Source organism: 'Nostoc azollae' 0708, from assembly GCF_000196515.1.
GTDB lineage: Bacteria > Cyanobacteriota > Cyanobacteriia > Cyanobacteriales > Nostocaceae > Trichormus_B > Trichormus_B azollae.
Genome location: NC_014248.1, coordinates 3,960,415 through 4,018,085, shown reverse-complemented (window position 1 = coordinate 4,018,085; position 57,671 = coordinate 3,960,415). Strand labels below are relative to the sequence as shown.

Below are 57,671 nucleotides of genomic sequence, written 5' to 3'. Positions count from 1 at the left end.
GAGTCGGGCTGGTAATGGCGCACTGATGCCAGATCATGCACCGCAGGGTTTTCTGCATTTTGATGATTTAAAACTGCAATTAACTATTGATAATCGCTTACAACGGGCTGCCAGAATTGCCCTGAAAGAACAAGTTGATAAGTTCCAAGCCAAGCGGGGGGCGGTCATTGTTATGGATGCTATGGATGGTTCCTTACTAGCTCTGGTGTCTCAGCCTACTTATAATGCCAATGAATATTCCAAAGCTGATATTGCACTATTTAGAAACTGGACTGTAGCGGATCTTTATGAACCGGGTTCAACTTTCAAGCCTTTGAATGTGGCAATCGCACTGGAAAATGGCGCTATTAAACCAGATGATACATTTAACGACCCAGGTACAATTAAAGTTGCTGACCGCACTATCAAAAACGCAGAACGAAACGGTTACAGACGAATTAACATTGCTCAGATTTTACAAACTTCTAGCAACGTGGGCATGGTACAAATCATTCAACGAATGCGCCCAACACTGTACTATAACTGGCTAGAAAAAGTGGGTTTAGGGCAAAAAGTTGATACAGACTTGCCATTTGAAGTCGGTGGTAGACTTAAAAGTCAAGAAGAATTTCTGTCCTCCACCATAGAACCAGCAACCACCTCCTTTGGTCAGGGTTTTTCTTTGACTCCATTACAGCTAGTGCAAATGCACGGCGCTTTAGCTAATGGTGGAAGATTGGTAACACCCCATGTAGTTCAAGGACTAATTGATAGCCAAGGCAAAATTCATTATTCACCTACACTACCAAGACCACGCCAAATTTTCTCTTCTACAACAGCCCAAAAGGTAGTAGATATGATGGAAACTGTTGTTTCTCAAGGCACGGGTAAAGGATCAAAAATCAACGGATACAGCATTGCAGGAAAAACAGGTACAGCCCAAAAAGCCAGTCCCAACGGTGGATATATTCCAGGAGCGAGAATTACTAGTTTTGTAGGTATTGTGCCAGCAGAAGCTCCCCGTTATGTAGTTTTGGCAATAGTAGATGAACCCAAAGGGGAAAACGCCTATGGTGGAACCGTAGCCGCACCAATTGTGAGAGCTGTAATGGAAGTCCTCATACCATTGCAAAAGATTTCCCCTACAAAATGAGTACTTGGTGATTGGTGATTAGTCATTAGGAAAATTACTTCCCCATCTTCCCCATGTCCCTCATCTTCCCCAGTCCCCAATTCCCTAAACGTAAGTTCTTTTGAGTGTTTCTTCAATTGAGCCTAAATTTTGGAAGGTTTCAATTAGTTGATGTGATTTGGTTTTTCTATTTGCCAAAATAACTTTTAATGGTGTTAAAAATTCAATGTCTGGATGATTTCCTAGAGCATCTTCAGCAGTTTGTAAGATTTTAGTTGCATTCAGTAAAATTTCTTCATTATCAAATCCTAATTTGGCAGAAATTTGGTGTAAATTACCATCAGGTATGGTAGCTCGACCATGTAAGGTTTTATCTAATGCTAAACCTTTTAATAATGCTAATAACCCTGCATAAATAGAAAAATCATCACAGCTATCACAGGCTTTAAATTCGATGCGTCCTATTTCTGCTGGAATGCGGGCAATTTTTGTTAATGAAGGGACACTTTTAATTAATTGTTCTGGTTTTTCCACAAATACAAGTGTTGCTGATCTTTTACCAGTTCTGATAAATGTCCTGACTGATAAACCTTCCCATAAACTCCGATCATAAAAGGGAGAACTATAACTGAAAGGAACAATATAAGGACTGTAATAAGTTAATTTTTGACCAATATCAATGACACTTTCAATAGGTAAATCTGCTACAGAAATATTTAAATCTGGTCCATAAGAAACCATATAAATGTAAGCAGTTTGTTCATCAGGATAGGCTTGTAACTGCCGGATTTCAAAATCATTTAATGGTGGTTGGGGTTCGAAAATACTAGTATAGGGGTTGAAACTGAGTAAAACAGGTGAAAATCCAAAACTTCCCGCTACCTCACGCAGTAAAGAAAAACTTGTAGTTAATTCATCAATTGCACCTTGAATAGTCGAGTGGATAGTGGTTCTGATTTCGATGCCTTTAGCTAGACAGTCAATTACTTTTTCTGAATCAGCAAATCTTTCAAACCCCTCAATATACCAACGCTTTTTCTTAATACCAGCATCACCGACCCTTAATTGTGGGTAGTCATTAGGGTATAGAGGTAAATTCTCAACAATTTGATGAAAATCAGCAAATTTTGTGCATGAGAAATCCGCTAACTTTCCTTCATGGTTAAGGAATGCGACTTCATGTTCAATTCCGAAAAAAAACATATCGTCAATAGAAAGAATTCTCAATAATTATGGACAAAGGGATTGTAACGCAAAACTGACGATTAAGGTAGTTTAGTATTGATTTGGAAAAAAGTGAGGCGTGAGTTTTTATGACAAGTGCTGTTCAAAACCCTTACAGTAGCGAACAAATTGCGGTTTGGTTACGTGGGCTACTAACTATTGCTTAGGCTGATGGTAATTTTGATGCCCAAGAACAGGATATAATTACCAATATTACCAAGGATGAGTTAGCGCGTTATATTGACTGGGATTCTCTGGAAATTATTACACTAGAGGAATTAGTGGCTGTGTTGGGTCAAGGTACAGCAATAGGGGAAAATTTTTTGCGGACTGCGGTGATGGTAGCGCTCGCAGATGGAGTATATTCTCTCAGCGAAGAGGAAATTTTACAACAGTTTTGTCTAGTTCTGGAACTAGACACAAAAGCCTTAACAGCACTACGTCATACCCTAGAAGATACAGAACAAGGACAAGATCGTACTATAGATCCATCAGATATACTTCATCAGATGCGAGACTGGTTGGACGGTTTAGAAATTCATGATCCCCGAGTAGCCAAGTTTTTGTGTAAAATGATTCCTTCTCAATGTCCCTTTGAACGGGATGTAACCTTCTTTGGACGGAAAATAGTTCATATTTATTCTGCCCATGTGTAAAATTAATCCCTTGTATGAATAATTAGTAGGTTTACGGTTTCGCGCCCTTTCCTACCTTACAGATGAATGTGGTGAAGATGTTTCACATTATATTTAAGTTATTTGTTAGTAGTTAATTGTTACGGTAATTGACAACTGACAACTGACAACTGACAACTGACAACTGACAACTGACAACTGACAACTGACTAAATTATGCAATTTATTGACCAAGCATTAATTGAAGTTGAATCTGGTAAAGGTGGCGATGGTATTGTTGCCTTTCGGCGGGAAAAATATATTCCTACGGGTGGACCCTCTGGCGGTAATGGTGGACGGGGTGGTTCGGTAATTTTTAAAGCAGTGGAAAATCTGCAAACTTTGCTGGATTTTAGATACAAGCATATGTTCAAAGCCGACAACGGGGGTCGTGGTGGACCGAATAATTGCACAGGTGCATCAGGAAAGGATTTAATTATCGAAGTTCCCTGTGGTACTGTGATTTATGACGAGGAAACCAATGCAATTTTAGGTGATTTAATTCAACCTGAACAAACTTGTCTCATTGCTGAAGGTGGTAAAGGTGGTTTAGGAAATCAACATTTCTTGAGTAACCGCAACCGTGCGCCAGAATATGCACTTCCTGGTCTGGAAGGAGAAAGGAAAATGTTACGTTTAGAATTGAAATTGTTAGCAGAAGTGGGAATTATTGGTTTACCAAATGCTGGTAAATCCACTTTAATTTCATCTTTATCTGCTGCAACTCCTAAAATTGCGGATTATCCGTTTACGACTCTCATTCCTAACTTGGGTGTAGTGAGAAAACCCACAGGTGATGGTACAGTTTTTGCAGATATTCCAGGATTAATTGAAGGTGCTTCTCACGGTGCCGGTTTAGGACATGATTTCCTGCGCCATATTGAACGCACCAGGGTTTTATTACATTTAATTGATGCCACAAGTGAAGATGTCATTGGTGATTACCATACTATCCAAAAAGAACTAAAAGCATATCGTCGGGGTTTAGAAAAACGTCCACAAATTTTAGCATTGAATAAAATTGATGCTGTTGATACGGAAACTGTTGATTTAGAGGAGTTAGCTAGGCAATTCAATCAACTTTCTTATGCACCTGTTTTCATAATTTCCGCTGTTACTCGCACTGGCTTAGAGCCTATGTTACAGGAAATTTGGCGGGTGATTGATGAAATTAATGCTGTGGAAGCAAGCAGCCCAGTTGCAAGAAATGGGAATTCAGTAGTAGGCTGATGGGACTCTGTGCCATCTTCTGGAAGAAAGAATAATACCAATTCAAAATTCAAAACTCAAAATTCAAAAAGATTTAACTCATTGAAAATTGGTATTAAGTTCATGGAGTTTTAAGTTAATGATTTTCTATACCAATTTCAAAAAGAATGCGACAGATACACATTTGCGAACCCTTGTTATGTCTAGTTTTGTTAAGTTTGAATTTTGAATTGGGGTTAATTGGTTGGAATTGCTAAACTTTCAAATCAGGAAACACAAGCAATGAATTAGATTGGTAAGAATTTCTTCGCTTGTCAAGACATTTTATGAAATAATTAAGCCAGGTATATAAAGAGGATTTCTTATGAGTGTATCCTATACAGTCCAACAGTTAAAAGCAGAATGGACCGGATCGGATCACACCGGAAAGTTTTCAGCGTTACGGACAGGTGATATTTCCTAGTGGAGACGCTCAGGTTTTTAATGGGGAAGATGCACAATTAAATGTACAAAATGGTATTCCTCGTTTTTATATTATGCAATTGCATAATAAAGGACAAAGGTTTCACAAAATTACTCGTCATGAAAGATGTACTCAATGTTTGGGTTCTTTGGAAGGTAAGGATTGGTTAATGGTAGTTTGTCCACCTTATAATGATATTGATAACCCGGTGTTAGAAGAACTTGCTACTTTCCCCATTCCAGGGAATTGTTTTATTAAATTAGAGGTGGTAACTTGGCACGCCGGTCCATATTGTAACCATGAGTTTGTGGATTTTTATAATTTGGAATTAAGTGATACGAATGTACTCGATTATTTTACTCATGATTTTATTACCAGTCATCAGTTAGTGTTTGAAATGTTGTAAAGGAAACTGTATTTCAAAAATACAGAGTAAGAATTCAGGAGTCAGGAGTCACTTGGTGTTAGCCTGAAAAAGATGACTGCTGTTTGCGTAGCGTGCCGTTAGGCATTAGCCGAATGCTTTGAATTCAGATTCAAGAAGTAATACTTTTGCTCAGCAGTTTGGTGATACTAAATATCTTGATCAAATGCAATTTAGGTTATTAGGTAAACTCTAGTTTTCTGAAACCTCCAACATCTTTAATAATTGTGTTTCAGTTAACTGAGTAATTCCCAAAGATTGCGCTTTTTTTACCTTAAAACCTGCGTCTGCACCTACAACTAAAAAATCAGTTTTCCTGCTTACGGAATCAGTTACTTTCCCGCCAGCTTTTTGAATTAGTACTTTTGCTTCGTCACGTTTTAAGGTGGGTAATGTACCTGTGACTACGAAAATTTTACCAGCCAAGTTAGGATTAATTTCACCTACTGGCTTTGTTTCTGCGGTGTTGGCTAATTGTAATCCGATGTCTTGGAGACGAGAAATTAAAGTTTGATTGGCAGGGGTACGAAACCACTGATAAACTGATTGAGCAATTTCTGCACCTATACCGTAAACACCTTCAATATCTGATTGTTTTGCAGCTGCTAACTGTTCCACTGTGGTAAATTTCTCAGTCAATAGTTGAGCGTTAACGCTGCCAACATGACGAATCCCTAAACCGTATAATACTCTAGACCAAGGTTGATTTTTTGATTGGGCGATCGCATTCACTAATTTTTGTGCAGATTTTTGACCCATCCGTTCTAATGCACATAACTCTTCTTTTATCAATTTGTATAAATCGGACACAGAAAGCACTAACTCTTTATCTACCAGTTGATGTACCAGTTTTTCACCCATACCTTTAATATCCAAGGCATCCCGACTTACCCAATGTTCGATCTCTCCTTTGAGAATAGCCGCACAGGAAGCACTTACACATCTTGTCACCGCTTCCCCTGATTCTCTCACCACCGGTTGACCACATATGGGACAATGACTAGGCATAATGAATGGTGCAGTGTCAGACGGACGGAGTTCTTTAATTACCCGTACGACTTCTGGGATGATGTCCCCAGCTTTGCGGACAATGACTGTATCACCAATGCGGATATCTAATTGCTGAATCCGATCGCTATTATGTAAGGTAGCTCTAGACACAGTAGTACCTGCTAATTGTACGGGACGCATTTCTGCCAAAGGAGTTAAAGCCCCCGTTCTACCCACATTAATAGTAATATTGTTTACACGGGTAGGTGCTTGCTCTGCTGCGTATTTAAGAGCGATTGCCCAACGAGGGAACTTCTGTGTAAACCCTAGTTGTTCTTGCAGCTTAAAAGTGTTCAATTTTACTACCACCCCATCAGTCATATAGGGAGAATTCAGCCGTTCAGTATCCCAATATTCGTAATATTCAGCAACTTCCCTAATCGAATGGCACAGCCTATGGTTAGTATCAACACGAAAACCGAGCCTTTGTAACAACTCCAAAGCTTCCCATTGAGTATTCGCAATACTCGCATCATCCATCCCCGGAATATGCACAGTATAAGCAAAAAAATCCAACTGACGCTGCGCGACAATGCGGGAATCTAACTGCCTAAGTGTACCAGCCACAGCATTACGCGGGTTAGCAAATAACTGCTCACCTGCTTTTTGTCTTTTCTCATTAATTTGTTTAAACACCTCCAAAGGTAAAAATACTTCTCCCCGTACTTCCACCTTTTCGATATTTTCCAAACCGTCAAAATTCAAACGTAGTGGAATTGAGCGAATAGTCCGCACATTTTGGGTAATATCTTCACCCATCACCCCATCACCCCTGGTCGCACCCCTCACCAGAATACCATTTTGGTAAGTTAGCGCCAAAGCAGCACCATCAATTTTCAATTCTGCAACATAGTCAACTTCTACTGGATAATACTGAGCCATTAAGTGTCTTCGCCAACGTTGATCCCAACCTTGTAATTCCTCAACATTAAAAGCATTTTCCAAACTATACAGAGGTATGTTATGCCGTACTGAGGTGAAATGGGTTGCAGGTCGTTCACCCACGCGCTGAGTTGGACTATCAGGAGTGACTAAGTATGGGTATTGCGTTTCTAGTTCTTGTAATTCTCGATACAGTCTATCATAAACCATATCTTCCATAACTGGTGCATCAAGAACATAGTAAGCATAACTGGCTTGTTGTAATAACAGCCGCAATTCTCGTACAAGCTGGGCTTCAGAAGTCATTTGCATCATGAGTAAAGACGAAAACATATAATCAAACAAAATAATACAAGACTCAGAATACAATATACGTAAGAATTCAGGAGTGATCAGAATCTTTAAGAAATTGCTTAATTATCAAATAGGTATTTTTGGCGTTAGCCGGAAAAAGCTAACTGCTGATGTCTGTTCGCGTAGCGTGCCGTTAGGCATTAGCTGAATGCTTACCAATATACCTAAGAATCTAAAATACGGAATTAACGTTCCTTGAGTAAATAGTAGCTTAGTTTTTTTCCAGCATTCGTCCTCTCTATTGTTAATCTTACAAACCTAAGCTAACACCTGACTCCTCTAGGGATGGGTTTAGCAGATAAATTTTCTGTTCAAACAATCATTTATCAACAAAACCTCCCCTAGGGATTTATAAGTACAGCATCTTGATCCTCAATTATCCCAATTTTCCGCTTCATATAAAAATCTAGTTTTACCAATCAACTTGCGATTAGCTGACGTACTTTGCACAAATACCACGTATTTTTCTAGATTACTAGGTTTTATCCATATCGTGGCATCCATTGGTAGATCTAACATTTCCCTAGCTGAACTACCTTCAAATAAATCACCAGTCTCCCTATCCATTGAAATAATTTCTTTTTTGGCTTGGATAGTTTCTATTTTTGTGAATTCATAGAAACCCCTACCTAGTTTAAATATTAAGGCATTTTCCAAGATAAAAGCCTTAATACAAATATCTTGGTGAACATGTAAAACTTGAAAACTTCCCGGAGAAACTGCCGTTAAATCAGTGGATTCATAATAGGGAACTCCTTCTCGTTTCATCATTGTGTTAAATAAAATATTTAACCCACGACTAATCTGCCCTTGTTGAATTATTTCTTGTTCATAAGCCTGTAGTTGTTTATTTAATGATTGTTGATAACAAACAGCTAAAAATAAATCAGTAATATAAGAAAATTGATCAAGAGTGATATGAAAACCACCTGACTTTTCGGCTATTTCCTGATAAAAAGGTGTAGCAGGAGAGCGATTTAGTGCTTGAACTCCATAAAAAGTAATTTCAGCATCACCTAACTTATCTAATTCCTTACGCCAATTCAGCTTTTGGGGATTATGTGCTAGAGCATGAGGAATATCATCACCAATTAAAACTAATGATTTATTTGCAGATTTTGACCAAGATAAACATTGAGCTTCATGTAATACTAACTCATAATATTCTGGTGCGTCTCCCCCACCAGTCGGTTCAATATTTTGGAAAAAATCACAAACTTCATCAACATCACTAGAGATATTCAAGATTTTTGAAACATAGGTTGAACCTGCATCATAATAGTCACCATAAGCTATAATTCCTATCTTGATCAAAGGAAGTTCATCCATCAGTCTGGTAACAGTATTTTTGATTTTCTTCCACACCTAGGTTAAACAAGGATACATACTACCCGTTGTATCAAAGCTGAAAGCTACTTGTCTATATTATTATTTGTCATAACTGTAACGAAACTCTCACTTATCTATGGTATATTTTTATTTTAAATAGCTAAACCTTGTAAAAGATTTTACTTTAAAATGTTGTAGTATTTAATTTCTGCAAACATAGACTCTTACGTAATAAGACAGATACAATAGACTGTTGTGTTAGGTTATGACTAAAGAAATTACCAACCAAACTCCTATTATTATCGCTCATCGAGGTGCTAGTGGATACCATCCCGAATATACTTTAGCAGCATATCAATTAGCAATTGATGTAGGTCCTGACTATATTGAACTAGACTTAGTTATTACCTTACCAAATATAGAGTTTTAATTGCTCGTCATGAAAATGAAATCTCTGAAACTACAGATATTGCTAATCATCCTGAATTCGTTCATCTTAAAACCACAAAAATTATTGATGGTGAAGTTAAAACAGGCTGGTTTACAGAAGATTTTACCTTAGCAGAATTAAAAACCTTAACCGCGAAAGAACGCATTCCCCAAATACGTATACAAAATACAAAATACAATGGATTTTTTACAATTCCCACATTCGAAGGAATCATTAATTTAGCCACAAACACAAGTTAAAAAATTTGTCAAATGGTTGGAATTTATCCAGAGACAAAACATCAAACTTACTTTAAATCTATTGGCTTGCCATTAGAAGAAAATCGATTAATAACTTTGCAAAAAACTGATTTACCTATATCTATTCGATCATTCGAAGTTAGAAATCTGGAAGAATTAGCCAAGAAAACAGATTTACCTTTAGTGCAGTTAATTTATGATTCTGCTAAACCTTATGATTTTATTACCAGCGATAATTATCGCACATATCAAGATTTAATTAAGCCAGCAGGTTTAAAACAAATTTCTCAATATGCACAAGCAATAGGAGTGAAGAAAAATTTATTGATTCCCAGAGATAAAAATGGTAAATTAAAATTACCAACATCCTTAATTAGAGATGCTCATCAAGCCAGTTTACTAGTTCATGCTTGGACATTTCGTAATGAAAATTTATTACTCCCATTAAATTTTAAAAATAATCCCCAAGATGAATATAAAACCTTTTTCGACTTAGGTATAGATGGCGTATTTAGTGAGTTCACTGATACTGCTGTAACCAAGAGAAATTACTATTCACAATTTTAGAGTAAATTGACTGTCAACCATAAATGCCAACAGTCAATTCTGCACACTTTACCAAGTGCTACTACTGAAAGAGCCACTAGATTTTTAATCGGAATTTGCATTTTAGTACACTAAATCAATGTGTTTAGTATACTTGGCTACTTTTTTTGTAATTCAAAACCTATTCTAAATCTCTTGTCTATCTTTTAGATTATAAACATAGTCAGAAATAAAATGAATAACTTGCCATTAAATCGTTTAGGGGAAATTGCCAAACTCTTTCTTAAACTGGGTATTATCGGCTTTGGGGGACCAGTTGCCCATATTGCCATGATTGAAGATGAGGTTGTTAAGCGTCGTCAGTGGTTAACAAGAGAATATTTTTTGGATTTATTGGGTGCGACTAACTTAATTCCCGGACCCAATTCTACAGAAATGGCCATTCATATAGGATACATTTATGCAGGATGGTTAGGCTTAATTATTGCAGGTGTTTGTTTTATCTTACCTGCCGTTTTAATTACAGGTATATTTGCTTGGGTCTATGTTAATTATGGTACTTCACCCCAATTTGCACCTTTACTGTATGGGATAAAACCAGCCGTTCTAGCAATAATTATCAATGCCCTTTGGGGGTTATCTAAAAAAGCGGTAAAAACCCGACAATTACTAATAATTGCTATAGCAGTAGGCTTGATAACTTGGTTTGCTAAAGTCAATGAAGTTATAGCTTTATTACTAGGAGGAATAATAGGAATGGTTTGGTTACGAAATGGTCATCAAACTAACTTAGTTGTAGCTGGTCTAACTATTGGTGCAACTTGGCAAGGAACATCTGTAACAGGAGTATCTGTACCTTTGTGGAAATTAGGTTTATTCTTTCTCAAAGTTGGTAGTATCTTATTTGGTGGTGGATATTTACTAATAGCATTTCTGCAAGGAGGATTAGTACATCAATATGGCTGGTTAACCCAGCAACAACTATTAGATGCTGTTGCTATCGGTCAATTTACTCCTGGACCAGTGCTTTCTACTGCTACATTTATAGGTTATATAATTGCCGATATCCCTGGTGCAATTGTGGCAACCGTAGGAATTTTTCTACCTTCATTCTTATTTGTTCCTATTTTAAATCCTCTCATTCCTCGGTTACGTGCCTCATTTTGGACAAGGGCTTTTTTAGATGCTGTCAATGTCAGTGCTGTAGCGTTAATGGTAGTGACTACATTACAACTGGGAATAACGACTTTCACTTTCATAAAAACACCGTATGTAGATTTTTTTGGTTTAGCTATTTTCTTAATCTCTGTAATTTTAGCTATTCATTACCGTATCAATGCTGCTTGGTTAGTTTTGGGTGGTAGTTTAATTGGTTGGGGTGTTTCAATTTTAGGTTATGTCTAATACTAATAACTGATTTAAAAATATAGGACTCCTATTTTAATTTTGAAAGGTTTCCTCATCTAATGTGTGATGTAGGCGCTATGGCAAGTAGATACAGTGTAATTCAGTATGTTCCCAATCTGATCGCAGATGAAAGGATTAATATTGGTGTGATTGCTTTTAATAACAACGTTGTCAGAATACACTTTGTAAAAAATTCGCAGCGAGTGCGTCATTTTGGTATGGAAGAAATTGACTTCCTGAAAGATTTTGCTCATCGCATGGAAAACGGAGCTAAAGAAGGGCTTATTTTTGCTCCAGACAAACCTGATGAAGTACCAAAGTAAGAACGACTTTCAAAGATAGCAAAGGGATGGATAAATAGTATTCAATTCACAGAACCTCGCAGTTTACTTGATACTATGGATGCATTAGTAGAAGATATTGCTAATAAATATTTGAGTGAACTAGTATCTGAATCCACTCCTGGGTTTAAGATCCGTGACCGTCAAGCTGCTGCAAAAATTATCAAGTCTAAAACACGGGAAGTTTTAAAGCAGACATTTGGAGAACAAGCTCAAGACTTAATGAAAAGTGATTATGAAATTCCTAGTAAGCTAGAAAATAATAAATTCGATGTGGTTGTTACTAATGGTAGACCTTACTATGCAGCAGATGGTATATCTTTTGAAGTTGATGTACCCGATAGATTACAGGATGCACTTCTTTGGCGGATTTCAGATGTAAAGAGTAGCGAAACTAATCTTCCAATTGCAATTGTTGTACTGCCTCTAAAAGTAGAACAACATAACTATCAGCAGATTTAAAAATCTTATCAAAAAAATATCGCTACTTACCAGGAATTAGGAGCAGATATTCTTCAAGAAAATCAAGTATAACTTTGGGTTAATCAGGAAATTGTAGATGTAAATATCAAGCTACCAATTCATATTTAACACCTAATCAGGATGAAAGTCTTTAGAAATATACTGTGAATATAACAGGGAGAATAATATTATTTCTGCACACTGTTGCATATAAAAAATTCTTTATCCTCCAATTTCCTGTCTTTCTTGCAACTTCAATATTATTTCTGCGTGCATCTCACGGTTAATAGGATAGAAAAAAGTCGAAATCAAGCCAATTGCTAAACAAATTATCGGCATCACTCCAACGGCAATTCTAATAACTAATAATCCTGAATCTAGTTGTATAGGTAGGGTATTTCATCCAACTACAGCTTCCTTAAAACCAGATGCTTGTAAAGCATTACCTACTAAAAATAAGCCAAAAGATAAACCAAATTTTTGCAAGAGGACCATTAGACCATAAAAAACTCCTTCTCTTCTTTGTCCTGTTTGCAATTCATCTAATTCAATTACATCGGGAATCATTGATCAAGAAATTAAATAAGCTGTAGAAACTCCACAACCTGCCATTACAGCCATCAAATACATTAATCCAACTTGATTAGATTTTAGAAAAAATAGTCCAGCAGCGGCAATTATCCATAAACTCATTCCCAAAAAATAAACAAGTTTTTTACCAAATTTTTTACTTAGATTACTCCACACAAATAACATTAATAAGGCTGTTGTTTGAACTGCTATTAAGACTGTGGGAACTTCTGAGTTTTTCATCCCCATACAATAAATCACAAAATAGGGAATAATAGTACTAGCTGTAATTTGCACACCTAACCATGAGAAAAGATAGATAGCGATAACAAATAGAAAAGGTCGATTGCTGAAGGCAATTTTTATCTGTTCAAGGAAGGGAATTTCTGGAGGTTCTGCCAATTTAATGCCTTTCGCTTCAAAAGCCAGGATGCGAGCGCGTGTTCCATAAACGCACCAATATAAGGATAAAACCGAAATCACAGTACAAATTGCTGCTAATACTAGATACTGTTGTTAAGGATTAGTAATCTGAGAAAAAATCATTTGCGCTAAAATCAGCGATAAAATACTGCCACCAATGGAAAAAGTAAAGCAAAAGCTATTTAAACTAGTTCGTTCATCGTAATCTTGAGATAGTTCCGGTATCATTGCCGTATAAGGCAAATTGACCACTGTAAAAAACACTTGAGACATGACCCCAATAGCAACGTAATACCAAAACAATGGCCAAATGTTACTACTTTGCTGGGGGTTAAATTGTGGTCCAATCCATTGGAAGAAGAAGAAAATCCCAAAAGAAAGGAATAGCACCATATAACAACCAAGGTAAACGACGACCCCAGCGACGAGATTTAGTTTTGTCGGTCAATAATCCTACAAATGGATCATTAACAGCATCCCAAATTTTACCAATCATTAAAATACTGCCAGCTAAACCAGCAGCAATACCTGGTACATTGGTAAAGAAGACCAGCACAAAAAATATGGCAATATTAGAAGTAATAGCTGGACCTAAATCTCCAGCGCCATAAGCAAGTTTAGTTTTAAAATCTAACTTTTCACAGGCTAATTTTTCACTATTGGAATCGTTCATAATTACTTACACTCATATTAAAATAGTTGGTATTTGCTTTCAGTGCTAACTAAAAAATACTTCCCTGAGTTTTATGTCACACCTTCACGTTTCTTGGTCAGATTATCACCATAAAATTGAACAATTGGCTGTCAAGATTTATGAATCAGGTTGGGAGTTCAATCAAATTGTCTGTCTTGCTAGAGGGGGACTAAGAGTAGGAGATATTCTTTCCCGGATATATAATCAACCTCTGGCAATTTTAGCTACATCATCTTACAGTGGTGTGGGTAAACAAGAAAGGGGCAGTTTAGTAATTTCCACTCACTTAACGATGACTACCGACAAGTTAGGTTACCGGATTCTCCTGGTAGATGATTTAGTGGATTCTGGGATAACTCTACAGCAAACAGTTCCTTGGCTAAAAGAACATAGTGAGTTTCCCATTGAGGAAATCCGTACTGCTGTAATTTGGTATAAAGCCTGTTCAGTTATTACCCCAGATTACTATACTGAGTATCTAGCTAGTAACCCCTGGATTCATCAACCCTTTGAAAAGTTTGAACTTATGAATCCTGGTGATTTGGAGACAAGTATAAGTCAAAGGTGTTGAAAAATCGTTGATTGGGGATTGCGGATTGATAATTCTCTCCTATTCCTCTGTCACTTGCCACTTTGTGATAAAGCGCGCACCTAGTCCTTTAAGTGTCATATTTTGAGTGATCGCATGATCAGCTATAAACACATAAACCCAAGGCTTACCATTGTGTTTTAGCATATATTCAGAAGCATATTTACACCATTGAACCGCTACATCTTTCTTAGCAAGCACTTTTAGCAAGCACTTGAGGATGATCTATTTCATCTCGATTTTTACGTTCAAGCATATAGATAATTTCTTCTGTTTCTGCCACAAAATCCGGTTGATATTCTAAGTAATCTCCATCCCATTTGTAATAACTCTGAAATTGTCCCCTTGCTGGTTTAAACCATTTTATTGCATCTCGTTCCAAAATTATAGATAATACCCTCTCCGCTTCGGATTGGAATTTTTGTTCTGTATAAAGGCATTTAGAAAAACCTGTAAACAGATATTTAGACATATTACTTTTATCTTGAGGCGAGATTCTATAATCTAAAGAATCATTCGCATTTGTAGTATAAGCACTCTCTTTTAGGGTTGTAAAACCTTTGCTGATTTTGACTTCATACTCAACTTGATATTCCCAGAAATGTTTTTCCATCTGGTTATGGACAAAACTAGCAATCTCGCTTTAATAATAAGTAGGTAGACACAAATAAACATAACTATGTAAGAAAATATAAATTACTTGAAACCCTTGCTATTGCTTGGTTCCCCTTTGCTGCATCCGCCATGACATAGTTATAAATTTTTCCGGACACCTACTTAATATAAAACTTTCTGTGTATCTTCTTCCGACAAGTATGTAAGAAAAGGGCGCAACGTGATTTTGTGAGGTGGGGTAAAAAGTAAGTGTGCGCTCGCTAAACCGAAAACAGGCATCGATAAAAATCATTTACCGTACGATTAAAATATCGTATACATATATATTAAGTAAATTACTTAAATAAATTTATCAGATGAGAGAAGTTGATACAGACTGGTATTGTGTTCGAAAACAAGGTAGGATTTCCAAAGAAAAAATAGGGAACGCCTACCGTTAATGACAAAGAATATATATTCCAGTCTTGATTTAAGCGAATGGTTGAAAGATTTTCAAGAGCCAGTTACAAAACTTTTAGAAAGTAATAACATTCCCCAATGGAATGGACAAACTTCTAAGGCGCATGAAGAAAATATTAGACCTCTTGCAGAATTAATTTTATGTTCAAATAGGCGGTTGTCTTTGTTTTAGCCAAAAGTTAGAGTTACAGGGTTATGTTTGAATTAACGAGCCCAAAGAACACCAAAAACACATAAAATCTAAAACTCTCTATCATACCACAGGAAAAATTTTGTAAGAGGTCTATTAGAGAAGCTGCCTTAATATGGATGAATTTATTGCTTCACCACTCGGAGAGCATTCTAAAACTCTGCTTGAACAAAGAAATTATCTGTTACATACCTATGGGGAAGAACGTCTGAATTATGCTAAAGTTTTAGCCCGTAAATTACCTATTGCTAGTGGAGCTATGGAAAGTTCAATCCGCCAAGTTGTCAATTTAAGAATGAAAGGAAACAGTAAATTTCGGTTAAAACAAAATGCGGCAATTATGTTACATCTTCCTTGTCAATGGATAGCTGGAAGTTGCCATAATAATTTCTGTAATTCCATTTTTACCTCTTTTATCCATCTTCAAACTGTCTAAGAGGCTGATAAAGTAAATGTAAAGGGGAGTAGAAAAGGAATGTTGGAAGGATAGGATACATAAAATGTAGTGTATTTACATAGCTACTGATGGAACGAAAGTCTTACCCCACAGACTTAACTGATATGGACTGGGAAATCCTGGCCCCATTGATTCCACCAGCCAAAGAAGGAGGGCATCCACCCACAACAGATATGGGTGAAATATGTAATGCCATCTATTTTCATTTGAAAACTGGATGTCAATGGAATATGCTTCCAGGTGACTTCCCGCCAAGGTCAACGGTATATAGCTATTACAGTAAATGGCAGGGCCAGGGGGTTTGGGAAAAATTCAACCATACATTGGGTGGTCAAGTTCGCTCGAAATTAGGTAAATCAACACAACCTACCGCGCTCGCCGCAGACAGTCAGTCGGTCAACACTGACCAAAAAAAGGGGATGTGTATGGTTTTGACGGATGTAAAAAGGTAAAAGGAAGACAGGGGCATACTTTAGTTGATAGCCTGGGACTTATGTTGAAACTTGTTGTTAGTCAAGCGAATGTGTCAGAACTAATACTTGCTGCCTATACACTAATGGAACTGCTAGAGAAACCCACAGAATTATTGGAAAAAGTCCAAGTTTTATGAGTTGATTCCGGTTATGACGGTGATAAATTTGCACTTGCAGTTTGGTTCCTGATTCAAGCTCATGTTGAAGTCATAGGACCTACTGAGCAAGAATTTAAAGTTTTACCACAACCCTGGGTAGTAGAAAGAACATTTGGGTGGTTTAACCAATATCATCGTCTAAGCAAGGATTATGAGCGCTTAACACAAATGAGCGAAGGGGCTATATATGCTCTTATGACTAGAATTATGCTACTTCCTCTTGTCTCCTCAACATTTACTTTATAAATCATCTCTAATATTTTAGACCTAGAACTCCTATTTACCAGAATTTTCTATGCTAATCAATACCTGCTTATTTTATTTAGGAATATCAATGGTTTGCTGAATTAATAAATTAGTTGTTTTAGCAACAATAGCTTCAATATTTGCTGGTGTAGTTACTCCTTCAATTTCGAGTTTTTATCGCTGATATTAATCAGTTGATTGATTATAGGTTATCCATGTCAAATAGTGATTGTTGTAAAGGGTGTTCTAGTGATTTTTGTAGTGATGTTTGCTGAGTTTTTGGAGGTGCTTTAGGCAGATTTTCTATATTGAGGCTGTAATCGTCGTGTCCCCATTCACAGCGTGAAAGTATTTGTTGAGGAATTTTCTGATTGTCACATTTGGAAATATATCGGCTTTCCTACGAAAGGCACTATATCAAACAAGTAAGGTACGCTTTTCTCCTACTTAATCAGCAAGTTTAGATAATTGTTCGTGACTGAGATTTTGGGTAGTGTCCCGAAGGGATACGCTCATAGGTGCATTTTCTTGTTTTGCTGTCAACCAACCATAAATCTTTTCAATATTCAAATCCTCCCATTCAAAGCGCGGATCAACTTTATTTACTTCATCTTTTAATTGATTGAGATCATTAACTAGATGAGAGCCCAGGCTTCCATCTAAATATAGATTACAGCCAAGTATTGTTACTTCATTTTTGTCTAAAGCATCCTCAACATCTTCTTACAAGCGAGAAAAACTGGCATTAAACTGTTGAAACTTTCTATCTACTATAGAAATCATATTTGATTTTTGAAAAGGACTAAGAGATAATACTGAGAAAGTTTTTTATCTAATAGCTAACAATCAGCAACCAGGAGCTACAATCTAAAATTGCAGAACTACAAGAATTTATAGATGAGCGTCCAGATGCAAGGGAAGTAAGAAAAGCATTGGCAGTGAAGCTGGTTTATCAAAGCTAGAAGTATGAGGAAATTCAAACAATTTTAGATGTTTCAGTTAGTTCAATAACAACATGGAAACAAGCCTATGAGAAAGATGGAATTTTAGGAATGCGCCTGAAACACAAAGGGAGAAAAAGCTACTTGAATACTCAACAAAGAGAAGAAGTACTGGCTTGGTTACAAACGAAGGAATGTTGGGAGCTTGGCGAACTTGAGTATAAATTGGCTTTTGAACATGATGTACTTTATGAATCAAAAGGTAGTTATTACGACTTGTTTGATGCGGCAGGAATTAGTTGGAAGAAAACATCTTCAGCAAATCCAAAAGCTAATGAAGAAGCAGTTGCCGCAAAAAAAAGAGATTTCATCATTTTTGGCGAGCCGCCGAGAAGATATAGAAGCTGCGCTATTGAGAGTTTTGCTATTAGATGAGTGTCATTTACTTTGGGGAGATAGCATTGGATATGTTTCGGGTAGAACTGACCAAGAAATAAGCATTCCAATTAGTATTAGTAACGAACGAGATAAATAAACTTATTATGGAGCAGTTGACTATTTAGGTAAAAATTTATTGTTGAGAAGCTATGATACAGCTAACTCAAAAAATACTATTGATTATCTCAGCTATTTACTAGAAGAGTCACCTAACCAACAATTACTTATTTTTTGGGATGGAGCTAGTTATCATCGTTCAAAAGAAATTCAAAATTTTTTAGCATCTATTAACCAAGGTTTACCTTTAGAGCAATGGAAAATTTATTGCGTCCGCTTTGCTCCTAACTGTCCCTCTCAAAACCCCATAGAAGATGTTTGGTTGCAAGGGAAAACTTGGCTGCGACGTTTTTGTGCTTTAATCCCAACATTTTCTCATCTTAAGTGGATCTTTGAGTGGTTCATTAAAAACACTACCTTTGATTTTCCGTCTCTCCAGATGTACGGAGCATTTTCATAAATCAAATACTATTCCTATAAATCCCGAATTACATCACTAAATGCTTTATTCTCTTTCATATTGGGAACATTCCCCGCCTTAGCCTGTACTAACCAAAGCAGGTTATTAACCCGATCACAATAAACTGTATCAATACCATTATCATCCCCTCCATTGATAATCGAGTGAGCAGCTTGAGGGGGAGTAATACTAGCAAGATGAGCGATCGGAAATGCAGCTAAAGAACGACTCAAACGATTTTTTTATGTTGTTCTAGTGTCCGATTTTTCTGAAGTTCAGTCTGAAGTTGAGAAATCATTGGAAAATAATCCCGTGTCAGAACTTCAATAATTTGAGTCTTTTGGGCTTTTGTATTCAGCTTAGACATGAAGCCATCGCTAGTATTGGAATTGTTTTAATACATCATCCCAGAATAGGGTACAGCCCGGATACTTATCTTCAAAACAGCCACAACCAAAGCGGGAGAGTCACTAACAATACCATAGACCCCATTGCTAAAGCTGTTACTGCCAAATCACGATCTAAATCAAAGGTTTCGGCTATTACCAGTGTGGCAAAAGCTGGAGGCATGGCCATTTGTAAGACTATTACCTGTGCTGCTTCACCAGTGACACCAAAAAGCGATAGAGTGCTGCCTAGAATTAGGGGGACTAATAGCATTTTGATGAATAAACTGATTCCCGTTCACCAGTGACACCAAAAAGCGATAGAGTGCTGCCTAGAATTAGGGGGACTAATAGCATTTTGATGAATAAACTGATTCCCGCTGGTTTGAGTTGGTACCAAGAATTCAGCCGTGAAAGTCTCATGCCAATTAAAATTAAAGATAAAGCTATAGCACACCAAGCTAATTTCTCTAGGACAATTTCCACCATATTGGGGATTGCAACTTGACGGAATAATAACCCAAATCCAAAACTCGAGAGGGCAGGATTGATTAATATAGCCTTAGCCATCTATCCATGATTTTGGATTGTGTTGCCAAAACGAGTTGCGAGTAATACACCCAAGCCATAAGCTCCGAAAACTGACCCCAATAAATCGTAAAATAATGCCCAGGCAAAATATTCTTTCCCGACCATTGCTAAGGTGATGGGAAAGCCTAGATAACCTGTTTTACCAAGCATTGACGCTAGAATTAAACTACCTTGGGTTGATGGTTGGGGTTGGGAATTTTTTAAATAGGCTTGACCTTTGATCACTAACCAGGCTAAAAGTGCTCCTAGTAAAATGGCTAAGTCAGCGATCGCTGGTGCAATCCAAATCTGTTCTGATAAGTATTGCCGCAAAAAAGCGACAATACTTATCGGTACTCCTACCCAAAACAGAAACTGACCCAAATGAGTAGGAGTTATGCTGGCAGGTAATTTACCTTCCAGCATAACTCCTACTAGCACTAATCCTAGCAAATTGATATATAGTTCTAAGAGGTTTCTCAAAATTTTACCTCAACTAGAGATATAAAATGATACCTGTTACGTTAATTCTTTCCAATTGAGAATTTTGAATATCATCAAAGAAAATGATTCTAACCGATGAAAACTGAAAAACTAATTGAATTAGTTTTTCATAAACTAAAATCTAAAATCTAAAATCTAAAATTGTACACAACCAGGAGTGGACACTTGAAAAAGGCTGGGTTTCCAGAAAAACCGCAAAACTCATCATCAGATCCTGGTGATGATATTCCAGCTGCTATACGCGATACTCCTGATACCCGGTCTAGACTGCGCGTGCAACCCCTAGTTTTGGTAATTGGGGGAGTAGTAGGATTTGTTCTGCTGGCTATAACTAGTGGTTTTTTATTTTTTATTACAGGACCTAAAGAAAATGCTGATTCTCAACCAACACCAGTTAGTTCTATACCAATAGCCACTAATACCCCAGCTACTAATAATGATACGGTTTTGGGACATTTAGCATATCCCGAAGCACCAGAATCAGAACTGTTAGCAATTACATTTGATGGACGGATCAAAATGCGACAAGCAGCAGCCGAAAGGTTTCAGCAAATGGCACAAGCGGCTAGAAGTACAGGTATAATTTTAGCGCCAATTTCTGGCTTTCGTTCAGTGAAAGAACAAGAACAGTTATTTTTTAATGTGGGCGCTCAACGTAATCAAACCCCTGCCCAAAGAGCCGCCCTCAGCGCCCCTCCTGGTCATAGTGAACATCATACAGGCTATGCTGTGGATATAGGAGATGGAGCAGTACCAGCAACTAACCTACAAGCTAATTTTGAGGATACCAAAGCCTATCAGTGGCTACAAGCTAATGCTGCACGGTTTAGTTTTGAGATGTCTTTTCCCAAAGATAATGTTCAAGGTGTGAGTTATGAACCTTGGCACTGGCGTTTTGTAGGCGATCGCAACAGCTTAGAAACATTCTACAAACCTAGAAATCTCAAACCAGCTAAATGATTGGGCATTGGGCATTGGACATTGGGCATTAGCAATTAGGTTCTTCTTCCGTTGCCAGCCCCATCTCCCAGTCCTCAGTCCCCAGTCAATTTTTCTGATACTTCCCTGGATGCTTGTGTGCGAAATATTCCTCCATGATTTCTAAAATCATTGGTGCAGCCACACTACCACCACCACCACCGGAATGTTCAGCAAAAGCCACAATTACAATTTCTGGTTTATCCGCAGGTGCATAAGCCCCAAACCAAGCATGATTTTGTTTGGATCTGCCCTTCCAAGCTTCCGCTGTCCCACTCTTCCCGGCTGTTGGGGGAATAGTTGGTTTATTCAAAGCTTTACCTGTACCTTCAGATACTACTTTCCGCAATCCTTCACGGAGGATTTTGACAGTTTCTGGCTTCATATTTAAAGATTTGCGCCACCTTTTTGCGTCCCCATTGTCCTTAAGTAAATGTGGCTGCACTCGATAACCACCATTAGCGGGGACAGCGAACATCACAGCCACTTGCAGAGGTGTCGTTTGTAAAGCACCTTGACCAATAGACATATTAATAGAGTCACCTACAGTCCAAGGTATTTTCCAAACTTTGCGTTTCCAGTTTTCATCAGGAACTAACCCTTTGGCTTCTTCTGTGGAGAACTCAAAGCCAGTTTGTTCACCAAAGCCATATTTACGAGTCCATTCAATCAATTTATGACCCCCTACTCCTTTACCAATTTGATAAAAGAAAGTATCACTACTCCACTGCATAGCCCCGACAAAACCTAATGGACCAAATCCCGCATGGTTCCATTCACCAAATCTTGTTCCACCAATGGTTAAAGAACCATAGGTTTGTAGCACCGTGTTAGGAGAAAACTTACCCGATTCTATTCCCGCTGTTGTAGTGACAATTTTAAAGGTACTAGCAGGTGGGAAAGCACTTAACGCACGATTAACCAAAGGATGCTCCTCACCTTGGACGGTTTTCCAGTCTTTTTGAGAGAGTTTTTGTTTAGAAAAAATATTGGGGTCAAAGGTAGGATGGGAAACCATTGCTAAAACTTCACCATTGTTAGGGTTGAGTGCTACAATTGCCCCATTCCGATTACCCAAAGCTTTTTCTGCTGTCTTCTGCATCTCTATATCTATAGAGAGGTGCAAATCATTACCAGCTTTGGCTTGTTTTTCTCCCAAAACCCGCAGAGGTCTACCAGCACCATCCACTTCTACTTGCTGACCACCCCATTGACCCCGGAGTGTTTTCTCATAGGCTTTTTCTACTCCCATTTGTCCAATCACGTCACCGAGACGATAGCCTTCAGGCTTCCTCTTTTTTAACTGTTCTGCTGTTAGTTCACGGGTGTAGCCGAGTATATGCGCCAATTCTCTACCTTGGGGGTAATAACGCACAGCTTCCGTATTTATTTCTACATCTGTAAGTTCTGTTGCATATTCTTTTAACGCTGTAATTTGCGCTTCAGTCACATTACGGGCGATGCGAATTAGAGAAGCCGAGTTAGCCCCTGCTTGTTCTAATTTACCTTCCATCTCCTCTTCAGAAATATCCAGAATTTGGGACAGACGCTTGCCCACAACTGGCCATGAGGGCTTAGTATGTGCCATTGGCCACAAATACACAGAATGGGGATAGCGAGTAGTTGCTAACAGTTTGCCATTACGGTCAAAAATATTGCCTCTTTCCGGTTGTTTGGGAATCATCCGAACCCGGTTAGACTCTGCCCGTTGACGAAGTTTTGAACCATGAACAATTTGTAAATAAGCTAAACGAGCGCCTATTCCCGATGTCATTAATAAAGTAAGTAGTATTAAAAATACTGACTGGAAACCACGCCCAACGGAACGGGTATTTTTTTGATTACTAGGTAGTGATGGGAATATAGCCATAATAATAACTAAAGATGCTTGAAATTAATATTATCAATGCTTTACATCTGTCACCCGCTCTTAAGAACAAAATAATAGCAAGTATATTTTTAATAAGAGTGTTGTCGCCAGCTACAATAAATCACAGTGTTACTTGTAGTCTAAGTTAATAGCCTACATTGATTAACCAAGTTTCGTCATATTATGGCATTCTACTGAAGACTATGGCTCAAACTGTGATGCAGAATCAGAGGGGTGTAAATAATTTTCAGCCGCTTGATGTTGAACTGCGTAATGTATTCAAGTTCTTCAACCAAGAACCAGCAGTACATGGCCTGGACTTGGATGTGAGACAGGGAGAGTTCTTTAGTATTTTAGGCCCTTCAGGTTGTGGTAAGACAACTATACTCCGCCTAATTGCTGGATTTGAAAGGGTTGACGCAGGTAAGTTGCTGATTCAAGGCCAGTCGATGACTAATGTGCCTCCTTACCGAAGACCTATAAATACAGTTTTTCAAAGCTATGCTCTGTTTAATCACTTGAATGTGTGGGATAACATTGCTTTTGGACTGCGGTTAAAAAAAATCTCCAAATCCGAAGTTGATAGCCGGGTGACAGAAGCTTTAAAACTCGTGAAAATGGAAAGTTTGCGATCGCGCTTACCTTCTCAACTGTCTGGTGGTCAACAACAACGAGTGGCTTTAGCTAGGGCTTTAGTTAATCGTCCCGCTGTCTTACTCCTAGATGAACCCTTGGGAGCATTAGATTTAAAACTGCGTAAGGAAATGCAGGTTGAACTATGCAATCTCCACAAGGAGTTAGGATTAACATTTGTGATGGTGACACACGATCAGGAGGAAGCATTATCTTTATCTGATCGCATAGCAGTCATGAATCAAGGCAAAATTGAACAAATCGGTATTCCCAGCGAAATTTACGAACATCCTCAAACTCCTTTTGTCGCTGATTTTATTGGTGATACTAATTTATTCAGTGGGGAAATTACCACAGTTGAGTCCGAGTGTGTCAAAGTGTTGACCAAAACAGGACTGTCTATTGTTGCTGGTCGTACAGAAGATACACCTATTGGATTATTGGAAGCAGTAGTATTAAGTGTGCGTCCAGAAAAAATTCAGATTTCTCTTTATCAACCAAATCTACTAAGCAACTGCTTTGAAGGCAGGTTAGTTAATATCATGTATTTAGGTACTCATGTTAGTTATGTTGTGGAATTAGCCAATGGCATAAATGTTAATGTTTTACAACCCAACACCTTTGGCAGCTTACCAGATTGTCACACACCCATCTATCTTTGGTGGGCAGAAACTGACTGTTTAGCTATTAGTCAAGTATCAAGGGTAAAAAATCCATAATGACTCAAATGACTAACAGAAGACTATTCCTAAAAAGAATGGTAGCACTTTCTAGCCTGTCTTTAAGCAGTTGTGGCTGGAGATTAGCTAATGTGAGTACAAATTATACTAACTCTGGTGAAAGTGACAGCCTATCTATATACACATGGAGTCAATATACTGATCCAGAATTATTATCTACTTTCACCACCCAAACTGGGATAAAAGTGTTAGCAGATACTTATGATTCCAATGATATGATGCTGGCTAAATTGCAAGCTGGAGGTATAGCTACTTACAGCATTATCTATCCATCTGACTATATGGTAGAGAAGATGGTAGAGAAAAATTTATTAATAGAAATCAATCATCAACGCTTAATAGGGTTAGAAAATTTATTTCCCCAATTTCACAACCCACGTTATGACCCTAATAACCATTATAGTATTCCCTTTAATTGGGGAACAACCGGGTTACTTTACAACTCAGAAAAGCTGACAACTCCACCAGAAGATTGGGAGTATCTTTGGCGAAACCAAGATAAACTTTATAAGCGCATGACCTTGCTTAATGATGTGCGGGAGGTGATGGGTGCAACATTAAAAATGCTCGGTTATTCTTACAATTCACAAAATGAAATGGAAATTAAACAAGCCTATGAAAAATTGTTGTCATTGAAACCTGCGCTCGCAGCTTTTGATACCGATGCTTGGCAAAACCAAATTCTGGCAGGAGATTTATTATTAGCCATGTGTTACTCTGCCGATGGAATCAAAATATCCAAAGAAAACGCCAAACTTAAATATGTGATTCCTCGCAGTGGTTCTTCACTCTGGACAGATACTATTGTCATTCCCAAAACAGCCAATAATCTCCCTGGAGCATATAGTTGGATTAACTTGCTGCTAAAACCAGATGTAGCAGCTGCAATCAGCAAAAGACTAAATATTGCTACTCCCAATCGTGCTGGTTTTGAACAATTGCCAAATCAGATTCAAAATAATACTAACCTCTTTCCTCCACAGGGAATTTTAGATAAGTGTGAACGAGTCACTCCTATAGGCAAATTTGAAGAGGTTTATGAGCGATATTGGACTCAATTGCTAGCATGAAGCAGAAAAACTTCAGGAGGTTTTTCCTCCCCTACACCCTTACACCCTTAAAACCTAAAATTGGTACTGAGTCGTGTCTATTCAAAGTCCTAATTCCCCAACAGAATCCCCTTGTAATATTGCCAAAAAAGTGAAATTAAATCACTATAATAGCGAATTCATAAAGCCTTTAGCGTTACTTGCACCATCTGGGATTTGGTTATTACTATTATTGTTGCTACCAACATTAATAATTTCTGAATTAAGTTTAGTTAAGGATATTGCTCCAGGAGATATTGTTAATCCTGATGGTATTCAAAACTATATACGTATCCTCCAACCACTTTATTTACAAGTAATATTCAATTCTCTATTGTTTGCAATCAACACAACAATTATTTGTTTAATTCTGGGTTTTCCAGTTGCTTATTGGATTGGTCAAATGGCACCAAAACGCTGGCGTAATTTGCTGTTATTAGGGTTTGTTCTACCATTATGGACTTCTTCTTTATTACGTTCCTATGCTTGGATTACTATCCTACGTCCTACAGGATTATTGAATAGTTTACTTACCAGTTTAGGTTTACCTGCTTTGGAATTATTGAACCGTAATCCAGCGGTATTAATTGGTATGAGTTACAGTTTATTACCCTATATGGTTTTAGTTTTATATGCTTCTTTGGAAAAACTAGATCAACAGTTATTAGAAGCTGCTGCTGATTTGGGTGCAAATCCAGTGCAGACTTTTTGGAGGGTGACAGTACCGCAAGTTTTTCCAGGTATTGCGGCTGGTTCTTTGTTGGTATTTATTACTGCTTTGGGGGATTTTATTGACCCAGAATTACTTGGTGGTGCTTCTAGCATGACAGCAGCACGGTTAATTTATAATCAGTTTCTGGGTGCTACTCAAAATTGGGGTTTTGGTTCAGCATTGAGTATGACGTTAATTTTGGTGGTGAGTATTGCGATCGCACTCGTCATTAAATTTGGTGAAGCTACACCTAACAAATAGGAATTATATGCAATAATTATAACCAGTAAAGCCTAATTTTAGTTACAGTTAGCTAAACTCTCAACAGTAGCCAGAAATCCATGCTCTAAATAAGGTTTAGTCAAATAAGCTGTTGCACCCAATTCTTGAGCTAACTGACGATATTTTTCAGAACTACGACAAGTGAGAATTACTAGAGGTTTTTTAGCTAAAGCCGGATTTTGACGGATATGGCTTAACAATTTAAATCCATTCATCCGTGGCATTTCTAAATCATAAATGATCACTTCAAATTCAGGATCTAACTGTAATTGTTCGAGAGGTTTGCTGATTTTAAGTATGAATTTGTCTCAAGCAAAGACCTAAAGAAAGAAAAAGAAAGGTAACTTCGGCATTGCATACTCTGATTCAGCAACGCCAATTTTGAATATATAAAAAAAGTCCGCAGATGCGGACTATGGACATTGGATAAGGTTAAGTTGTCACCAAGAGAGCCTACAAGATGTTAGACTTATTTGTATTTTCGCTGACAGAAACTAAAAAATCAAGTCTATAAGTGTAATTATTAGGACATAACTCCAGGAATTAAGTCTAATAAGTTAATTATTTTAATTATGAATATATAGCAATGCAAAATGAATTGCAACTACTCTATAATTCCTATGAATACCAATGGGGTAATAATCTGAAATTTGTCAGTTTGTTTGGGTCAAGAGTAAAAATTTTTATCTTCCCGTTTATTCTTTAACCGACAAATATTGGACTGATATCCCAGATTCCGCACTTCATTTCGTAGCACGGATACATGTATAAGCTGATTATAAATAGCCCCGTAGTAACCACATAGTTGAAATAGTAAAAAAATAGACAACACAATAAAAAATGCCAACAACTTGGAACTCGTAAGTATTGATAATAAATTCAGGATACAAGATGAGAAGATGAATATAAATGAGCCTGAATTAAATAAAAATACCCAAAAATATGAATTACTAAAAATAAGAGTTTGAGAGTAAGAAATGGGATCACTTAGGAGTAATATATGAGATAGGAATCGTAGAAAAAATCAATAATATATTCTGAATAGATAGTAGAGAGAAAGTGAATACAGGAGAAATAGTCAAAGCAATCATTATGGAATAGGTTTTCTATGGAGACCATTATATTTATTTCCTCAACTTCTTGAGGAAAAAGCCATAGAACATTTATTAGGAGCGAGAATTGAAGGGGAAGATTTAAATGATGATAAAATAGGCAGAGTAATGGATAAGCTATACAAATATGGATTAACTGAATTCTTCCTAATAATTGCCTTAGAAGTAGTAAAAGAATATGGAGTAGCAACCAAATATTCCCATTTAGGTTCAACCTCATTGCATTTCCATGGAGAGTATAATAATTGCCTAAATAATTTAAGACAAGAATTATTGGACATTTCAGAGCCAGTGCGTTGGGCTAGTGCCCCGACTTGTTAGAGAAGGTCCTCTGAAAGAGGCAGCAACTGGCGTATGTTTTCAAGGGATTTATTTTCTGATTACACAACGAGTTCATAGGATTCTGAACTTGACAGAGGAGCGTTATCAAATTTTCCAATTTCTAGCTACAGCTTATCAAAAGTATTATTTATTTTCTTAGTTTTCAAATCTCTAATTCACTATTGCATAGTCTTGTATTTTCATAAGTGAATGAAAAATTCAAATTCAACATTGTTGTCTAACTAGCTTTTTTTACACAATAAGAAAGCTGGAACTTTAACGTGTACAATTTATATTGTCATGGCTACTGGATTTTTAAAAACTATAGTTCTGAATTCCCTGTAAATGTAGTTTGTTGATGCTACTTCTTGAAGTGCAGACCGTGGGATCTATTTGATGTTTGTGTATCGCTGACAAGACTGAAAACTCAGACATAATTAAAGGATTTATGTCAGCAAGTTTTTTAAACTGTCAGAAATTACGCAACTCATATAGGATTCCTCTATTTGATAATTAACCAATTTCTCAAACATTCTGACTCCTGAATACCTCCTCACTCTAATGAAAGACCTCATAAGTGATGACCTATGAGGTCTAAAGATTTTTAGGCACAGTTGAGGAAATTACCAATAGTTATCAGTTGGAGTAGGTCATTTCTCTACTGATAAAATTTTGGTAAAGTTTATTAATATCTCAAACCTGCAACCTAAAAGCTCACAGGTCAATTACTTCAATACTCTACCAGACATTATCAAAGATAGGTAGCCAAATTGGCTGTTTTTATCGACCTGTGGATGATGACTAATTATTAGATAACTCAACTATTTTGGGTATTCCAACTAATTGGTAGAGCTTATCTTCAAATTTTTCGCTACATACTGACCAATCAAATTCTAATATTGAAGGACGAGATTGCTTAGATAATTGTGCTTTGAGGTCAGAATTTTCGAGAATTTTAATTATTTTCTCAGCAAAATCTTTGGGGTTGTTGGGTTGAGCAAGAAAGCCATTATAACCAATGATCACTTGTTCAGGAGTTGAAGGAGCGATAGCTGCAACTACAGGAGTTCCAGAAGCTAAAGCTTCGTTATTTGTAGTGCAGAAGTTTTCCGTGACTGAAGGGTTAACAAAAACATCGGCTCTAGCGAACCATCCCAAAAGTTCGGTACCGTGAGATTCACCCCAAATTGTTACTCCAAATGGGAAAGCTTGAGCGCGGCGACGAATTTCTTGATCTAAAGGTCCGCTGCCAATAATAACTAAGTGGACATCGGGAATTTTAGCAGCAATGAATGGAAATGCATCTAAAAGTTGAGTGACATTTTTCTCTGCTGTGATGCGTCCAACGAAGAGAATAGTTGGGCGTTGATCATTAGGTCTTGGGTCATAACAGATGTTCCGGGGGTGAAATTTTTCACAATTAATTCCTTGATAAGGAACGTATTCAACCCGTTTACATTTGAGCTTTTGGTATTTAGATAGTTGTTCTCTAGATGGAAATAAATTGAGACTATACGCATTACTAAACTGCTTCACTAAAAGAGGAACGATTGGGCGTAGTAAACTGAAGAATACATCTCCTAAATAATATCGGATATAAGCCACGATATCAGTATGAAACACGGAGATAATTGGGGTTTTGGTACGTTTAGCGTATTCAACTCCTATCGGCCGACCATAGCCTTGCAAGAAAATTGAGTATAACCCCCTCATCTGTGCTGCTTCTTCAACAATGATAATATCAGGCTGAAATTTCTCTAGTAATTTAGTATCGCTCCAATGGCGATAGTTGAGTGGTTGAGGTAGCGATTTGTAGAAGATTAGTGGTTGTGTAGGAAAGGCGTAAGATGAAAATCCAGGGAAAGATTGTAGTTCTTCTAGTCCCGGCATGGGACGATTACTAACTATTTTAGGATACTGATTGTTTATTTCTGGGTGGATGAGAAAAACTTGATGTCCTTGTTCAAGTAACCAACGTACTCGCTGATGTACTGCGACTGAAACTCCTGTTAAGAATGGAGGAAACAATCCTGTAAATAAGGCGATGCGAAGAGGTTGTTTTTTCATTGGGAAGTAACTATTTCATGAAATGGCTGGGTTAGGATTTACGCAGCTACTCTTTCATGAAAATGTTGGTGTTTGTATCTGCAGATTAACAAAATACCAATATGAAGTTACAGAGAAAGTTTACCATCGATTGGTTGATCTAACCATTGATAAGGATGATATTCAACTAAGTGAACATTCCAGGGTCCTTGGACTTTATAAGTAAGTCCGCGCCATGTAACCTTTGACATCCAAAGAGAAGATAGGATTGCCAATCCATAAACCCACTGTGTTAGAGGAATGGCAATTAACATTTTTATGATTGTGGTTAGTGAAACTTGAGGAGTCACTTGACCTTGAGAGCGAATTACCTCTTGTACTCCTAGTTCCATTACTAGCATCAACAAGAGTAATCCGATGGTGTAGATGCTATAGGATTTAAATAGGGAAACTGACCCATTCCATTCTGTTGCTAACAACAATTCTAAAGCTAATATGATAGTCACGGTGGGAAATAGAATACTTGAAACAGCATCACTGACTAAAGCTAACCAATTGGGGTGATAAAGTCGTGAGCAAAGTATTAAGCGTTTGACAGATGCGAATAAATTGGTTAAGTCGCTTTCTTCTCGGTTAACCATTAACAAGGAAGGGACGAATTTAATTCGTAGTCCATGTTTTTTGATAATTTTATGCATGAGCATATCATCACCAAAAGCTTCTCCCCATTTTTTAAGTAATTCTGTTTGGTTTAGCAGTTCTTTTTTAATTGCTAAACTGCCACCCCAAGGAACTTGAAATAGGAACATTTGCACAACACTTGAGACGTTGCCAGCATAGCGTACTAAAGAACCCCAATATTTACCTGTGGGTACATACCAACGGTTTCCTGTTGTTAGTCCCACTTTGTCATCGGTGAGAGGACTAACTAATTCTCTTAACCAATTGGGATGAACTATAGTATCTGCATCTACTAATGCAACTACTTGGTAAGAATCATCTAAATCTGAGACAGCTTGCACCAAAGAACTGCATTTAAGACTACAATTATGGCGTACTGTTCTTAAGGTGCTAATTTGAAAATTAGTTGCACCAATTTCGGTGATTGCCTCTTTGACAATTTTAAAAGCTGGATCTTCTGGACTATCTATGATCAGCTTTAGATCATACTGGGGGTAGTTTTGTTTTAAGAGGGATCGTACACAATTAGGTAAATATGGATCAGCACCTCGTAAACAAAGAATTACTGCCGTTTTAGGTAACTGTTCATCTGATGATAAGGGTTGTTTGTATGAACGCAGATACCAGAAAAATACCAGCGTCAAACATACTTGAATTACCAACCAACCTATCAAAGACTTAGACAGAAAGGTAGTCAAATCTTCCATAGAATTACGGGTTGGGGACTGGGGATTAGGGACTGGGGATTAGGGAGATAGGGAAACATTAATCAATAGGTATTCCCTATTCCCTTCTTACTCTCACCTATTCTCTATGGATCAAGAGAATATTTAATGGTGATATTGATAGTGGTATCTTTGGTCATTTTAAAACTGGCTTTTTGGAATTTTGGTGTACCAGTTTGGATGGAAATAATGGGGTTTCCGGAAATTCCAAAACCTTCTTGAGGAATACCAAAAAAGTCCTTATTGAGTTTCTTATCACCATTTTGGTCATCAACTACGGCAACAGCATAAGTACCAGGTTGTACTCCCCAAAATACTTTCTTCACAGAATTGCCAGTAATTTTAGTACAGCCACTTTTAATTTCACTAGAATTCCTCATAGGAAATCCTTTTTCAGAATCGTAAACTCTGAAGCAAATTTCACCTGTTTTGTTACGGATACCATTCACTACTACAGTTAGTTTTGTAGTTGGTTCTGCATGAACAGTATTAGCACAACTGAAACTTAATAAAGTTGCCAGCAATAAATAAGAGAGGCGAGATGTTTTCAACATATTAATTGATGCCAGAGTAATGGGATGAAACTTGCGCTTTTGCTGCTTTGGTTGTTGCCAATTTCTGTGAAAGTAATATCTTTGCAGCCATCCACAAATCTTTAATTAATAAAGATTCATTTCCAGATAGCTTTTTGCCAAGGTTAAAATAACACAGTAATTGCTCATTTAGATTCAGTGAACTCTGACTGATTGAAAGTAGATATTCCTTGAGAATTCGCCAATGAGGAAATAATATTTTCCCCTTATTAGACGAGTCAAACCACACTGAATAATCATAAAAATTTGGTAGCTTATCTAATGAGTATCGAGAATTATTGTTGGTAAATGACAAGTAATTTGGAAAGAACATACTCAAAGATTGTTGAGGATGACTCCTTGCAAAAAATAAGTATTCAGGGATTTCATAAAACTGTCCAACCATACCCAGTCTTAATAAGAGAATCCCATCTGCATTACCGTAACCACCCATAGGAGGTATTTTTTTCAAAGCAGATTTGCGAATTATACCATACATTTGATAGCACAAATGTTTAGTTAATAATTCATTAAATCTAACCTGTAATTTCGCTGAATTAGTATTTAGATTAATGTTGTAATCTTGCAGAGGCGTACCCTGTTCATCAATAAAAGATGTATGAGAATGACACAAGATATAATCAGGATTTATCTCAAGTACCTGCATACATTTACTGATAAAATCAGGAGCGTGTAAATCGTCATAAGCTGCCCATTTAAAGTATTCGCTTTTAGACAATTCTAATACGCGATTAAAATTATGCGCACAACCAATATTAGTATCATGACGATAGTAATAAATACGTTGATCTTGTGCAGCGTAATTTCTACAAATCTCTTCAGTATTATCTGTAGAAGCGTTATCTGAGATAATTAGCTCAAAATCGGTAAAAGTCTGATTTAACAGAGAGTCTAAAGACTCTTGGAGAAATTTCTCACCATTGTATACAGGTAGCCCAATACTTAATTTCGGCTGAAATTTATACATACATCATTCCTCAATAACTTATACTAATGCTTGTGTTACTTCATCAATTTTTGAACATCAGTTTTTTGCAACCATTGATGTGTACGTTTCATCCCCTCTTCCAAATTAACTTTGGGCTTATAGTTTAATATGTTCGTAGCTTTAGCAATGGAATAAGGATATGGACGACTCATAAAATCGACGGATTCAGGCAGAATATCAGCTTTTTTGCGAAATAATTTTTGTCCTTGATTTCTTACCCGTAAAAATAATTTCATTTCCTCTTTAGGCAGAGACATAGGTGCGGGTAAAGCTTCCATTGCTGCCAGGTGAATAAAATAATCTTTCCAAGAAGTTTCTTCACCATCTGTGACATTAAAAATTTCGCCGTAAGCTTCTTTTTCTATTGCTAAAAAGATGGCATCAATCAAGTTATCTACATATAAATGATTCATCACACCTTTACCATCATTTGCATAGGCAAATAATTTTTGTCGCATCATGAGAACTGGTCTCACTATCCAAGGGATACTTCCTGGTCCATAAACATCTCCAGCACGAATGATAATCACGCCAAAATCTGGTGGTGAATTCAGTTTTACAACTTCTATTTCGGCTTCAATTTTTGTTTGACAGTAGGGATTATTATCGCTTGCAACTGTTCCCGTTTCTGTAATTTGATTGGCATAGTTAAAGCCATAAACAAGGACAGTGGAAAGATGTAGAAATGTTTTCACACCAGCTTGCTTTGCGGCTTTGGCTATATTGAGAGTACCACCAACATTTATTTCTCGAAAAGGCTTAATTTCTCCAGCTTCTTCTGCTAATTGACAAGTATGTAGAATAATGTCTACTCCCTGACAAGCTCGTTGAGCAATTTTTTCGTCAGTGATGCTGCCAACGATTATTTCAACTCCTAAATTTTCTAGAGTTTGATCCTGAACTGAAGAACTTTGTATTCCCTTGACTTTCATGCCTTGAGCTATAGCTAATTCAGCTGCACGTAAGCCAATAAATCCGTCAATTCCGGTGATCATAATAGTTTTGTTGTTCAAGTTCATAGTATTGATGAGTAAATATTGAGGCTTGAATTCTTGAATTTTTTCCAGCTTACTTAGAAAATATCAGCCGGATCTGCAGAGCGAAGTTTATTAATAGCTAATGCTCCAGAAGTTATACAAATTAGAACTGTAGAAGTTAAAACAATTAAGGCATTATTAGAAGTCATAATGATTGGTAATTTAGTTACTTCCATCGCAAAATCATATAAGGTAACGGAGAAAATAAATCCTGGTATATAAGCTAATAAAGCTAAGATTAATGCCTGTTGAAAAACTACATTTAATAAATAAGCATTAGGGTAGCCAATAGCTTTTAATGTTGCGTAGGCAATAAATTGAGTAGCAATATTGCTGTAAAGAATTTGATAAACAATAACTACACCCACCACAGAGGCCATAGTTAGCATGAGATTAAGTATGAAACCTATGGGTGTTCTAGCTGCCCAATATTCTTTTTCGAAATTAATAAAGCCTTTACGAGTAAATATCTGTACATCATTAGGTAGACTTGCTTGCAAATCTTTTAGAACCTCATTTGGGTCAAAACCTGGTTTGACTTTAATAATACCTACATCTATGTTTTCTGCATGACGGGTATTAGGATTAATCTTTAAGAAAGTTGAGTCGCTAACAATTAAATTTCCATCGACACCAAAGGACGGTCCTAAACCGAATAAACCACCGACTCTGACTCGATAACCTTGAAGAGAATCAAAGGGAAAGATTTCAATTGTTTGTTCAGTATCTCCTTGCTCAAACTTTTCTGCTATTGGACCGAATTCTGGGCGAGAATTCTTGTCAAATAACATGACATCAGTATTTTTAAGTATATCCAAATTATTCTGGACTTCTGGTAGATTCATCACTGGTTTTCCTGGGTCAAAACCTATGACATAGATTGAATATTTTTCGCCAGTAGCAGGATTTTTTAATTTGGCAAATTGCAAATATATAGGGCTAACTGATTCGACACCATTAAAACCTAATGTTTGGTATAAACGATTTCGAGAAAAACTTTGATTAGCAGTCAAAGCTTTATATTGAGAACTGACTAAAAACAAATCACCCTTGAGATTTTGATGTAATGCTGTAGCACTAGAATAAAGTGCATCTTGGAACCCAAGTTGAATAAACATCAGCAGTACAATAAAGGCTATTCCGGCTACAGCTACAAGAAAACGTACTTTTTGCTGGGCAAGCTGTAGCCATGCTAAAGGGATTTTTACAATCATATATTTTGTTAGTTGTCAGTGGTAATTGGTAATTGGGTTATTCATATCCCCATGTTCCCTATTTCCTGTTACCTATTCACTGTCACCTATTATTAATGACTAAATTTGGATAGCGACATCTACTTGCAAGTTGGTTAAGCGAGACACTTTTTTGCTATCAGCAGGATTATCTATGGATATTTTGACCTCAACTATTTTGCGGTCTGTATCTGAATTGGGGTTAATACTAAAGATATTTTGTTTGTCAATTTGCCAACCAATTGCTTTCACAGTTCCATGTATTTTTTCAGGAAAGGTAGCACTGGTAATGATGGCTTTTTGACCTACACGCACTTTTTGAATATCGGTTTGATAAACTTCAGCAAGTACACTCATTTCTGCTGTTTTACCAAGTTCAGCAAAGCCGGATGTAGTGATGACTTCGCCATTTTTAGAACGAATTTTCAAAACTCTGCCATCTATGGGAGATTTGATGTAGGTTAATTCGTGATCTGCTTTGGCTTGTTGAATAACAGTGTGGATGCTTTTGACTTCACCTTCTGCTAAGGCCACATCAACACCGCGTACTTCTTTAATACTGTTGAGTTTAGCTGTGGCTTCTTTAATTTGATCTTGCAGTGTGTTTTGAGTACGGATAAGAGTGGCTTTAGCTTCTGTTAACTGTTGTTGTGATGTCTTCAGTTGTAAGGCTTTGGTATCTGCAATGGAAGCAGAAATGGCACCGTCTTTATACAATTGCTGATAGCGATCGCTCTCTTTTTGAGCATTATCTACTTCAGCCTGAATACGGTTAATTGTAGCTGTTTGAGCCGCATTTTCTCCTTTTAGTTGCGAATCTAACCGAGCCATTGTTGCCTTTTGAGCATTGATATCTCCGGGTTTGGCCCCAGCTTTTACCTGCGCTAGTTTAGCTTTAGCGATTAGCAACTTATCAAAGGCTTGTTTTATCGCTATCTTAGAACGAGCATAGTCATCTAAATAAGCTAAGACTTGCCCCGGTTTTACCTCGTCTCCTTCACTAACTAACAGTTTTTCTACACGCACACCGTTAATGGAATTGGGAGCAGATAAATAAGTAATTTTACCTTGTGGTTGCAAGCGTCCCAAAGCAGTTACGGCAAGTTTTACAGGAGTTGGTTTGGGGGAACTACGTAAGGAAAAAGGAATCTGAGAATTAGGTTTCAATTTTAATTGAGAAAAACTGTAAAAAGATAGTAACCCTGTAGCTAAAGCAATGGAAGCGGCTAAAATTATTTTCCACTTCTGAGCGGCTCTTTTCAATAACCGGCGTTCTTTATTTAATGCCATATTTTTATTCCATTTTTGCTCATAGATAGTTATCATAGCTATATCAGTGTAGGTATTTAGCTAAAATAGATAAGGCTGAAATCTAACAAGGATAGCTATTTACAAAGTTGTCACTTTCTCCAAATTAACACGAATGAATTGGCTACCATCTGGTATTAGCTGACTGCTGAATGGAATGCTGAATTATTACGTTTTTACTTCCTTAAGCGAACGTAATTGAGGGGCTATAGATTACAATAACAAGGGCAGAACTAACGGTGATATTACTTTCAGGTATCCTCAGTTGTATCTTGAATGGTTATTTTATCATGTAGCGGTAAATACCAAATTGCTAATCCGCAATCTCAACTTGTAGATATGAAGAATGGTTGATCTACTCAAGTAAAAAATACTGGATAAACTCAAATTTAATCTTGCCAAAAATATTTGGGTTTGTCAAGAAATTAAATTCTATTGTTTAATTTCCATATGCATAAAAAATAATTTCGTACTCATAGAGCTAGCTCAAATCATCTATTTGCTCTGGGTTATTACATTAGCCACTCATGATTTAACGATTAAATATGTAATTTTCTTATCAAATCAGGATTTATCAACTGATAATATCTAAATTCCCTTACATATTAGCTGGTTTTACAGCCTTGGCTAATCCATTGGTGTTTAAGTAAACATATCCTAAAGATCAATATTTGCTTTATAACTAACTATTTTGAGGAATAAATTGAGTTATCTTATAAATAAATATATCAAAAACCGAGGCTCAATTATCATGCCTCGCTGAAAAAAAGATATTTATGTTCATGGTGAGGAATTGTGTATTTAATGATTTGTAACTAGCTAGACAATCTGTTTAGTTAGCTGAATGAATCAAGGAAAAACTACTCAACCACACCTAAGTAATAAAACATTGATTGAGAAATTTAGTCTAAGATTATACGCTTGCATTAATTGAATATTCAAAAGTAAGTTCATGATCCAAATACCTTTTTTATAAACTTAGTTTAAATGAACTATTTAATTTCTATAAGTTGTGTTAGTCTTTGTATTAATTCAATATTTAAAAGCAGCAAGGCAATTACTAAATCAACTGAAAGTAAAAAGGAAAAAATACTATAAACCAGCCACGTTGTGTTCAGAACAGTTTAAGTGTTCTTTTATATCGGATGAATTTTGATTCAAAGTAGTGTTCCTTCTGTAACGAGTTTAGCAGCTTTCATTGGTCAAATCCCATAAAATGTATTATCCTGAACGGTGAAACTGAACATGACATTGAATAAGATTCAGGATGTTGCAATTAACACCAGCTACAGTTCAAAATGTGCAAGAGAAAAGTCTATTTCTGATTTCATGTCTAAACGTCAGTTCTTATTGTTTAATTGGGATTCGATTCTTGAAAATATATCCTATGCAGATTGCATACTACAACAGGAGTCAGGAGTCAGGAGTACAACTGTCTTGCTGTCTAGGTTTCAATTTAGATTCTGTACCTCATTGATCTGCAATGTGCTGTATTTACCAATCTAGTATCGAAACAAATCCCAGAAGATCTTACCAATTTTTGTAATTAGAACGACCAATTACCAAAATATCAAGGGTCGTACATTGTATAGTATTTTCTCACTATTACAGCGTTGCCACATTCCCTGAAGACACCAGAAATGCCAATTATTTAGATGCTTAAACAAGGTAGTATTTACCGTGTGGTGTTGATGGATGAAAAACTTAATTCCTTACGCATCTACGTGCAATACTCTTTCTTAAAAGAGATCACCTTATTATTTCTAAGCAACAGAAATTACTGTAGCTAAACAATCCACAGTCCTTAAGATTACTGTATGCCATTATGTCTGCTGATTCTATTAATACTGCCTTGGCAGAGTTAGAGAGCCTTGTTAACAGTTGTGAAAAGGATTTGATTCGGTTTATAGGGGAAAAAAAAATGAAATCAGAAAACCAAATGTCAACTCACAAAATTAACAGACAACTCCAACAAAATCCTATAGCAATTGTTGGTATGGCTTCTCTACTACCACAAGCCAGAAGTTTACGCCAATATTGGGCGAATATTGTTAATAAAATTGATTGTATTATTGATATTCCTGAGAGCCATTGGAGCGTTAAAGATTACTACGACCCTAACCCCAGAACACCAGAAGATAAAACCTATTGCAAACGCGGTGGATTTATTCCTGAAGTTGATTTCAACCCGATGGAATTTGGTATTCCTCCCAGCACTTTAGAAGTTACGGATGTATCGCAACTGTTAAGTTTGGTAGTTGCGAAAGAAGCGATGGAAGATGCTGGTTATGGTGAAGCTCGTGAATTTAGTCGCGATTATGTAGGGGTAATTTTAGGTGTAGCTCAAGCCAAGCAATTAGGAATACCTCTATCTGCAAGGTTAGAATATCCGATTTGGGAAAAAGTTCTCAAAAGTAGTGGTTTATCTGACGAAGATACTCAGAAAATCGTCGGTAAAATTAAAAGTGCTTATATCAAATGGGATGAAAATGCTTTCCCTGGAATGTTAGCAAATGTGGTGGCAGGAAGAATTGCCAATCGTCTCAATTTTGGCGGTACTAACTGTGTAGTTGATGCTGCTTGTGCTAGTTCTTTCGGTGCTTTAAAAATGGCTATTAGTGAGCTAGTTGAACATCGTAGCGATATGATGCTGACTGGTGGAGTAGATACAGATAACTCCATTATGGCTTACATTTCTTTTAGCAAAACTCCTGCTGTTACTCCTAGCGATAACGTCAAACCTTTTGATGCTAAATCGGACGGGATGATGTTGGGTGAAGGTATCGGAATGATTGTTCTTAAACGTCTCGAAGATGCTGAAAGAGATGGTGATAAAATCTATGCCGTTATTAAAGGTATTGGCACTTCTAGCGATGGCCGCTACAAGAGTATTTATGCTCCTCGGAAAGAAGGACAAGTTAAGGCCTTAGAACGTGCTTATAATGATGCTGGTTTTTCTCCTGCAACTGTGGGTTTGATGGAAGCTCATGGTACAGGAACAATGGCTGGAGATCCAACTGAATTTGGATCTTTGCGAGACTTTTTTACTCAATATGACAACAAAAAGCAACACATTGCTTTGGGTAGTGTAAAATCTCAAATTGGACATACCAAAGCGGCAGCAGGTGCGGCAAGTTTAATTAAAACTGCTCTGGCGCTACATCACAAGATTTTACCACCAACTATCAATATTACTGAGCCAAATCCTAGGCTAGATATTCAAAATTCTCCGTTTTATTTGAATACTGAAACTAGACCTTGGATACGTGCAGAAGGTCAAGCACCAAGACGTGCGGGGGTAAGTTCCTTTGGTTTTGGTGGTACTAATTATCATGTTGTTTTGGAAGAATACGAAGCAGAGCAACAGCAAGCTTATCGTTTACATAATGCACCGAGTGAAGTCTTACTATTTGGTTCTACTCCGGCAGAGTTGATTACGAAGTTAGAAGCAACTTTCAATAATTTGCAATCTAACGAGGGAGAAAGACATTACTCTCAATTAGTTCAAGAATCGAAGTCTGTAGCTATTCCTCAAGCTGCTGCCAGAATTGGGTTTGTAGCTGAGAATCTGCAAGAAACTTGTAAGTTACTGAAAGTTAGTATTGATTTGCTGAAGAATAAGCAGTCAGCAGTTTCTTGGGAACATCCTCAAGGTATTTATTACCGTGCTTCGGGGATGGAACTGGTTGGAAAAATTGTGGCTTTGTTCTCTGGACAAGGTTCTCAATACCTAGAAATGGGTAGGGAAGCGGTGATGAATTTCCCTCCTTTGCGTCGGTTGTATAGTCAGATGGATGGTTTGTTAATTAAAGATAATTTGCAGCCAATTTCGGAAATTGTTTTCCCCCATCCGACTTTTGAAGAACCGGAAAAAAATGCTCAAATTGCCGCTTTGCAAAGAACTGAATATGCTCAACCTGCTATTGGGGTGTTTAGTGCGGGACTGTATTCTATTTTCCAGCAAGCTGGGTTTAAGTCAGATTTTGCCGCTGGGCATAGTTTTGGTGAATTGACAGCTTTGTGGGCGGCAGGAGTGCTGACTGAGGAGGATTATTTGTTCTTGGTTAAGTCTAGAGGTCAAGCGATGGCTGCACCGAAAGACCCAGACCATGATGCGGGTAGTATGTTAGCGGTGAAGGAAGATATTAATAAAGTAGAAGCGGTGCTGCGGAATTTTCCCCAGGTGGCGATCGCTAACTTTAATTCTCCCACACAGGTTGTACTCGCTGGGCCAACTGGTGAAATTAAGAAAATCCAGCAAAAGTTCCAAGAATTGGGATATGGGGCGGTATTGTTACCAGTTTCCGCTGCTTTCCATACACCGTTAATTGCATTTGCTCAAAAATCATTTGCGATCGCTACTAAGTCAGTAGCTTTCCAAAATCCTAAAGTTCCCGTTTTCAGCAATGTTACCGGTAAAGAATATCCCCAAGAACTATCAGGAATTCAAAGAGTTCTGGAAGGACACCTTTCTAGTTCAGTGCTGTTTAAGCAAGAGATTGAAAATATCTATGCTGCAGGTGGTTACTGCTTTGTAGAATTTGGACCCAAGGGGATTCTCGCCAACTTAGTCAAAGATACTTTAGGTGATCGCCCTCATCTTACCGTATCACTCAATCCCAGCACACAGAAAAATAGCGATCGCTCCCTCCGAGAAGCAGCAGTACAACTGCGCGTCATTGGTATGGCTTTAAGCAATCTCGACCCCTACCAACTACCCCCAGTTATATCCGCAACTCCCACCAAAAAAGCATTAAACGTCAAGTTAAAGGGTGTTAACTACATTTCTGAAAAAACCAGAAGTGCCTTCACGGAAGCATTACAAGATGGATACAAGATTAAAGGAGTGCAGGAATCTGGAAATTTAGAAGTTAAGAATTCTGTAATTCCTACAACTCGTGTAACTCCTTCTACTAACGGCCATAACGGAAACGGACACAAAAAAACACCTGTAATTACTTCTCCACAACAGCCCCAGATGAATCCTGCCAACTTTTCAAATCAAGTAACCAAAGAATTATTACCTACAGCACGTTATGCGATTGCAGAGCGTCTAGGAGGGAAAATGGAAACATCAGATCAAAATAACAACTTCCAACAGGTTCTAGAAAGTTTAGAAAACCTCCTGAACCAGTTTCAACATAACCAAGGCGATAATTTACAAATTCACAGCATATATCTCAACCATCAAATGGAATATGCCAAAACATTTTTCCAACTGATGCAACAACAGAACACCCTGTTTATTAACAGGAACTCTTCAGAAACTGCCTACATTAAACAAGTAGTTATGGAAAGCTTCGAGCGTAGCATGATGCAGTTTCACAACCAACAAGCTGAAACCCTCCGCATTCATGAACAATATCTACGCGAACAAGTAGAATACACCAAAAACTTTTTCCAACTAATTCAACAAGAATATTCTCTACTAATTGACGGTACAGAAATAACTCAACCCGTAATACCTCCTCAATTTACCGAGACACATACTAACAGTCTACGGGAGTTGATGCCCCCAAACCCAGAACCAACTATTACAGAAACAGTTGTTCCTCCTACGGACAAAATAGTAGAAACCCAACCCGTAATAGAACCCGTAATTCAAACAATCGCACCTGTAATAGAAGCACTTCCCCTGTCTAAAATTGCAGAACCACTCATAGAAATACCTACCCGAGTTGTAGAAAAGCAACCTGAACCAGTGGCACCTGTAGCGTTAATTCCTGAACCTACAACTTCTGGAGTTAATATTCGTGAACTAGGTAAAAACCTCCTCAACATCACCAGCGAAAAAACAGGTTATCCCATCGAAATGCTCGAATTCGATATGGATATGGAAGCCGACCTGGGTATTGACTCCATCAAACGGGTAGAGATTTTGGGAGGATTGCAAGAATTATACCCTGACCTACCCAAACCCAACCTAGAAGAACTCGCAGAAAAACGTACCATTGGTCAAGTCGTCGAATATATACAAAAACAGGTGATAGGTGAAAGTGTACAGGTGACAGAGAAGAAAGCAGAGGAAGGAGCGGAACAATTACCTCTTCGCAGTTCCCAGTCCCTAGTCCCCAGTCCCCAACCCCCAGAAGACAGCAACAAATATGCTGATTTAGCTCAAACCCTGTTAAACATCACCAGTGAAAAAACAGGTTACCCAGTCGAGATGCTAGAACTAGATATGGACATGGAAGCCGACCTGGGTATCGACTCCATCAAACGGGTAGAAATTCTGGGAGGAATGCAAGAAGCATACCCCAACTTACCCAAACCAAATATAGAAGAACTAGGCGACCTACAGACAATTGGACAAATAGTTAACTACCTCCAGAAACTGGTGGGAGGTGAAAAAAAAAAGCTTGACTTTGACCAAATAACAGCAGATTCTCACGTTCCAGAAGTGGTAAACTTAACCCCACCACCAGTAGTAGACCCAAATCTTCCCCGTCGTCCGGTAAAACTAAAAACCCTACCTCGACCAGATTTTTGGGAATGCAAACCACCAGAGGGACACATTGGTTTAATCACCGATGATGGTTCCCTGACCACCACCAAACTCACTCATGCACTCATAAAACAAGGTTGGAAAGTAGTAGTTTTGAGTTTCCCCCAATCATTAATTCCAGAACAATTGCGATTACCAGCAGACGTTACCCGCATCACCTTGGCAAACATGAGTGAAGAACATCTGCAACTACTATTACAAAGCATAACCGCTAAACACGGAAAGATTGGGGCATTCATTCACCTACATCCACAATTCACCACTTCCTATCCAGAAGCAGAAAAAGCGATTGTTAAACAAGTATTTTTGATGGCGAAACATCTCAAGCAATCGCTCAACACAGCCGCTAATTTAGAAGGAAGAGTTAGCTTCTGTACAGTTGCCCGTCTCGACGGTGCATTTGGATTAGACTACACAGAAAACTTTGGAGTTATCGGTGCAGGATTATTTGGATTAACCAAAAGTTTGAGATGGGAATGGCCACAAGTTTTTTTAAGAGCAATTGATTTAAGCCCAACCTTAGACCCGCACCAATCAGCAGAATATATTGTTGCAGAACTGCATGATTCTAACAGATATATCAGTGAAGTTGGTTATAACTCCAAAGGACGAGTCACACTTATAGCCGCAGCCGAATAACCTGTATGGTGGGCAATGCCCACCATACAAAAATGGTGTTTTGAGCAAAGGCGCAAAGGAGCAAAGACGCAAAGGAAGAAAAGAAGAAGATAAGTAATCTTCCACGAGGAAGGGAGTAATTATAGGTGTGATATAAATCCATAAAAACTCTCATCTTCGTTTCTGTACCTCTGCATCTTTGCGTGAGTAAATCATAAATTCACATAGCTTGATTTGCATAAATTGTGAAATTTAAAATCTAAAACTTTGTGCCTTTGCACGAAACACAATTCATATTTTTAATCAGCACTCGGAAAATTGAATTTTTGAGGAATTATGACAGCAATACTTCAAGTTAATCGATCATCTGTCTTCGTTGTCAGTGGTGGAGCAAAGGGAATCACTGCTCAATGCACCATTAAATTAGCACAAAACCAACCTTGTACGTTTATTCTTTTGGGTCGTTCGGAAATTACCACAGAACCCGAATATACTCGTGATTTCTTAGAAGATGCAGCTTTAAAAAAACGCATCATGGAAAATTTGATTTCTCAAGGTGAGAAGCCAACACCCATGATGGTACAAAAGATATTTAATGAAATTAATTCCAGCCGAGAAATTAAGAAGACATTAGTAGCAATTGAAGAAGCAGGTGCAAAAGCTGAATATATCAGCGTTGATGTCACTGATACAATGGCTTTGCAAGACAAACTCAACAATACTGCTCAAAAGTTTGGTCAAGTTACAGGCATTATTCACGGTGCTGGTAACTTAGCTGATAAGTTAATTGAAAAGAAAACATCAGAGGATTTTGAGAAGGTTTACACTCCCAAGGTCCAAGGATTACAAAACTTACTTAACTGTATTAATCCTCAGCAATTACAGCATTTAGTTTTGTTTTCTTCTGTAACAGGTTTTTATGGGAATATTGGTCAAAGTGATTATGCGATCGCTAACGAAATTCTCAACAAATCCGCCCACAAAATTAAGCAAAATTATCCTCAATGTCATGTAGTGGCAATTAACTGGGGTGCTTGGGATAGTGGCATGGTGACACCACAATTAAAAAAAGCATTTGCAGAAAGAGGAATTGGTATTATTCCTGTAGGAACTGGCACGCAAATGTTAGTTAATGAACTGCATCCAGCCTATCAAAATAATAGCCAAGTTGTGATTGGTAGTCCCATGAAACTACCACCTATTCCTTTAGGTTCGGAACTCCGCAGCTATCGTATTAAACGGCGCATGACATTAGCAGAAAATCCATTTTTGCATGATCATACAATTGCGGGTTCACCAGTATTACCAGCCACCTGTGCTAAATCATGGATGGTGAATGGTTGTGAAGAAATTTATCCTGGCTATAGATATTTCAGTTGCCAAGACTTCAAAGTTTTGAAGGGAATTACCTTCAATTCAACCCTAGCTCATGAACATATTCTAGAAATACAAGAAGTTTCTAAAAGCGATGGTGAATTTGTTGAGTTTCAGACCAAAATATTGAGTAAAACACCTGAAGGCAGGACTCATTATCATTTCAGTTCTCTGATTAAACTGGTAAAAAATATGCCAGAAGCACCCATTTATCAATCAATGGATCTCAGAGAAGATAATATTGTCACCACCACAGGTAAAGGATTTTATCAAAATGGCGATTTATCCTTATTTCATGGACCAGCTTTCCAGGAAATTAGCAGAATTTTAAACATTAGCCCAGAGAAACTTACAGCCGAATGTTGTTGGCAAGAAATTACAGCCCAACAACAAGGACAGTTTCCCGTCAAATGGCACAATCCTTACATAATTGATGTGAGTACCCAAACCCTATGGTTATGGTTAAATCACTTCTATCAAGAAGTTTGTTTACCAGGACAATTAACATACTGTGAACAATATTTAGCCGTACCATTCAACATACCATTTTATGTTTCCTGTGAAATGATAGCTAAAACCGACACTGGTGCAACCGTCAACTTCATTATCCACAGTCGTGAAAGAAAAATATATTCACGTATCTTAGGAGCAAAAGCCGTCATTTGGCCAATGAAAATGTTAAATAAGAAGTAAACAGGGGACTGGGGAAGTAATTTTCCTAATGCCCAATGCCCAATAACTGAATAACCGCGATTGGGGGAATAGCGTAAATCCTAAAACACTGAGGAAATAACAATTTCCTTAACGTCTTATGCCCCAACGAGGATTTCAACAGTGGAAAAAATAGCCATCATTGGATTATCATGCCTCTTTCCAGATGCTACAAATCCTGAACAATTTTGGCAGAATCTCAGCGAAGAAAAAGACTCAACTTCTGATATTAGTGTTGCCGATTTAGGTTTAGACCCTGGCATATTCTACGATTCTCACAAAGGTACACCGGAAAAATTTTACTTTTTTAAAGGTGGATTTATCCGTAACTTTGACTTTAATCCTAGCGAGTACAATTTACCTATGGAATTTGTACAAAGCCTGGACAATACTTTTAAATGGTCACTGTATGCAGCTAAACAAGCAATTGTTAACAGTAGCTATTGGGGAAATGAATCTGCACTCTCTCAATGCGGCCTAATTTTAGGAACTCTCGCTTTACCAACCAAAGTATCTAATCAATTGTTTGCTCCCATTTATCAGCAAACGATTGAACCTGCTATTGGTGAACTTTTACAGGAAAAAGATTTCCATTTAGCAGGTGTACCCACCGCAGCCAAAGCATCACCATATAATGCAATGGTTTCCGGTTTACCTGCTGCCATAATTTCCCGTGCATTTGCTCTTTCTGGAACTCATTTCTGTATAGATGCTGCCTGTTCATCATCATTTTATGCCATTAAATTAGCATCCCATTATCTGCAATCCGGCAAAGCAGATTTGATGTTAGCTGGTGCTATTAGTTGCTCAGATCCGTTGTTTGTCAGAATGTTATTTTCGGGTATTCAAGGATATCCAGAAAATGGCATTAGTCGTCCTCTAGACAAGTCATCACGTGGGTTAATTACCTCCGAAGGAATAGGAATGGTAATGCTCAAAAGATACAGTGATGCTGTGCGAGATGGAGACAAAATTTTAGCAACAATCTGCGGTAATGGTCTATCTAATGATGGTAAAGGGAAGCACCTCCTCAGTCCTAATGCTCAAGGACAAACTCTGGCATACCAAAGAGCTTTTACTGAGGCTAAACTTAACCCCAAAACCATTGATTATTTAGAGTGTCACGCTACCGGTACTCTATTAGGAGATACCACTGAATCTAACTCTGTCCAAGGCTTTTTTGGTGAAAATCAAGCAGTGCCTTTGGTGGGTTCAGCTAAAGCAAATGTCGGTCATTTACTTGTTGCTGCTGGCATGGTGGGGATAACGAAAACGATTTTAAGTATGTCTCATAATGTTATCCCAGCCACTATTAATGTCAGCCAACCTATGGGTTCTGATAATAATGTTGTTTCGCCTCAAAACATTGTCAGAACCGCCACATCTTGGCCGAGTAAAGGAAGTAAGCACGTAGCTTTAAGCGCATTTGGATTTGGTGGAAATAACTCTCATTTAATTCTGGAACAGGGGGAAGTCAGCAAATGAGTATTCAAGAAAATAAGACCGCAAAAATGGTAATTGTCGGCATGGATGCCTTGTTTGGTGAATGTGATGGATTAGACGCTTTTGAAAGAAGTATTTACGATGGCAAACAGCATTTTATCCCCCTGCCAGAAAAAAGATGGCTTGGTGTTAATGAACAAGCAAAGCTACTGCAAGAGTATGGGTTAGAAGCAGGACAAGCACCAACAGGGGCGTATATTACAGATTTTGAAGTTGATACCTTAGCTTACAAAATTCCTCCCAGCGAAGTTGACAAAATCAACCCACAGCAGACTTTATTATTAAAAGTGTGCGATCGCGCCCTCAAAGATGGGAAAATTAAACCTAACGGTAATGTAGCGGTCATTGTCGCAGCAGACACAGAATTATCTGTACACCAGCTACAACAACGTTGGAACTCATCTTGGCAACTTAAAGACGGTTTGAATGGGGCAGAAATTTCTTTACCACCAGAAAAGATCAGCCAATTAGAAACCATCATCAAAGATAGTATTCACCATCAAGTAGAGCTTAGTGAATATCTCAGTTATGTTGGCAACATCATGGCCAGTCGCATTTCATCCCTATGGAATTTCTCTGGACCCTCCTTCACTATTAGTGCAGTAGAAACTGCCACTTTTAAAGCCTTAGAACTAGCAGAAATGCTACTAGCTACCAACGAAGTAGATGCAGTAGTAGTGGGTGCCGTTGACTTAGCAGGTGGTGTCGAAAACGTCTTACTCCGCAGTCAATTAGGAAAACTAAATACAGGTATCAATACCTTAAGTTTTGACCAAAAAGCCGACGGTTGGACAGTAGGAGAAGGTGCAGGTGCAATTGTCCTCCAGCGACATGATACAGCATTGCAAAATAATCAACGCATCTATGCAGTAATTGATGGCATCGGTATCGGTCAATCTCCCTCAATGGCCATAGATGCTACTACCATCAACCAAGTATGTCAACAAGCTTTTCAACAAGCAGGAATTCAACCGACAGAAGTCAACTATTTAGAAGTCTGCGGTAGTGGAATTCCCGCAGAAGACCAAGCCGAAATTAACGGTATCCTCCAAGCGTATCCCCCCGTTAGAGATGGTTTACACTGCGCCATTGGTAGCGTCAAAGCCAATATAGGTCATACCTTTGTCGCTTCAGGAATAGCTAGTTTAATTAAAACCGCACTAAGTCTTTACCACAGATATATTCCCGGAACTCCTCAATGGTCTGGTGTCAAAACACCGCAAGTATGGGAAGGTAGTCCCTTCTACGTCGTTACTGAATCCAGACCTTGGTTTTCACAAAGAGAAGTCAAATGTAGAATATCAGCCATTAATAGTATTGGCTGTGACGGCTCTTTTAGCCATGTTATCTTATCAGAGGAAACCCAACAACAAGAACGCAGCAGTAGATATTTAGAATCAAGACCTTTTCATCTGTTACCCATTGGCGCTGATGATCAATCTAGCTTATTTGCAGCACTGGAAAATTTGCAGCAAACAATTGAAAATTCTGATTCTCTCAAAGATATTGCTAGTCAAACATTTGTCAAATTTCAACAGCATTCTCAGGCAAAATACACACTCTCCCTCACTGGACGCAACCAAAAAGAATTACTCAAAGAAATTAACTCAGCTAAAAAAGGTGTAGCTAATGCCTTTGAAAACGGCAAAGATTGGCAAACTCCTATAGGCAGTTATTTTACACCTAAACCACTGGGTAAAGATGGAGAAATCGCCTTTGTTTATCCCGCTGCTGTAAATTCTTATCTCGGTATTGGTCGTACCCTCTTCCATCTATTTCCTAAAGCCTTTGATGATGTAATCGTCAAAAGTCTTTACGAACGTGCTGCGGATGTCGAAAAACTAGTATTTCCTAGAAGTCTGAGTAAATTATCAACTCGACAATTAGAAACCCTAGAAAAGAAATTGTTCGATGACTCTCTGGCCATGTTTGAAGCAGAAGTACTTTTTACCAGACTCATTTCCACAATTATCACCGATGATTTTCAAATCAAACCCAAATATATTTTTGGATATAGCTTAGGTGAAACTAGCATGATGGTTGCTCAAGGAGTATGGAGCAATTTTTATGAAGTAAGTAACACCTTTAACTCATCAGCTTTGTTTGGAGATAGATTATCAGGTCCCAAAAATGCTGTGCGTGAGCATTGGGGACTACCAAAAGTTTCTGAGACTTCAGACAATAATTTCTGGAGCAATTACGTTCTCATGGCCAGTCCAGAACAGGTCAGAGAGTGTTTAAAAAATGAAACTCGCGTCTACCTAACACAGATTAATACATCAGAAGAAGTATTAATTGCCGGTGGACCAGCAGCTTGTAAGCGCGTCATTAAAACTCTTGGTTGTAACGCTTTTCCTGCACCTTTTGATCATGTAATTCATTGTCAAGCAATGCAATCAGAATTTCAAGAACTGGAAAAACTCTACACCTTACCAGCGCAAACAATCCCCGGTATTACTTTTTATTCTGCTGCTGAATATCAACCAACCACACTTCATAGTGAACAGATTGCTTACAACATTGCCAAAGGATTATGTCAGCAACTCGACTTTCCCCGCTTAGTTAATCGCGTCTACGCTGACGGAGCAAAAATCTTTATTGAAGCAGGTGCTGGTGGTATTTGTTCCCGCTGGATAGATAAAAATCTGGGCAATCAAGAACACATCAGTGTATCCCTCAACCGACGCGGAATAGATGATCATACTTCACTGGTTAAAGCACTGGCAAAATTGCTTAGTCATGGAGTGAATTTGAACTTATCTCCACTGTATAATCTATCTCCAGAAACTGCAAAGAAAAATAAAGCAACTCTGAAGAAAGTTACGTTAGGTGGTAATTCCATAACTGCGGCAATTTTGAGTGAAGAGAACCGTCAGATTTTCCAGAAATATCCTCAGTTAAAGCAACAGCAAATAATTCCTAATTACCGAGAGTATAAAATTATCAATTCCCTACAACCTCCGGTAAAAATTACTCCTAACGATATTTACTCTCAACCAATTTTTCAACCAGAAAAAATAACCATGAAAACGCTCATGCCTAACGGTTTGAAACCAGGAGATAAACTACAATCTTCTGAGTTAACTGGCACTGAAACCCCATCAACTCAAAAAACTACTCACAAAATCCAGATGAATGATTTAAAAATAGCTCAGTATCAAAAACTGAGTATAAATAATTCAAAATTAACACAAGCTCATACCACCTTCCTAGAAGCTAGACAGGATTTTAGTCAACAAATGAGTAAAATAATTCAACTGCAATTAGCTTGCGCTCAAAACTTACTCAGCGAAGAGAAATAAATCATTAATTCTCGTTCCTAGCCTCCGGTAGCTGGGAACGCAATTCCAGCGGTTCTACCTCTACTAATTTCCAGCATTAGTAGCCCTAAAAAAAGATTCCTTGCTAGAGCAAGGAACAAGTAAAACCATTGCTTACAACTTGAGGAACAACTACCTTGACAACACTCGATACGGTACTAAATAAACATGGTAATGGACTTAGCTTTTCCACATTCTCCAACCATCAGAACCAAATTTGGAGAGGTTCATTAGATTGTATAGCATTTGAACAAAATGCCATTAAAGATAAATTACTCTCATTAGATAAACCGTGTTATATAGTTAGAGTAGCAGATAACATAGGCGTTACTAACGATGGTTATTTAACACCTGCTGACAACGCTTCATCAGCACAAGTAGAACTACTAATATCACTTCCACCTTTACAACTGCAACAATTTGGCGACCCCAACTTTCTGACAGTTCATGCTGTCCAATATGCCTATATGACTGGTGCAATGGCAGGTGGTATTGCTTCCGAAGAAATGGTAATTGCAGTAGGAAAACAAAAACTTTTAAGTTCTTATGGTGCAGGTGGTTTAACTCCAGACCGGATAGAAACCGCTATTAATCGCATTCAAGAAGCCTTACCTCATGGACCTTATGCTTTTAATTTAATTCATAGTCCTAACGAACCAGCAATAGAACACCGCGCCGTAGAATTATATCTCAAATATCAGGTAAGAACAGTAGAAGCATCTGCATTTTTAGACTTAACTCCTAACATCGTTTATTATCGAGTGGCTGGACTAGGTTTAAATGCAAATAGTCAAATCGAAATCAAAAATAAAGTCATTGCTAAAATCTCCCGTCGTGAAGTTGCAACTAAATTCTTGCAACCAGCACCCGTTAGAATTCTCAAAGATTTAATTCAGCAAGGACTAGTTACTGAATTACAAGCAAATCTAGCCAGTCAAGTCCCAATGGCCGATGATATTACCGTAGAAGCTGATTCTGGTGGTCATACGGATAATCGTCCCTTGGTGTGTTTGCTCCCTTCGATAATTAGTTTACGGGATGAAATTCAAGCACAATATCAATATGAAAAACCCATAAGAATTGGAGTAGCTGGAGGAATTGGTACACCAGAATCAGCCTTAGCAGCTTTTATGATGGGTGCTGCCTATATCGTTACTGGTTCAATTAATCAATCATGCATTGAATCGGGAGCTTGTGACTACACAAAAAAATTATTAGCTCAAGCAGAAATGGCAGATATGATGATGGCTCCAGCAGCAGATATGTTTGAAATGGGAGTCAAATTGCAAGTTCTCAAACGCGGAACAATGTTTCCCATGCGGGCGCAGAAACTATATGAATTATACCGCACTTATGACTCAATTGAAGATATTCCCTTAGCCGAAAGAGAGAAGTTAGAAAAACAAATCTTCCGTAGGAAGATCGCCGAAGTTTGGGAAGGAACAGCTGCTTATTTATCCCAAAAAAATCCTGAGAAATTGGGTAAAGCGGTCAATAATCCTAAATTAAAAATGGCTTTAATTTTTCGCTGGTATTTAGGTTTATCTTCCCGTTGGTCTAGCACCGGTGAAAAAGGTCGAGAAGTAGATTATCAAATTTGGTGCGGTCCCGCTATGGGTGGTTTTAACGACTGGGTGCGCGGCTCATATCTAGCAGAACCGCAAAATCGTCATGTTGTTGATGTTGCTCATCACATAATGTTGGGAACAGCATTCTTATATCGCATTCAAAACTTGAAAGTTCAAAGTTTGCAAATCCCTAATAACTACAGTCAGTATCGCCCACTTCGTTCTACGTTGGAGATGTAAAAATGAATTTAAGACCTGCTTATACTGCTGAAGATATTAAAGCACTCATGGTCTCTAATCTGGCTGAATTTATCGGAGTTACACCAGAAGAAATTGACGTTCAAGAACATTTAGAGAACTATGGTTTGGACTCAGCCCAAGCTATGATTATTATCAGTAAATTGGAGCAATTACTAGGTTTTAAACCCTCTCCAGTTTTACTTTGGCATTACCCAACTATTGCTGCACTTTCTCAACGTTTATCTGAAGAAGTACCAGGAGAATCCCAGTTACAAGATACACCATCTGGAAGAGTTAGCACTGTAAATATTGCTCCTCCTTTCCTAGATTTAGGTGCTGAAGCTGTACTTGACCCCACTATTCAACCAGTTGGTAATGCTGCTGTTTCTGTCAGCAATCCCAAAAACATCTTTTTAACTGGCGGAACAGGTTATTTAGGTGCTTTTGTAATTAAGGAAATCTTAGCAGAAACCCAAGCAATTATCTATTGTTTGGTGCGTGCTGCTGATGTTGCCGAAGGTAAGAGCAAGTTAGAAAAAAATCTCCAACAGTATGCAATTTGGGATGATAAATATAGTTCCCGAATTATCCCCATTGTTGGTGATTTAGCACAGCCAATTTTAGGTATTGGTGCAGAAGAGTTTGAAAATCTAGCTGCTAATATTGATGTTATCTATCATAGTGCTGCTTTGCTGAATTATGTTTATCCTTATTCAGCCTTAAAAGCAGCTAATGTTTTAGGAACTCAGGAAGTTTTGCGTTTAGCTTGTAAAACCAAAGTTAAGCCTTTACATTATGTTTCTAGTGTTGCTGTTTTTGAGTCAACTGCGTATGCTGGTCAGGTTGTTAAAGAACAGGATGATTTTCATGATTGGCAAGGAATATTCCTTGGTTACTCTCAAACTAAATGGGTAGCAGAAAAGTTAGTGAAAATTGCCAGTGACCGAGGAGTTCCTGTTACTATCTATAGACCACCATTGATTTCTGGAGATAGCAAGACAGGTATTTGTAATACCCATGATTTTATTAATTTGATGATCAAAGGCTGTCTACAAATGGGATATTTCCCTGATGTAGATTATATGTTAGATATGTCTCCTGTAGACTATGTGAGCAAAGCTGTTGTTTATCTATCACGTCAGGAAACATCAATTGGTAAGGCATTCCATCTACAACATCCCCAACCAGCTTCTTTAAAATCCCTGGTGGAATGGATACGCACTTTTGGCTTTTCACTGGAGATGATTCCTTACCAACAATGGCAAGCAGAGTTAATCAATAATGTGACTTCTCAAGAAAATCCTTTATACACTCTGCGACCATTTTTATTAGAGCGTTGGTCTGATGAAAAAATCACCATTCCTGATTTGTATTTACAAGCTAGAAGACCAATCATTAGCTGTGAAGAAACTCTCAAAGCATTGAAAGAGACTTCCATAATTTGTCCTCCAATTGATTCTCAATTATTAATCACTTACACTTCTTATTTAATGCAGACAGGTTTCCTCAGTCTTGGATAAATATATTGATGTCGATGCTAGAAAAGAGTGGTTGATTTAAAGCAATAAATGTAAGAGTTCAGGAGTCAGGAGTCAGAATATTTGAGAAATTGGTTAATTATCAAATAGGTATTTTTGGCGTTAGCCTGAAATACCTGACTACTGATGGCTGTTCGCGTAGCATGCCGTTAGGCATTAGCTGAATGCTTACCAATAAATCAGTTGCAGAATATAATTTTATTTCTTGTTAACTTATTTTTCTTTATTCATCACTCTCTACTCAGCTAGATTCAATTAATATTACTTATGGTGAATTTCACCAAAACTTCGACATGAAAATAAAAGATCAAGAACAGTATAAGAGAACTGCTCTGATTACTGGTTCTGCCAGTGGAATAGGCTACGAGTTAGCCTGTATTTTTGCTTCCAAAAATTACAATCTCGTATTGATAGATAGAAATGAGTTAAAACTTCTAGAAATAGCTTCTGATTTCCAGATAGAATATACTATTTCCGTGATAACTATTGTTAAAGATTTATCTATATCCACATCTCCTGAAGAAATTTTTGCTGAATTAAAACAAGTGGGTGTTCAAGTTGATGTCTTGGTGAATAATGCCGGATTTGGAACTTATGGTTTATTCAATGAAACCAGTCTCAAGAATGAATTAGAAATGTTACAGGTAAATTTAGTTTGTCTAACCCATTTAACTAAGTTATTCCTCAAGGACATGGTGGTGCGGGGTAAGGGAAAAATCTTAAATGTTGCTTCGGCTGCTGCTTTTCAACCAGGCCCTTTAATGGCGGTTTATTTTGCGACCAAAGCCTATGTTTTATCGTTTTCTGAAGCTATTGCTAATGAGTTAGAAGGGACAGGTGTGACGGTGACTGTTCTTTGTCCAGGCTCAACAGTTTCTGCGTTTCATGAACGCACAGGAATGGCAGATTCTAAGCTAGTTAAGGGTCAAAAAATGATGGATGCTGAAACTGTGGCTCTAATTGGTTATGATGCTTTAATCCGTGGAAAGACGATTGTTATTCCCGGACTTTTAAATAAAATTCTGGCAAAAAGTGTCAGATTTTTTCCTAGAAACCTCGTGACAAGAATTGTCAGAACTATGCAGGAAGATAAATAATAATTTAGAAGTTTGTATTGACTCCTGACTCCTGACTCCTGACTCCTGACTCCTGACTCCTGACTCCTGACTCCTGACTCCTGACTCCTGAATTCTTACATTATCAGATCCCCAATTGCTCTAAGAAATTGGGGATTTTGTTGTTCACTTAGTGCTACTTAACGGGACTTAAACAAAAACCAGGCCCCAATGTAGCCCAAACTGGCTTGATAAGAAGGAAACACGTCCGGATTCCAGTTGAACCAATCAATAAATAGAAAAGATATGGCTGTTCTCAACGGTTCTAAAGCTGCAGTAAAAGTATTCAAAGGTTTCTTAGCCCACCTTGGTCTTAATCCTCCAGTCCACTGATGGCAAAGAATAAAAGTGTAGGCACAGCAAACTAAAATAAAATGGCGCAGTAAACTGCTGTTATCTCCAACTTGATATTCTTTGAGTCCTAACCATCCCTTGGCTTCCCTGTAAACAAGTTCTACCCAATTTCTTTGACAATATGTATCAACTATCCATTGGGGTGTGACAATTGATGAAGAAATATTGGTAATCAAGTAGTCCATATCAGTGGCTTAAGAGAAAGTAGAAGCCTTGATGACGATAGCAATATTACCCCTTCCAGTTAAGGGTGATATTTCTACTTCTTTAGTTACTACCCATAATGTTTTGGGTTTATCTAACTCCAGTTGAATTTCTGTAAAAGCCTCTTGGGGTAAACTTTGTGCTAATTCATCTAACCTAATTATTTGTGGACTATCCTCTTGGTCACTGGCAAGGACTTTGGGATTTTTAGCTAATCCTCCTCAATACTTTCAATTCCGATTTTCTATCTTTAATAAGAAAGATGTATTTTAGATATGTGGCCATATCCAGGATCTATAATTAGTATTCCTGGTTGATAACCACGGCTTAAGGTCAGATCTATTAATTTAATTCCTAACTCAGGTTTCTTCTCAAATATAGGGTCTTGTTTCCCTTTGGGTCAAGAATCACCGTGGTGATATAACTCTATATCTAATGGTAAGCTTTTACTACCATCATATAGATGTGTTGTTACTACTACTATTCCATTATCCCTTTTCCCAATTTCTCCAATATATTTTCTTCCTACTCCATCCCTAAAATTCCCCCTTTTCCTATGGACAGAATCATCAATTATTAAGCTAAATCCTCTGGTGATTCTCCTCTGACTACACTTGTTCATAATCTCTAACCGACGGTCATTGACTTGGGAACTGGACCAAGGTGCTTCAGTTAAAAGTGGTGTAATCGGTGGTAAGTCACCCCTAGGGCATTCTCTGCCATTTTAAATAGGTTTTTTCTCTCACTTTCACCCAATCATTCCCCTAAATCATGTCCGAACTCTCTCTTTTGCGCTTTATTGAGTAAATACATAATGAAGTGTTTGAGACCATCTTTCAAACCATGGTGCCATTGCTGGGGCAGTGGTTTCTTTCATCAGCTTCTTTTAACGTGAAAGCTACACCGAAACCGCACTATACTCCTTTTTACTCTTAACTTTTGTTTCAGTCCCGTTAATAGGGTTTCGTTGGAAACCAGATTCTCCACCACTAGTAAACGAGTGTTCCCAACTTCCTCCAGAAGCAGTTGACTAATTATTGAGGTCAAATTTTCCACTTCCTTCTGGTGTTACGGCAATTTTATAGACTTTAACAGGTTTTCCGTTATTATTCCAAATTAAGGGTAAATCTGGTTAAATTTGTTCTGGTTGTACACCATTAATTTGCAGAAAATAGGCATCTTGTCCTTTGGCTTCACCATTGCCAAATACTTTAGCAATTCCTTTTTCACCAATAGCAACAAAAGTACCTTCTTCTAAACCAATAGCAAAAACGGAAAATCTATTGGTATCATGAACTAATCTCGCCATAAGTCCAAGAATTCTCCCATATCTGCTTTCTGGATAGTTTCTGTTAATTCTGGCTAAATGTGTGTCGATAATAAAATTTTTTAGAAATGGAACTTTAATAAAATCACTGCGATAAATATCTTTTGTCTTGTGGTGAAATGGGTCATTCAAAATTTCTGAACTCTGCAGACCTTGATGGGAAGGTAAATAATAGTAATCTACCAATATTGCCATGCCGGTGCTAGTGCCAGCTACAGGAACTTTTCTTTGATTAATCAAGAAATCAATTGTGTCTTCTACGGCTGTTCCTTCCCAATAATCTTCATAGGTATTTTGAGCTCCTCTAGCTATAAATAGTGCGTCTGCGTCGCGAATGTATTTGATAAATTCTGGATCATTGGCTGCTTCTCTACTGTCAATAGAAAGAAAGTTCAGCGGCTGAACTAATGAAATCTCTATAGTTATCACAAATCCAATCAGCTTGTCTGCCAACTCCACCGGAACAAAGCACTAAATAATTGCCCCAATCTGCTCTTTTGATAAACCATTTAGTGCTGAACCTTCTCCAGATTTCTTACCTTATGTACCACT

At 37.7% G+C, this 57,671-nt stretch carries 34 protein-coding genes and 11 pseudogenes (1 of these 45 running past the window's edge); 25 read left to right on the top strand and 20 right to left on the bottom strand.

Annotated features, from left to right (window positions below; genetic code table 11):
- Positions 1–1,132, top strand: partial view of a peptidoglycan D,D-transpeptidase FtsI family protein gene (locus AAZO_RS18770; protein WP_013192460.1) — the 3' portion only. It extends 680 nt beyond the left edge of the window; 1,132 of the gene's 1,812 nt are visible here — the last part of the coding sequence; its start codon lies beyond the left edge, outside the window; the stop codon is at positions 1,130–1,132.
- Positions 1,133–1,216: 84 nt separating this feature from the next.
- On the opposite strand, the gene AAZO_RS18765 is transcribed toward AAZO_RS18770, so the two are convergent.
- A complete protein-coding gene (locus AAZO_RS18765) occupies positions 1,217–2,314 on the bottom strand; it encodes a hypothetical protein (protein WP_013192459.1) in 1,098 nt (365 codons plus the stop codon).
- A 110-nt stretch (positions 2,315–2,424) separates the two neighbouring features.
- On the opposite strand from AAZO_RS18765, the pseudogene AAZO_RS35635 reads away from it, so the two are divergent.
- The 3 genes and pseudogenes from AAZO_RS35635 to AAZO_RS18750 all read left to right on the top strand — a co-directional run bounded on the left by AAZO_RS35635 (position 2,425) and on the right by AAZO_RS18750 (position 5,087).
- Positions 2,425–3,088: pseudogene (locus tag AAZO_RS35635) on the top strand (Mo-dependent nitrogenase C-terminal domain-containing protein).
- 98 nt (positions 3,089–3,186) lie between these two features.
- Positions 3,187–4,239 (top strand): GTPase ObgE, encoded by a 1,053-nt coding sequence (gene obgE, locus AAZO_RS18755; RefSeq protein WP_013192458.1) that lies wholly within the window; start codon positions 3,187–3,189, stop codon positions 4,237–4,239.
- A gap of 343 nt (positions 4,240–4,582) precedes the next feature.
- Positions 4,583–5,087: pseudogene (locus tag AAZO_RS18750) on the top strand (ureidoglycolate lyase).
- 210 nt (positions 5,088–5,297) lie between these two features.
- Here AAZO_RS18750 and ligA read toward each other — a convergent pair.
- Positions 5,298–7,352, bottom strand: coding sequence for an NAD-dependent DNA ligase LigA (gene ligA / locus AAZO_RS18745; RefSeq protein ID WP_013192456.1), 2,055 nt, complete (start codon positions 7,350–7,352; stop codon positions 5,298–5,300).
- Between the two features lie 411 nt (positions 7,353–7,763).
- Complete coding sequence (locus tag AAZO_RS18740) at positions 7,764–8,756, bottom strand: vWA domain-containing protein (protein WP_228371283.1); 993 nt, start codon at positions 8,754–8,756, stop codon at positions 7,764–7,766.
- A 229-nt stretch (positions 8,757–8,985) separates the two neighbouring features.
- On the opposite strand from AAZO_RS18740, the pseudogene AAZO_RS44010 reads away from it, so the two are divergent.
- The 4 genes and pseudogenes from AAZO_RS44010 to AAZO_RS18720 all read left to right on the top strand — a co-directional run bounded on the left by AAZO_RS44010 (position 8,986) and on the right by AAZO_RS18720 (position 12,166).
- A pseudogene (locus tag AAZO_RS44010) lies at positions 8,986–9,977 on the top strand (glycerophosphodiester phosphodiesterase family protein).
- A 213-nt stretch (positions 9,978–10,190) separates the two neighbouring features.
- Entirely contained in the window at positions 10,191–11,360 is a 1,170-nt protein-coding gene (gene chrA, locus AAZO_RS18730) for a chromate efflux transporter (RefSeq protein ID WP_013192454.1), read from the top strand.
- Positions 11,361–11,440: 80 nt separating this feature from the next.
- Entirely contained in the window at positions 11,441–11,686 is a 246-nt protein-coding gene (locus tag AAZO_RS18725; protein ID WP_041643428.1) for a DUF3037 domain-containing protein, read from the top strand.
- A 75-nt stretch (positions 11,687–11,761) separates the two neighbouring features.
- Positions 11,762–12,166 carry a hypothetical protein gene (locus AAZO_RS18720; protein ID WP_013192452.1) on the top strand — a complete coding sequence of 135 codons (405 nt, stop codon included), beginning with the start codon at positions 11,762–11,764 and terminating at the stop codon, positions 12,164–12,166.
- Between the two features lie 222 nt (positions 12,167–12,388).
- Here AAZO_RS18720 and AAZO_RS18715 read toward each other — a convergent pair.
- Positions 12,389–13,832, bottom strand: a pseudogene (locus AAZO_RS18715) (MFS transporter).
- A gap of 73 nt (positions 13,833–13,905) precedes the next feature.
- Between AAZO_RS18715 and AAZO_RS18710 the strand changes: the two are divergent.
- Positions 13,906–14,424: a phosphoribosyltransferase gene (locus tag AAZO_RS18710; RefSeq protein ID WP_013192451.1), complete on the top strand. Its 519-nt coding sequence runs from the start codon at positions 13,906–13,908 to the stop codon at positions 14,422–14,424.
- 39 nt (positions 14,425–14,463) lie between these two features.
- Here the strand turns inward: AAZO_RS18710 and AAZO_RS18705 are convergent, their stop codons facing one another.
- Positions 14,464–14,643: a hypothetical protein gene (locus tag AAZO_RS18705; RefSeq protein WP_041641420.1), complete on the bottom strand. Its 180-nt coding sequence runs from the start codon at positions 14,641–14,643 to the stop codon at positions 14,464–14,466.
- A complete protein-coding gene (locus AAZO_RS18700) occupies positions 14,633–15,055 on the bottom strand; it encodes a hypothetical protein (protein WP_041641418.1) in 423 nt (140 codons plus the stop codon). The genes AAZO_RS18705 and AAZO_RS18700 overlap by 11 nt, the downstream gene beginning before the upstream one ends.
- Positions 15,056–15,496: 441 nt before the next feature.
- Between AAZO_RS18700 and AAZO_RS18695 the strand changes: the two genes are divergently transcribed.
- From AAZO_RS18695 to AAZO_RS31290, 3 genes and pseudogenes are all read left to right on the top strand, one after another.
- A complete protein-coding gene (locus AAZO_RS18695; RefSeq protein WP_013192450.1) occupies positions 15,497–15,688 on the top strand; it encodes a hypothetical protein in 192 nt (63 codons plus the stop codon).
- Between the two features lie 133 nt (positions 15,689–15,821).
- A pseudogene (locus AAZO_RS18690) lies at positions 15,822–16,142 on the top strand (ISLre2-like element ISCst1 family transposase); the annotation flags it as partial.
- Between the two features lie 89 nt (positions 16,143–16,231).
- A pseudogene (locus AAZO_RS31290) lies at positions 16,232–17,040 on the top strand (IS5 family transposase).
- Positions 17,041–17,487: 447 nt separating this feature from the next.
- On the opposite strand, the gene AAZO_RS41625 reads toward AAZO_RS31290, so the two are convergent.
- Positions 17,488–17,610, bottom strand: a complete 123-nt coding sequence (locus AAZO_RS41625; RefSeq protein ID WP_266886109.1) for a hypothetical protein — start codon at positions 17,608–17,610, stop codon at positions 17,488–17,490.
- A 302-nt stretch (positions 17,611–17,912) separates the two neighbouring features.
- On the opposite strand from AAZO_RS41625, the pseudogene AAZO_RS32910 reads away from it, so the two are divergent.
- Positions 17,913–18,936 (top strand): annotated as a pseudogene (locus AAZO_RS32910) (IS630 family transposase).
- Positions 18,937–18,950: 14 nt separating this feature from the next.
- On the opposite strand, the gene AAZO_RS18665 reads toward AAZO_RS32910, so the two are convergent.
- Positions 18,951–19,169 carry a hypothetical protein gene (locus AAZO_RS18665; RefSeq protein WP_013192447.1) on the bottom strand — a complete coding sequence of 73 codons (219 nt, stop codon included), beginning with the start codon at positions 19,167–19,169 and terminating at the stop codon, positions 18,951–18,953.
- A 205-nt stretch (positions 19,170–19,374) separates the two neighbouring features.
- A pseudogene (locus tag AAZO_RS18660) lies at positions 19,375–20,375 on the bottom strand (AEC family transporter).
- 186 nt (positions 20,376–20,561) lie between these two features.
- On the opposite strand from AAZO_RS18660, the gene AAZO_RS18655 reads away from it, so the two are divergent.
- Positions 20,562–21,356, top strand: coding sequence for a M15 family metallopeptidase (locus tag AAZO_RS18655; RefSeq protein ID WP_013192445.1), 795 nt, complete (start codon positions 20,562–20,564; stop codon positions 21,354–21,356).
- A gap of 85 nt (positions 21,357–21,441) precedes the next feature.
- Here the strand turns inward: AAZO_RS18655 and mrdA are convergent, their stop codons facing one another.
- A complete protein-coding gene (gene mrdA / locus AAZO_RS18650; RefSeq protein ID WP_013192444.1) occupies positions 21,442–23,244 on the bottom strand; it encodes a penicillin-binding protein 2 in 1,803 nt (600 codons plus the stop codon).
- A 203-nt stretch (positions 23,245–23,447) separates the two neighbouring features.
- On the opposite strand from mrdA, the gene AAZO_RS18645 reads away from it, so the two are divergent.
- The 3 genes from AAZO_RS18645 to AAZO_RS18635 all read left to right on the top strand — a co-directional run bounded on the left by AAZO_RS18645 (position 23,448) and on the right by AAZO_RS18635 (position 26,678).
- Positions 23,448–24,596, top strand: a complete 1,149-nt coding sequence (locus tag AAZO_RS18645; protein ID WP_013192443.1) for an ABC transporter ATP-binding protein — start codon at positions 23,448–23,450, stop codon at positions 24,594–24,596.
- Between the two features lie 8 nt (positions 24,597–24,604).
- The gene (locus AAZO_RS18640; protein ID WP_041643424.1) at positions 24,605–25,687 is read left to right on the top strand and encodes a polyamine ABC transporter substrate-binding protein; all 1,083 of its coding nucleotides are present in this window, start codon (positions 24,605–24,607) and stop codon (positions 25,685–25,687) included.
- 130 nt (positions 25,688–25,817) lie between these two features.
- Complete coding sequence (locus AAZO_RS18635; RefSeq protein ID WP_228371282.1) at positions 25,818–26,678, top strand: ABC transporter permease; 861 nt, start codon at positions 25,818–25,820, stop codon at positions 26,676–26,678.
- 38 nt (positions 26,679–26,716) lie between these two features.
- On the opposite strand, the pseudogene AAZO_RS18630 reads toward AAZO_RS18635, so the two are convergent.
- Positions 26,717–26,977: pseudogene (locus tag AAZO_RS18630) on the bottom strand (response regulator); the annotation flags it as partial.
- A 718-nt stretch (positions 26,978–27,695) separates the two neighbouring features.
- On the opposite strand from AAZO_RS18630, the pseudogene AAZO_RS31285 reads away from it, so the two are divergent.
- Positions 27,696–28,081, top strand: a pseudogene (locus AAZO_RS31285) (DUF4277 domain-containing protein); the annotation flags it as partial.
- Between the two features lie 852 nt (positions 28,082–28,933).
- Here AAZO_RS31285 and AAZO_RS18625 read toward each other — a convergent pair.
- The 7 genes from AAZO_RS18625 to AAZO_RS18595 form a co-directional block, all read right to left on the bottom strand.
- A complete protein-coding gene (locus AAZO_RS18625) occupies positions 28,934–30,199 on the bottom strand; it encodes a glycosyltransferase (protein WP_013192440.1) in 1,266 nt (421 codons plus the stop codon).
- Positions 30,200–30,306: 107 nt separating this feature from the next.
- The gene (locus AAZO_RS18620) at positions 30,307–31,566 is read right to left on the bottom strand and encodes a glycosyltransferase family 2 protein (RefSeq protein WP_013192439.1); all 1,260 of its coding nucleotides are present in this window, start codon (positions 31,564–31,566) and stop codon (positions 30,307–30,309) included.
- A gap of 104 nt (positions 31,567–31,670) precedes the next feature.
- Complete coding sequence (locus AAZO_RS18615) at positions 31,671–32,138, bottom strand: DUF2141 domain-containing protein (RefSeq protein ID WP_013192438.1); 468 nt, start codon at positions 32,136–32,138, stop codon at positions 31,671–31,673.
- Between the two features lies 1 nt (position 32,139).
- Positions 32,140–33,144 (bottom strand): glycosyltransferase family 2 protein, encoded by a 1,005-nt coding sequence (locus AAZO_RS18610; RefSeq protein WP_013192437.1) that lies wholly within the window; start codon positions 33,142–33,144, stop codon positions 32,140–32,142.
- Positions 33,145–33,179: 35 nt separating this feature from the next.
- The gene (locus tag AAZO_RS18605; protein ID WP_013192436.1) at positions 33,180–34,184 is read right to left on the bottom strand and encodes an NAD-dependent epimerase/dehydratase family protein; all 1,005 of its coding nucleotides are present in this window, start codon (positions 34,182–34,184) and stop codon (positions 33,180–33,182) included.
- Between the two features lie 53 nt (positions 34,185–34,237).
- A complete protein-coding gene (devC, locus tag AAZO_RS18600; RefSeq protein ID WP_013192435.1) occupies positions 34,238–35,416 on the bottom strand; it encodes an ABC transporter permease DevC in 1,179 nt (392 codons plus the stop codon).
- 99 nt (positions 35,417–35,515) lie between these two features.
- Positions 35,516–36,724, bottom strand: coding sequence for an ABC exporter membrane fusion protein (locus AAZO_RS18595; protein WP_041641411.1), 1,209 nt, complete (start codon positions 36,722–36,724; stop codon positions 35,516–35,518).
- Positions 36,725–38,567: 1,843 nt separating this feature from the next.
- On the opposite strand from AAZO_RS18595, the gene AAZO_RS18590 reads away from it, so the two are divergent.
- The 7 genes from AAZO_RS18590 (at position 38,568) to AAZO_RS18560 (ending at position 55,216) form a co-directional block, all read left to right on the top strand.
- A complete protein-coding gene (locus AAZO_RS18590; protein WP_013192432.1) occupies positions 38,568–43,886 on the top strand; it encodes a type I polyketide synthase in 5,319 nt (1,772 codons plus the stop codon).
- Positions 43,887–44,201: 315 nt separating this feature from the next.
- The gene (locus AAZO_RS18585; RefSeq protein WP_013192431.1) at positions 44,202–45,932 is read left to right on the top strand and encodes an SDR family NAD(P)-dependent oxidoreductase; all 1,731 of its coding nucleotides are present in this window, start codon (positions 44,202–44,204) and stop codon (positions 45,930–45,932) included.
- A gap of 141 nt (positions 45,933–46,073) precedes the next feature.
- Complete coding sequence (locus tag AAZO_RS18580) at positions 46,074–47,435, top strand: beta-ketoacyl [acyl carrier protein] synthase domain-containing protein (RefSeq protein WP_013192430.1); 1,362 nt, start codon at positions 46,074–46,076, stop codon at positions 47,433–47,435.
- On the top strand, positions 47,432–50,755 hold the full coding sequence (locus AAZO_RS18575; protein WP_013192429.1) for a PfaB family protein: 3,324 nt from the start codon (positions 47,432–47,434) through the stop codon (positions 50,753–50,755). Before AAZO_RS18580 ends, AAZO_RS18575 begins: the two co-directional genes overlap by 4 nt.
- A 155-nt stretch (positions 50,756–50,910) precedes the next feature.
- Positions 50,911–52,581 carry a PfaD family polyunsaturated fatty acid/polyketide biosynthesis protein gene (locus tag AAZO_RS18570; RefSeq protein WP_013192428.1) on the top strand — a complete coding sequence of 557 codons (1,671 nt, stop codon included), beginning with the start codon at positions 50,911–50,913 and terminating at the stop codon, positions 52,579–52,581.
- Between the two features lie 2 nt (positions 52,582–52,583).
- Positions 52,584–54,101 carry a thioester reductase domain-containing protein gene (locus tag AAZO_RS18565; RefSeq protein WP_013192427.1) on the top strand — a complete coding sequence of 506 codons (1,518 nt, stop codon included), beginning with the start codon at positions 52,584–52,586 and terminating at the stop codon, positions 54,099–54,101.
- Positions 54,102–54,412: 311 nt separating this feature from the next.
- On the top strand, positions 54,413–55,216 hold the full coding sequence (locus AAZO_RS18560; protein WP_013192426.1) for an SDR family NAD(P)-dependent oxidoreductase: 804 nt from the start codon (positions 54,413–54,415) through the stop codon (positions 55,214–55,216).
- Between the two features lie 158 nt (positions 55,217–55,374).
- Here the strand turns inward: AAZO_RS18560 and AAZO_RS18555 are convergent.
- Positions 55,375–56,669 (bottom strand): annotated as a pseudogene (locus AAZO_RS18555) (IS701 family transposase).
- A gap of 255 nt (positions 56,670–56,924) precedes the next feature.
- Entirely contained in the window at positions 56,925–57,572 is a 648-nt protein-coding gene (locus AAZO_RS39175) for a type 1 glutamine amidotransferase family protein (protein WP_228371281.1), read from the bottom strand.
- Between the last annotated feature and the right edge of the window lie 99 nt (positions 57,573–57,671).

Coding starts and splice junctions, on each gene's coding strand:
- AAZO_RS18585 (WP_013192431.1), top strand. CDS start 44,202: ATGACAGCAATACTTCAAGTTAATCGATCATCTGTCTTCGTTGTCAGT.
- AAZO_RS18710 (WP_013192451.1), top strand. CDS start 13,906: ATGTCACACCTTCACGTTTCTTGGTCAGATTATCACCATAAAATTGAA.
- AAZO_RS18700 (WP_041641418.1), bottom strand. CDS start 15,055: ATGGAAAAACATTTCTGGGAATATCAAGTTGAGTATGAAGTCAAAATC.
- obgE (WP_013192458.1), top strand. CDS start 3,187: ATGCAATTTATTGACCAAGCATTAATTGAAGTTGAATCTGGTAAAGGT.
- AAZO_RS18720 (WP_013192452.1), top strand. CDS start 11,762: ATGGATGCATTAGTAGAAGATATTGCTAATAAATATTTGAGTGAACTA.
- AAZO_RS18605 (WP_013192436.1), bottom strand. CDS start 34,184: ATGAACTTGAACAACAAAACTATTATGATCACCGGAATTGACGGATTT.
- AAZO_RS18640 (WP_041643424.1), top strand. CDS start 24,605: ATGACTAACAGAAGACTATTCCTAAAAAGAATGGTAGCACTTTCTAGC.
- AAZO_RS18625 (WP_013192440.1), bottom strand. CDS start 30,199: ATGAAAAAACAACCTCTTCGCATCGCCTTATTTACAGGATTGTTTCCT.
- AAZO_RS18615 (WP_013192438.1), bottom strand. CDS start 32,138: ATGTTGAAAACATCTCGCCTCTCTTATTTATTGCTGGCAACTTTATTA.
- devC (WP_013192435.1), bottom strand. CDS start 35,416: ATGATTGTAAAAATCCCTTTAGCATGGCTACAGCTTGCCCAGCAAAAA.
- AAZO_RS18610 (WP_013192437.1), bottom strand. CDS start 33,144: ATGTATAAATTTCAGCCGAAATTAAGTATTGGGCTACCTGTATACAAT.
- ligA (WP_013192456.1), bottom strand. CDS start 7,352: ATGATGCAAATGACTTCTGAAGCCCAGCTTGTACGAGAATTGCGGCTG.
- AAZO_RS18560 (WP_013192426.1), top strand. CDS start 54,413: ATGAAAATAAAAGATCAAGAACAGTATAAGAGAACTGCTCTGATTACT.
- AAZO_RS18645 (WP_013192443.1), top strand. CDS start 23,448: ATGGCTCAAACTGTGATGCAGAATCAGAGGGGTGTAAATAATTTTCAG.
- mrdA (WP_013192444.1), bottom strand. CDS start 23,244: ATGGCTATATTCCCATCACTACCTAGTAATCAAAAAAATACCCGTTCC.
- AAZO_RS18590 (WP_013192432.1), top strand. CDS start 38,568: ATGTCTGCTGATTCTATTAATACTGCCTTGGCAGAGTTAGAGAGCCTT.
- AAZO_RS18725 (WP_041643428.1), top strand. CDS start 11,441: ATGGCAAGTAGATACAGTGTAATTCAGTATGTTCCCAATCTGATCGCA.
- chrA (WP_013192454.1), top strand. CDS start 10,191: ATGAATAACTTGCCATTAAATCGTTTAGGGGAAATTGCCAAACTCTTT.
- AAZO_RS18620 (WP_013192439.1), bottom strand. CDS start 31,566: ATGGAAGATTTGACTACCTTTCTGTCTAAGTCTTTGATAGGTTGGTTG.
- AAZO_RS18565 (WP_013192427.1), top strand. CDS start 52,584: ATGAATTTAAGACCTGCTTATACTGCTGAAGATATTAAAGCACTCATG.
- AAZO_RS18575 (WP_013192429.1), top strand. CDS start 47,432: ATGAGTATTCAAGAAAATAAGACCGCAAAAATGGTAATTGTCGGCATG.
- AAZO_RS18765 (WP_013192459.1), bottom strand. CDS start 2,314: ATGTTTTTTTTCGGAATTGAACATGAAGTCGCATTCCTTAACCATGAA.
- AAZO_RS18695 (WP_013192450.1), top strand. CDS start 15,497: ATGACAAAGAATATATATTCCAGTCTTGATTTAAGCGAATGGTTGAAA.
- AAZO_RS18595 (WP_041641411.1), bottom strand. CDS start 36,724: ATGGCATTAAATAAAGAACGCCGGTTATTGAAAAGAGCCGCTCAGAAG.